The organism is Acinetobacter sp. KB005 (assembly GCF_049949095.1).
Lineage (GTDB): Bacteria > Pseudomonadota > Gammaproteobacteria > Pseudomonadales > Moraxellaceae > Acinetobacter > Acinetobacter calcoaceticus.
The window spans coordinates 57,672-115,342 of the sequence record NZ_CP188191.1 but is presented as its reverse complement, the minus strand read 5'-3'; the positions used below and the strand labels follow the sequence as shown (position 1 = coordinate 115,342).

General features: G+C 38.5%; 53 protein-coding genes and 1 tRNA gene (2 of these 54 cut by a window edge). 28 read left to right on the top strand and 26 right to left on the bottom strand.

Translation table 11 applies throughout. The annotated features are described in order from the left end of the window. Both ACPF64_RS00565 and ACPF64_RS00560 read right to left on the bottom strand, forming a co-directional pair. A protein-coding gene (locus tag ACPF64_RS00565) for a WS/DGAT/MGAT family O-acyltransferase (protein ID WP_426455149.1) crosses the window boundary here: on the bottom strand, nt 1–526 show its 5' end (the start). 860 nt of this gene lie to the left of the window's left edge; 526 of the gene's 1,386 nt are visible here — the first part of the coding sequence; it begins with the start codon at nt 524–526; its stop codon lies beyond the left edge, outside the window. Between the two features lie 171 nt (nt 527–697). Beyond that, nucleotides 698–1,432, bottom strand: a complete 735-nt coding sequence (locus ACPF64_RS00560) for a phosphoadenylyl-sulfate reductase (RefSeq protein WP_426455147.1) — start codon at nt 1,430–1,432, stop codon at nt 698–700. A gap of 184 nt (nt 1,433–1,616) precedes the next feature. Between ACPF64_RS00560 and thrH the strand changes: the two genes are divergently transcribed. Next, complete coding sequence (gene thrH / locus ACPF64_RS00555) at nt 1,617–2,234, top strand: bifunctional phosphoserine phosphatase/homoserine phosphotransferase ThrH (protein ID WP_003655338.1); 618 nt, start codon at nt 1,617–1,619, stop codon at nt 2,232–2,234. A gap of 57 nt (nt 2,235–2,291) precedes the next feature. Here thrH and ACPF64_RS00550 read toward each other — a convergent pair whose 3' ends face one another. Beyond that, nucleotides 2,292–3,614, bottom strand: a complete 1,323-nt coding sequence (locus ACPF64_RS00550) for an OmpP1/FadL family transporter (protein WP_426455145.1) — start codon at nt 3,612–3,614, stop codon at nt 2,292–2,294. A gap of 600 nt (nt 3,615–4,214) precedes the next feature. Further along, on the bottom strand, nt 4,215–4,913 hold the full coding sequence (locus ACPF64_RS00545; protein WP_426455143.1) for an NAD(P)H-dependent oxidoreductase: 699 nt from the start codon (nt 4,911–4,913) through the stop codon (nt 4,215–4,217). Nucleotides 4,914–5,066: 153 nt separating this feature from the next. Between ACPF64_RS00545 and ACPF64_RS00540 the strand changes: the two genes are divergently transcribed. Beyond that, a complete protein-coding gene (locus tag ACPF64_RS00540) occupies nt 5,067–6,104 on the top strand; it encodes an AraC family transcriptional regulator ligand-binding domain-containing protein (RefSeq protein WP_426455141.1) in 1,038 nt (345 codons plus the stop codon). 48 nt (nt 6,105–6,152) lie between these two features. Here ACPF64_RS00540 and ACPF64_RS00535 read toward each other — a convergent pair whose 3' ends face one another. Beyond that, on the bottom strand, nt 6,153–7,145 hold the full coding sequence (locus tag ACPF64_RS00535; protein ID WP_426455139.1) for a fatty acid desaturase family protein: 993 nt from the start codon (nt 7,143–7,145) through the stop codon (nt 6,153–6,155). Nucleotides 7,146–7,250: 105 nt separating this feature from the next. After that, entirely contained in the window at nt 7,251–8,051 is an 801-nt protein-coding gene (locus ACPF64_RS00530) for a PaaX family transcriptional regulator C-terminal domain-containing protein (protein ID WP_426455137.1), read from the bottom strand. Nucleotides 8,052–8,405: 354 nt separating this feature from the next. Between ACPF64_RS00530 and ACPF64_RS00525 the strand changes: the two genes are divergently transcribed. From ACPF64_RS00525 to hchA, 4 genes are all read left to right on the top strand, one after another. Further along, nucleotides 8,406–9,224 carry an undecaprenyl-diphosphate phosphatase gene (locus ACPF64_RS00525; protein WP_005036395.1) on the top strand — a complete coding sequence of 273 codons (819 nt, stop codon included), beginning with the start codon at nt 8,406–8,408 and terminating at the stop codon, nt 9,222–9,224. Between the two features lie 155 nt (nt 9,225–9,379). Continuing rightward, nucleotides 9,380–10,276, top strand: coding sequence for an AraC family transcriptional regulator (locus tag ACPF64_RS00520; RefSeq protein WP_426455134.1), 897 nt, complete (start codon nt 9,380–9,382; stop codon nt 10,274–10,276). A gap of 46 nt (nt 10,277–10,322) precedes the next feature. After that, nucleotides 10,323–11,321, top strand: a complete 999-nt coding sequence (locus ACPF64_RS00515) for an NAD(P)H-quinone oxidoreductase (protein WP_426455132.1) — start codon at nt 10,323–10,325, stop codon at nt 11,319–11,321. A gap of 208 nt (nt 11,322–11,529) precedes the next feature. Continuing rightward, complete coding sequence (gene hchA, locus ACPF64_RS00510) at nt 11,530–12,405, top strand: glyoxalase III HchA (protein ID WP_426455130.1); 876 nt, start codon at nt 11,530–11,532, stop codon at nt 12,403–12,405. A 25-nt stretch (nt 12,406–12,430) separates the two neighbouring features. On the opposite strand, the gene ACPF64_RS00505 is transcribed toward hchA, so the two are convergent. Next, nucleotides 12,431–12,503, bottom strand: a tRNA-Arg gene (locus ACPF64_RS00505). 312 nt (nt 12,504–12,815) lie between these two features. On the opposite strand from ACPF64_RS00505, the gene ACPF64_RS00500 reads away from it, so the two are divergent. Continuing rightward, on the top strand, nt 12,816–13,070 hold the full coding sequence (locus tag ACPF64_RS00500) for a TIGR03643 family protein (protein WP_426455128.1): 255 nt from the start codon (nt 12,816–12,818) through the stop codon (nt 13,068–13,070). A 102-nt stretch (nt 13,071–13,172) separates the two neighbouring features. Here the strand turns inward: ACPF64_RS00500 and ACPF64_RS00495 are convergent, their stop codons facing one another. Next, nucleotides 13,173–14,552 (bottom strand): amino acid permease, encoded by a 1,380-nt coding sequence (locus ACPF64_RS00495; protein ID WP_426455126.1) that lies wholly within the window; start codon nt 14,550–14,552, stop codon nt 13,173–13,175. A 378-nt stretch (nt 14,553–14,930) separates the two neighbouring features. On the opposite strand from ACPF64_RS00495, the gene prpF reads away from it, so the two are divergent. The 3 genes from prpF (at nt 14,931) to ACPF64_RS00480 (ending at nt 17,616) form a co-directional block, all read left to right on the top strand. Continuing rightward, entirely contained in the window at nt 14,931–16,118 is a 1,188-nt protein-coding gene (gene prpF, locus ACPF64_RS00490; protein WP_426455124.1) for a 2-methylaconitate cis-trans isomerase PrpF, read from the top strand. Between the two features lie 159 nt (nt 16,119–16,277). After that, nucleotides 16,278–17,189 (top strand): polyprenyl synthetase family protein, encoded by a 912-nt coding sequence (locus ACPF64_RS00485; RefSeq protein WP_231764666.1) that lies wholly within the window; start codon nt 16,278–16,280, stop codon nt 17,187–17,189. Nucleotides 17,190–17,247: 58 nt separating this feature from the next. Next, complete coding sequence (locus ACPF64_RS00480; RefSeq protein ID WP_056483301.1) at nt 17,248–17,616, top strand: MmcQ/YjbR family DNA-binding protein; 369 nt, start codon at nt 17,248–17,250, stop codon at nt 17,614–17,616. 63 nt (nt 17,617–17,679) lie between these two features. Here ACPF64_RS00480 and ACPF64_RS00475 read toward each other — a convergent pair whose 3' ends face one another. From ACPF64_RS00475 to ACPF64_RS00460, 4 genes are all read right to left on the bottom strand, one after another. Continuing rightward, nucleotides 17,680–18,534, bottom strand: a complete 855-nt coding sequence (locus tag ACPF64_RS00475) for an SPFH domain-containing protein (protein WP_005036413.1) — start codon at nt 18,532–18,534, stop codon at nt 17,680–17,682. A gap of 28 nt (nt 18,535–18,562) precedes the next feature. Next, a complete protein-coding gene (locus ACPF64_RS00470; RefSeq protein ID WP_004789340.1) occupies nt 18,563–19,024 on the bottom strand; it encodes an NfeD family protein in 462 nt (153 codons plus the stop codon). Between the two features lie 104 nt (nt 19,025–19,128). Continuing rightward, nucleotides 19,129–20,046: a patatin-like phospholipase family protein gene (locus tag ACPF64_RS00465; protein ID WP_205468595.1), complete on the bottom strand. Its 918-nt coding sequence runs from the start codon at nt 20,044–20,046 to the stop codon at nt 19,129–19,131. A 66-nt stretch (nt 20,047–20,112) separates the two neighbouring features. Further along, on the bottom strand, nt 20,113–20,739 hold the full coding sequence (locus ACPF64_RS00460) for a lysophospholipid acyltransferase family protein (protein WP_426455120.1): 627 nt from the start codon (nt 20,737–20,739) through the stop codon (nt 20,113–20,115). Nucleotides 20,740–20,867: 128 nt separating this feature from the next. Here ACPF64_RS00460 and ACPF64_RS00455 point away from each other — a divergent pair, with 128 nt between their 5' ends. From ACPF64_RS00455 to ACPF64_RS00430, 6 genes are all read left to right on the top strand, one after another. Then, nucleotides 20,868–22,127: an MFS transporter gene (locus ACPF64_RS00455; protein WP_426455118.1), complete on the top strand. Its 1,260-nt coding sequence runs from the start codon at nt 20,868–20,870 to the stop codon at nt 22,125–22,127. Between the two features lie 73 nt (nt 22,128–22,200). After that, nucleotides 22,201–22,392: a hypothetical protein gene (locus ACPF64_RS00450; RefSeq protein ID WP_045435295.1), complete on the top strand. Its 192-nt coding sequence runs from the start codon at nt 22,201–22,203 to the stop codon at nt 22,390–22,392. 272 nt (nt 22,393–22,664) lie between these two features. Then, nucleotides 22,665–24,032 carry a DcaP family trimeric outer membrane transporter gene (locus tag ACPF64_RS00445; protein ID WP_426455116.1) on the top strand — a complete coding sequence of 456 codons (1,368 nt, stop codon included), beginning with the start codon at nt 22,665–22,667 and terminating at the stop codon, nt 24,030–24,032. A 181-nt stretch (nt 24,033–24,213) separates the two neighbouring features. Further along, a complete protein-coding gene (locus ACPF64_RS00440; RefSeq protein ID WP_426455114.1) occupies nt 24,214–25,863 on the top strand; it encodes a phosphoethanolamine transferase in 1,650 nt (549 codons plus the stop codon). A 14-nt stretch (nt 25,864–25,877) separates the two neighbouring features. Continuing rightward, on the top strand, nt 25,878–26,552 hold the full coding sequence (locus ACPF64_RS00435; protein WP_002116411.1) for a DNA-binding response regulator PmrA: 675 nt from the start codon (nt 25,878–25,880) through the stop codon (nt 26,550–26,552). A 24-nt stretch (nt 26,553–26,576) separates the two neighbouring features. Further along, nucleotides 26,577–27,911 carry an ATP-binding protein gene (locus ACPF64_RS00430; RefSeq protein ID WP_426455112.1) on the top strand — a complete coding sequence of 445 codons (1,335 nt, stop codon included), beginning with the start codon at nt 26,577–26,579 and terminating at the stop codon, nt 27,909–27,911. Nucleotide 27,912: 1 nt separating this feature from the next. On the opposite strand, the gene ACPF64_RS00425 is transcribed toward ACPF64_RS00430, so the two are convergent. From ACPF64_RS00425 to ACPF64_RS00415, 3 genes are all read right to left on the bottom strand, one after another. Continuing rightward, complete coding sequence (locus ACPF64_RS00425; RefSeq protein WP_347019576.1) at nt 27,913–28,608, bottom strand: phosphatase PAP2 family protein; 696 nt, start codon at nt 28,606–28,608, stop codon at nt 27,913–27,915. A gap of 244 nt (nt 28,609–28,852) precedes the next feature. After that, the gene (locus tag ACPF64_RS00420) at nt 28,853–30,040 is read right to left on the bottom strand and encodes an ammonium transporter (RefSeq protein ID WP_016143347.1); all 1,188 of its coding nucleotides are present in this window, start codon (nt 30,038–30,040) and stop codon (nt 28,853–28,855) included. 304 nt (nt 30,041–30,344) lie between these two features. After that, a complete protein-coding gene (locus tag ACPF64_RS00415) occupies nt 30,345–31,229 on the bottom strand; it encodes a LysR family transcriptional regulator (RefSeq protein WP_017389760.1) in 885 nt (294 codons plus the stop codon). A gap of 119 nt (nt 31,230–31,348) precedes the next feature. On the opposite strand from ACPF64_RS00415, the gene ACPF64_RS00410 reads away from it, so the two are divergent. Further along, complete coding sequence (locus ACPF64_RS00410; protein ID WP_426455108.1) at nt 31,349–32,254, top strand: AEC family transporter; 906 nt, start codon at nt 31,349–31,351, stop codon at nt 32,252–32,254. A gap of 128 nt (nt 32,255–32,382) precedes the next feature. Further along, on the top strand, nt 32,383–33,399 hold the full coding sequence (locus ACPF64_RS00405) for a molecular chaperone DnaJ (RefSeq protein ID WP_426455106.1): 1,017 nt from the start codon (nt 32,383–32,385) through the stop codon (nt 33,397–33,399). A gap of 117 nt (nt 33,400–33,516) precedes the next feature. On the opposite strand, the gene ACPF64_RS00400 is transcribed toward ACPF64_RS00405, so the two are convergent. Beyond that, nucleotides 33,517–34,629 (bottom strand): hypothetical protein, encoded by a 1,113-nt coding sequence (locus ACPF64_RS00400; protein WP_426455104.1) that lies wholly within the window; start codon nt 34,627–34,629, stop codon nt 33,517–33,519. A 75-nt stretch (nt 34,630–34,704) separates the two neighbouring features. After that, nucleotides 34,705–37,602 (bottom strand): valine--tRNA ligase, encoded by a 2,898-nt coding sequence (locus tag ACPF64_RS00395; protein ID WP_426455102.1) that lies wholly within the window; start codon nt 37,600–37,602, stop codon nt 34,705–34,707. 196 nt (nt 37,603–37,798) lie between these two features. Here ACPF64_RS00395 and ACPF64_RS00390 point away from each other — a divergent pair, with 196 nt between their 5' ends. Genes ACPF64_RS00390 through ACPF64_RS00380 form a run of 3 tightly spaced genes read left to right on the top strand, consistent with a single transcriptional unit; the run spans nt 37,799 to nt 39,792 of the window. Continuing rightward, nucleotides 37,799–38,470, top strand: coding sequence for a hypothetical protein (locus ACPF64_RS00390; RefSeq protein WP_198496756.1), 672 nt, complete (start codon nt 37,799–37,801; stop codon nt 38,468–38,470). A gap of 27 nt (nt 38,471–38,497) precedes the next feature. Further along, entirely contained in the window at nt 38,498–39,304 is an 807-nt protein-coding gene (locus ACPF64_RS00385) for an SDR family NAD(P)-dependent oxidoreductase (RefSeq protein ID WP_426455100.1), read from the top strand. Nucleotides 39,305–39,357: 53 nt separating this feature from the next. Next, a complete protein-coding gene (locus ACPF64_RS00380) occupies nt 39,358–39,792 on the top strand; it encodes a nuclear transport factor 2 family protein (RefSeq protein WP_198079499.1) in 435 nt (144 codons plus the stop codon). Here the strand turns inward: ACPF64_RS00380 and ACPF64_RS00375 are convergent. From ACPF64_RS00375 to sdsA, 8 genes are all read right to left on the bottom strand, one after another. After that, nucleotides 39,789–40,223, bottom strand: a complete 435-nt coding sequence (locus ACPF64_RS00375; protein ID WP_003655403.1) for a YbjQ family protein — start codon at nt 40,221–40,223, stop codon at nt 39,789–39,791. The genes ACPF64_RS00380 and ACPF64_RS00375 overlap by 4 nt on opposite strands. 7 nt (nt 40,224–40,230) lie before the next feature. Next, entirely contained in the window at nt 40,231–40,581 is a 351-nt protein-coding gene (locus ACPF64_RS00370; protein WP_003655405.1) for a YbjQ family protein, read from the bottom strand. A 109-nt stretch (nt 40,582–40,690) separates the two neighbouring features. Then, nucleotides 40,691–42,145 carry a multidrug efflux RND transporter outer membrane channel subunit AdeK gene (adeK, locus tag ACPF64_RS00365; RefSeq protein WP_005036452.1) on the bottom strand — a complete coding sequence of 485 codons (1,455 nt, stop codon included), beginning with the start codon at nt 42,143–42,145 and terminating at the stop codon, nt 40,691–40,693. Continuing rightward, nucleotides 42,145–45,321: a multidrug efflux RND transporter permease subunit AdeJ gene (gene adeJ / locus ACPF64_RS00360; protein WP_056483253.1), complete on the bottom strand. Its 3,177-nt coding sequence runs from the start codon at nt 45,319–45,321 to the stop codon at nt 42,145–42,147. Before adeJ ends, adeK begins: the two co-directional genes overlap by 1 nt. A 12-nt stretch (nt 45,322–45,333) precedes the next feature. After that, nucleotides 45,334–46,581 carry a multidrug efflux RND transporter periplasmic adaptor subunit AdeI gene (gene adeI / locus ACPF64_RS00355; RefSeq protein ID WP_080027674.1) on the bottom strand — a complete coding sequence of 416 codons (1,248 nt, stop codon included), beginning with the start codon at nt 46,579–46,581 and terminating at the stop codon, nt 45,334–45,336. Between the two features lie 23 nt (nt 46,582–46,604). Next, nucleotides 46,605–47,231, bottom strand: a complete 627-nt coding sequence (locus ACPF64_RS00350) for a phosphatase PAP2 family protein (RefSeq protein WP_426455096.1) — start codon at nt 47,229–47,231, stop codon at nt 46,605–46,607. A gap of 183 nt (nt 47,232–47,414) precedes the next feature. Then, nucleotides 47,415–49,475 (bottom strand): site-specific recombinase, encoded by a 2,061-nt coding sequence (locus ACPF64_RS00345; RefSeq protein WP_426455094.1) that lies wholly within the window; start codon nt 49,473–49,475, stop codon nt 47,415–47,417. Between the two features lie 14 nt (nt 49,476–49,489). After that, nucleotides 49,490–50,467 carry an All-trans-nonaprenyl-diphosphate synthase gene (gene sdsA / locus ACPF64_RS00340; protein WP_003655412.1) on the bottom strand — a complete coding sequence of 326 codons (978 nt, stop codon included), beginning with the start codon at nt 50,465–50,467 and terminating at the stop codon, nt 49,490–49,492. Nucleotides 50,468–50,910: 443 nt separating this feature from the next. Here sdsA and rplU point away from each other — a divergent pair, with 443 nt between their 5' ends. The 7 genes from rplU (at nt 50,911) to ACPF64_RS00305 (ending at nt 56,695) form a co-directional block, all read left to right on the top strand. Continuing rightward, complete coding sequence (rplU, locus tag ACPF64_RS00335) at nt 50,911–51,222, top strand: 50S ribosomal protein L21 (protein ID WP_004639133.1); 312 nt, start codon at nt 50,911–50,913, stop codon at nt 51,220–51,222. Between the two features lie 18 nt (nt 51,223–51,240). Next, nucleotides 51,241–51,498 carry a 50S ribosomal protein L27 gene (gene rpmA, locus ACPF64_RS00330; protein ID WP_002116037.1) on the top strand — a complete coding sequence of 86 codons (258 nt, stop codon included), beginning with the start codon at nt 51,241–51,243 and terminating at the stop codon, nt 51,496–51,498. A 240-nt stretch (nt 51,499–51,738) separates the two neighbouring features. Further along, nucleotides 51,739–52,434, top strand: coding sequence for an outer membrane lipoprotein chaperone LolA (lolA, locus tag ACPF64_RS00325; RefSeq protein WP_003655415.1), 696 nt, complete (start codon nt 51,739–51,741; stop codon nt 52,432–52,434). Nucleotides 52,435–52,549: 115 nt separating this feature from the next. Beyond that, nucleotides 52,550–53,350 carry an RsiV family protein gene (locus ACPF64_RS00320; protein ID WP_426455090.1) on the top strand — a complete coding sequence of 267 codons (801 nt, stop codon included), beginning with the start codon at nt 52,550–52,552 and terminating at the stop codon, nt 53,348–53,350. A 118-nt stretch (nt 53,351–53,468) separates the two neighbouring features. Then, the gene (gene serS / locus ACPF64_RS00315; protein ID WP_426455088.1) at nt 53,469–54,740 is read left to right on the top strand and encodes a serine--tRNA ligase; all 1,272 of its coding nucleotides are present in this window, start codon (nt 53,469–53,471) and stop codon (nt 54,738–54,740) included. Nucleotides 54,741–54,807: 67 nt separating this feature from the next. Beyond that, nucleotides 54,808–56,181 (top strand): siroheme synthase CysG, encoded by a 1,374-nt coding sequence (cysG, locus tag ACPF64_RS00310; protein WP_426455086.1) that lies wholly within the window; start codon nt 54,808–54,810, stop codon nt 56,179–56,181. A gap of 43 nt (nt 56,182–56,224) precedes the next feature. Next, entirely contained in the window at nt 56,225–56,695 is a 471-nt protein-coding gene (locus ACPF64_RS00305; RefSeq protein WP_426455084.1) for a tRNA (cytidine(34)-2'-O)-methyltransferase, read from the top strand. A gap of 63 nt (nt 56,696–56,758) precedes the next feature. Here ACPF64_RS00305 and ACPF64_RS00300 read toward each other — a convergent pair whose 3' ends face one another. Continuing rightward, nucleotides 56,759–57,671, bottom strand: partial view of a PT dipeptide repeat lipoprotein gene (locus ACPF64_RS00300; RefSeq protein WP_426455082.1) — the 3' portion only. The gene runs 683 nt beyond the window's last position; the window shows 913 of its 1,596 coding nt (coding positions 684–1,596); its start codon lies beyond the right edge, outside the window; it ends in the stop codon at nt 56,759–56,761.

The following is a 57,671-nucleotide window of genomic DNA, read 5'->3' as shown; positions in this document are numbered from 1 at the left end:
TAGGCACTTTTAGGCGTTTAGTTCTTTTGCTCTCAACACACCATAAAGGAACCACGTGTTTCTCTTCAGGTGTTTTTGAAAGTGATTTCTCGATCAAACGCATACCAGCAACGCCATCAACCATTGCATGATGGATTTTAAAATACATGGCAAAACGGTTGCCTTCGATTCCTTCAATAATGTCACAGGTCCACAGCGGCTTGGCGCGGTCAATTAATGAGCTGTGTTGTTGCGAGATATAAACCAGAAGTTCACGAATGCGCCCAGGATGAGGTAAAGCAATGTGGCGAAAGTGATGATCGATATCGAACTCTTCATCCTCATCCCAAAATAGACCATTTAAACGGTTATTGAAGGGAGGAATAGGAATGCTTTTTGAGCGTTTAATATCTTCTACTAAATTATGTACAAAGGTTTCAGGTGCATTTTCAGGAATTTCAAATAAAAATAATCCACCGACATGCATGGGTTGCTGTCTTTTTTCAAGTGACAGAAAAATGAAATCAATTGGGTGTAATGGACGCATAAATCATTGTGCCTCATGCATTTTTCTAAGAAGCCCTTATCTGAGCTCTTGTTAGAATTATAGAACCGTAAAATTAAGTATATAGCGTTTAGAGTAGAGAAAATATGACTTTGTGTACGTAACATGACATAAAAAAAACCACTGATTTGCCAGTGGTTTTTTGATATCAAATTACTTTTTCATGTTGCCTGCATGTAATCCGCACTCTTTTTGAGTCGCTTCTTCCCACCACCAGCGTCCTTCACGTTCATGCTGGTTCGGTAATACAGCTCGTGTACATGGTTCACAGCCAATAGAAACAAAACCACGTTCGTGGAGAGGGTTATATGGAATTTCCATCATACGGATATAGCTCCATACTTCGGCACTTGTCCAATTCGCTAGAGGATTATATTTAATAAGTTGTTTATCTGGACCAGAAAAACCCGCATCAGCTTGTACCACGGGAATTTCTGTGCGTGTACCAGGGCTTTGGTCTTTACGTTGGCCAGTAATCCAGCCATCTAAAGTTGCAAGTTTTTTACGTAAGGGCTGAACTTTTCGAATACCACAACATTCCTGATGCCCATCTGTAAAAAAGCTGAATAAACCTTTTTCGTTTACCATGTTTTGAACAGCTTCAGATTCAGGAAAGCAGATTTCGATATTAATATTGTAGTGTTTACGGATAGTTTCAATAAATTGATAAGTTTCAGCATGGAGGCGGCCAGTGTCGAGACTAAAGACACGGAAAGGCTTGCCTAAACGTGAAGCAATATCAATTAAGACAACATCTTCTGCTCCCGAAAAAGAAATTGCAATTTCACCTTGTTGGCTTAAGGCTAGTTCTAAAATTTCCCGAGGGCTTTTGGTTGCATATTCAGCAGCAAGAGCATCTACGATATCAATAGTCGGAATAACGGTCATGTGTGTTCCTGGCAAAAGGCTTGGGCGCATTGAGTTATGAAAAATATTCTAAAGGATAGTTAATAAACTGCTTAGCACTTTAATTTCGATCCTTATGAATAAAATTGATTTGATCAATAACAACGCAAAACTGAAAATCTTAATGGTATGATACAGCAATTTTTAACCAACGTTGGAAGCATTCATGGAAATCGTATGCCTAGATCTTGAAGGGGTTTTAGTTCCTGAAATCTGGATCAATTTCGCTAAAAAAACAGGGATTAAAGAACTCGAGGCGACAACTCGTGATATTCCGGATTATGATGTTTTAATGACTCAGCGTCTTAATATTTTAAAACAACACGGTCTAGGCTTAAATGATATTCAAGAAGTCATTGCCGAGATGGGGCCTTTACCAGGTGCAAAAGAATTTGTTGAATGGGTGAGTACACATTTCCAACTCGTGATCTTGTCAGATACTTTTTATGAGTTTGCGCATCCTTTAATGAAGCAATTGGGTTGGCCAACAATTTTCTGTCATAAATTAGAGACAGATGAAGAAGGAATGATCACGGCTTATAAGCTACGTCAACCAGATCAAAAACGTGAGTCAGTTAAGGCACTACATGGCTTAAATTTCCGTGTAATCGCTGCTGGTGATTCTTATAATGATACAACGATGCTAGGCGAAGCTGACCATGGTTTCTTGTTTGATGCACCTGCAAACGTAATTGCCGAGTTCCCGCAATTCCCTGCAATTCACGGCTATGACGCATTAAAAGAAGCAATCCGTTCAGTTTCAAAGCGTAGCATTCCAGCTTAAATAGCAAAAATAAAAAAGGCGCTTTAAGCGCCTTTTTTATATGAATAGTTTTGAAACTTAGAATTTATAACCAAGTTTTAAACCGTAAGCGATAGCATTGTTGTCATCAAATGTACCAGCAGCTGAATGAGCGCCTGTAACAGCATCTGCATCACCCAACCAGAAATATTTTACACCGCCAGCAATAAACGTTTGTGGAGTAGGGCTGTATTGAACACCTAAGCCTAAGTTCCAATAACCTTCAGTTGGACCTAAAGTTGTAACAGGATTACCTGCGCCAGAGTCCCAACCTACAGAAACGTTACCCGCCCATTTATCAGTAAGCTTACGACCTACACCAGCAGTGACAGACCATTGGTCATCTGAGTAATCTACTAAATTAAATCCATTAGGTTTACCTAATTGAGGTAATAATTGACCAGCTGCCTTAGAAACAATTCCAAACTTGTGTGGTTGTACTGCAAAGTCTTTCCAGTTTACCCAGCGTACATTGGCGAATGCTACAGTATTTGCCATGATACCCGTTTGGAAATCAAGATTCACAGACTGTGGTGTTGTGATAGTAGTTTTGCCATCACCTTGAAGTGATGCAAGCTGTTTGCCAATTGCTGCTTGAGTTGCTGGATCAGTGATACCTAATGCACCAAATAGAAGTGCTGGGTTGGCAGCAACCAAGTTCACAATAGGAATGTTCTCTTTGATATTTACATCATGATCAATTTCAGAACGGTAAGTTAAAGAAGCTTTAAGCGCAATTTCTGGAATTTGATAAGCTACACCTGCTAGCCAACCAGCTCCACCAGTTTCTTTAATATCAGCGTCATAGCCATTATATAGGCTATAAGCTGAACCTCTTAAATGAACATTTCCTTTAATAGTTTGGTATACACCACCTCCATAAATATTCCAGTTTACTGTCGGTTGATAACCAAAAACGAAAGCAAGATTCTGTGTATCAACTTCTACAGATGTACCTCCAGTAATTGTATTACCTAAGCCGGCTTGACCTAATGTTGGACTTGCCGGTGAAGGTAATAAACGGTCATTTGGATTTGCTACAAAGTTGTTCTTACCTGTGTATTGAGCATCAGAACCAAAAGGTTGATCGTAAAGTAAACCAAAAGAGAATTTATCAGTAAGTTGTAATTTTAATGCCGCACTAGGGAAATAGTAGTCGTCTGCCATATCACCAGTAGCATTTCCAGAAATATCTTTACCTGATACATCTGGATCTAGAACCGAAATACCAGCTTCAAAGTAGTTTCCAGGCTGCAAAAATGCAGACATTGATTGTCCAGAGCGATCCAATGCTGCTGCAAAAACCCCAGTTGCAGGCAGCGTTGCTAAAATCATTGCAGTGCTCAGATGTTTTAATTTCATTTTAATCTTTCCTTGAACTTCAAGACATTTTTTTAAAAGTAACAGAGTTAAACCGTTTAAACTGTGTTGCCTTCAAAGCTTTTAATTACAACTTATAAAAGCTTTGATAACTCCATGTAACAAAAATAGCATAATTACAATAAGAGTAAATCTGTTATATGAACTGAAGAGTACTCACTTTTTATACAAATAGTGTCAATAATGGATGAAATATTAAGGAATATTTTCATTGGTAAATTATTTTAATTGATTGATATTTATATTTTTTGCCTATTATTAATGAGGTTTGTTTTAGTGACATTTTTGTCACAAATCCAAGAAAAATGGTCAAAGATTTTTTTGTAAAAATATGAATTAATTGATTATGAAATGAGTATTAGTTGTCATTTTTACTTGATAAATCTAGTTTCTCTACATCTGTATATTATTGATTCAGTTTTATATTCTAAATTTTTAGGAAAAATTCCCCTTTATTTTTTTACCATTTGATCTATTTTTTAGGCGATTTAATTTTACATTTGAGCGTCTGTAATTTAAAGAATAACCGAAAATAAAAAACTAACTTTCGGTTGTCCTATTTTTTAGATTTAAAACATACCACTAGAGGGGATACAGTCTGTCATCAAACTCTTCAAGTTTTGGAAACTTTAATGGTTCTAGTTGGTCCAGGTGAGTGAGATAAGTCACGTAGTCTTCGAGGAGAGTTTCTCTGGCTTCTTGGCTAATATAAGGTACATGGTAGGCAGTGAATGGTGGTAGAACTTCAAAACCAGCATATGCCAAAGTACCGCGTTGGATTGGTGATAGATAATGTTCGATTGGACCATGAATAGCGTTTTCTCCAAACATATGTGTTCTACCGCCGAGTGTTAAACACAGCATGGCTTTTTTACCAGTCATTCCGCCGTGGTTATAAAAGCGTTTTCCACCGTAAAAGAGCCCTGAAACAAATACACGATCAATCCAGCCTTTTAAAATTGCTGGTACAGAGGTCCAGTAAAGGGGGAAATTTAAAATGACTAAATCAGCTTTTTTTACTTTTTCAATTTCTGCCTGAATATCCGGAGCTAGAAGTTGATTTTTACTGGCATTTCTTTGTTCTAGAGCATAGTTAAAATAGTCAGGCTGATTGAGCTCTAAAAAATCCTCTTTGGATGCAATGGGGTTAAATTGCATGGCATATAAGTCTGAAACCTCTACGCGATGTCCCAGTTTTTCTAAGGTTTGCTTTGCTGTACTTTTTAGAGCGGTGGTAAAAGATTGTGGTTCTGGGTGGGCGTGGACAATCAGGATATTCATAGGGGCACCTGTGTTTTTCAGAAATTGTACTGTTTAGTGCAATTAAGCGGATTTTGCTTTGAATGACTATGCCTGAATTTAAAAGCATGGCATAGTTCATGAACTGACAGTTTTTACCATTTCGCGCCATTTATTTTGCTCAATGGGTTACTCATGAATCCAGAATTACCCGGAACTTATATTAACTTAATCGTCGAGACTGTTAAGCGGTGGGGTGTCTCTTGTGAGCAGCTTTTAGATGGAAGCGGCATAACAGTAGATCAATTAAAAAAACCATATTGGTATGTAGAATTTAATCATCTAAATCAGCTCATTGAGCGGGCCATCGAGTTGTGCAAAGAGCCTGCATTAGCGGGGTATTTGGCTTTAGAAATGACTGCTTCATGTTATGGTTCAATCGGAATGGCTGCCATGGTTTCTCCAAATTTAGGAGAAGCACTGAAAATACTTGAACAGTTCATTGGGTCACGTTGTGAGGTTTTTAAACCAGAATTAAAACAAGAAAATAATTATGCATATTGGTTCATTCAACAGCCTGTAAAGGAATTTCAGTTGAGTCCAAATGCCAACATTTTTTTATTGGTAGGCTTTGTTCAAATTGCAAAAAATTTAACAGGCTTATCCAATTTAGGGAAAGTTGAATTACAAATGCCGGAACCGATAGGTTTTGCTCAAATAAGTAGCCAACTGGCAGTCACTTGTTTATTTAATCAAAAACGCAATAGCTGGATATTTCCAAAAGAATATTTAACACAGCCTATATTAACAGCAGATTCGATGTTGGCGCCTTTGCTAAATGCACAATGCAAGCGAGATATAGAAAAATTAAAGTTACACAGTGGCTGGAAATTGCAAGTCAAACAAGTTGCTGAAAAATTACTTGTAAATGGCGAGATTGAGACATTAAAGGTAGGGCAAGTGGCTCAAGTCATGAATATTTCAGAGCGAACTTTGCAACGATACTTAGCCATTGAAAATACAAGTTTTACCATCTTGGTTGACTCACTGAAAAAGCAACATGCCCAGAAACTTTTAGCTCAAAATAACATGTCGATTGAAAAAGTAGCTTTAACTTTAGGTTATGCCGAGACTTCTCATTTTACCCGTGCGTTTAAGCGTTGGATGGGAGTCACACCGAAGTATTTTCAGACCCACAGCAAAATGGATGAATTGAGTTCACATTTGGGTTAGAGAGGCCACTGATTTAATTGCATGACCTCTAAATCTGATTCGAAAGCTTTAAGCCGTTCGTTCTGGCTTAGATGAGAGTGATTCAATCACTTCAAAATAGCTAGGTGGTGTCGGGACATGTCCTCGTTCCCTTAATAGACGATGCATGCGTGGCAGTTTGAAGTAGGGTACCGAAGCCATTAAGTGGTGTTCCATGTGGTAATTGACATGAATAGGGGCCACAAAGCTTCTAGCAATCCAACCTGCACGTGTTGTACGGGTATTGGTTAAAGCGGTATTGCTCGTTTGCATTCCTGCATGTTCGGCCATTGAGCGAATTCTTAAAAATAATGGAAATGGAGTTAAATAAGCTAAAGGCCATAACCAATAAAACCGTTGTTGACCAAAAGCTTTTAAAACCGCATAGAGTGCTACATTGGTTGCAATGGCTCCACTACTGTTTTTTATAATACTTTTGGCATAGTCAACGAGATCTTTATTACTTCGGTCTAGCCAGACTTGATCATTTGCAACCGTCCATTTCATTAAATCGAGATCCATTAACACTCGACCAAAGCTAAACTTTAATCCAGTCATACCTGTTAAGTCGCGTAAGAATTTACGGGTAAGAGATTTTTTGCTTACGGGAAAATCCGACACTAACGAAAGATCAGGGTCATCTGGAGTGGAGGTTTTTGCATGATGGCGAACGTGATGTTGACGGTATTTGTGTAGATCATTCCAGATTGGGCGGGCGCATAGCCATTCGCCTACAAAGTCATTTATTTTTTTATTTTTGAACAAGCTTTTATGGGATGCATCATGCATCAGAATTGCTAGGCATAACTGGCGACCAGCCAATATAGCTAAAGCTAGCATACAAGCAAGTAACTTGCCCCAGCTCGGTAAGTAATCCCACATCATGATTAAGCTAGTAAATGTTCCGCCAATAACGGCCCACGTACTTACAACAGCCCAAGCGCCGTAAGCATCTGAAGGCTCCGTGAGTTCTTGTATTTCTTCTCTGCTAAATAGATCGGTAACACTCACCTGTGTATTCATTTTTATTCTCCCAAATCCGATTTTGGTATTCATCTTTTATATTACCAATATAATCATAAAATTTTAAAAGTTGTAATATTTGTTTGTAAAAAAATAAATCGTTCTTTAATGTGTTAATTCATTTTCATAAAGTTTTTGCCACAGCTTTTGTCCAATCGAGTCTAGCTGTTGTACATTTTGAGCAAACTGATTGCGGGCATGTTCATTAACAAAAGGAGAGGGCAGCAAAGGATCATTCATTAATAAAGTAATGGTTTCCCGTCCTAGTAACAATGCTTGAGCGGCAGCGTCATTGAGCGGTAATTTTTCATATTTTAAAAGCCACTGCTGAATATCTTGGCTATAGTTTTTGTAGTTTAATTCGAGTTGTCTGGTATCCCATAAAGAAGCAATCAACTGAAGGCTTTTTGAATCAAACTGTTGAATAACACAAATTTTGGCTTCAATTTCAAGGCCTGCTAAAACAAGTTCTTCACATGTTTTTTCGAAACTATAGGCCAAATTGTCAGGTCGAATATAAATACCGGTTTCGAGTTCTTTAAAGCCAAATTGACGTAATGCTCGTTCTCTCTTTTTTAAAGCGGTGCGATCTATGCGACCTAACGTACCTGTAAATACTGCAAGATAATGCTGTTGCCATTCTTTGGTTTGTTTAATGCCATTTTTGCGGTTCAAAATGATTTTTGCCCATTCTTTGGTTGATGGCGAAAGTTGATAAATACCGCGCTCGACACTTTCTATCATGCCTTCATTTAATAACCGAGTTGTAGCAACACGAATTCCATTTTCACTCATATTAAAGAGTTTGGCGGCAATTAATATCTGTTTGATGGTGAGTTGAGGATAGGCTGAGGAAAGAAACAAATCGATAATAAGATGGCGTGCATTAATTTTAGTATTTTTCATTCAGATAGAATTTTTGATATGAGCTGCATTTAATCACAATAATATCATGTTTTTTTAAGAGCTTTTTAAGATGATTTTGTAGAGTAAGAAGCGGCAAAAAAGTTTTATCTATAACAAGAGAAATTTTGGCAGTTCTTTACCAAGTTTTATCTTTTTACGATAGTTAACCTAAGTTTGTCATCATGATGTGATACATTATCGCACTTTAAATAAACTGCCTTTAACTAGGGGCAATAACCACAAACGTTAGAAATGATCTGATATTGAACATGTGTTAAGTCAAATTTTAGGCTTACCAATTGCGATAAAACAAATTTTAGATCTTTCTAATGATTAACTTTCTTTGAGCAAGTTATGGAAAATTTTGAAGTTATAAAAGCACTGTTTCTAGGTTTTGTTGAAGGCTTAACTGAGTTTTTACCCATCTCGAGTACAGGCCATCTGATTTTATTTGGTCATATTATCGATTTCCATTCAGACGGTGGACGTGTATTTGAGGTCGTAATCCAGTTAGGTGCTATTTTGGCAGTGTGCTGGTTATACCGACAAAAAATTATTAATTTGATTAAAGGTTTTTTTAGTGGAGATGTCGAGTCTCGTCATTTCGCCATTAGTGTACTTATTGCATTTTTCCCTGCAGTCATTATTGGTGTTTTGGCCGTCGACTTTATTAAAAGTGTTTTGTTCAGCCCAATTGTCGTTGCTATTGCATTGATTGTTGGTGCTCTCATTATTTTCTGGGTTGAATCTAAGCAGTTTGAACATAAGACAGACGATGCGACCAAAATTACTTTTAAACAAGCACTTTTAGTCGGGCTTGCTCAATGTGTTGCCATGATTCCGGGGACTTCACGTTCAGGTGCAACGATTGTAGGAGGAATGTTTGCGGGCTTATCGCGTAAGGCTGCTACAGAATTCTCTTTCTTCCTTGCAATGCCAACTATGTTGGGTGCAGCAACTTTTGACTTGATTAAAAATGCAGACGTACTTACCGCTGATAATATGATTAATATTGGAGTGGGCTTCGTTGCAGCCTTTATTGCCGCTTTATTTGTTGTAAAAGCATTAGTGCTATTTGTAGAGCGCCATACGTTACGTGTATTTGCATGGTATCGAATTGTATTGGGTGTAATTATTCTGATTGCAGCAATGTTCTTTAATTTATCGGCTTAAAATCTGATGAAGTGAAAAGCCTAGAATATTCTAGGCTTTTTTATGCCTAAAAATTGATTTGAATTGCCTATTTATACAAAGTAAACCGAAGACACATGTTTTCATTTTAGGTTCATTGTTATATTGATTATTAGATTACCTCTCGCAATAAAACTATGCCGCAAAATCATCTCTCGGAAAATTTGGTCGACGCATTTTTACATTTGGCTCCAGCAGAAGGTCTTTATCCTACTTTTATCTCCAACATCACCTTGATGCGTGTTGATCACTCCACATCACCTGTTGCAGTGTTGCAAGAACCTTCAATTGTTTTAGTCATACAGGGAGTAAAGCGAGGGTATATCGGCAAAGATATTTTTCAATTTCGTCAGGGGCAGTGCTTATTCATTTCAATTGCTATTCCCTTTGATTGCGATACAGTAGTTGAAAATAATGAACCAATGTTGGCTATTGCAATAAAATTTGAATCTCAAATGATGGTTGATTTAGTAACTAAACTTGATAAAGAACAACAAGTAGTTACCGAAGACTCTCAGTCAGGCGATTTAAAATTGAGCTGCGGGCTTAGAGTGATTGATATGAACGCGACTATTTCGGAAGTTGCTCTACGATTGCTTAATTTACTTCGCTCTAAACAAGATACTTTTATCTTAGGTGAACAAGTAAAAAGAGAATTGGTTTATCGTGTATTGCAGGCTTCTGGAGGAGAGTTCATAAAAAATTTATCTGCCATGGCAAGTCGAAACGGCGTGATTTATACAATCTGTGAAATTATTCAGCGTGATTATTATCGTAATTTAACGGTTCAAGAGCTGGCGAAACAAGCGGGAATGAGCATATCGCTTTTTCACCAAACTTTTAAAAAAGTGACAAATTATTCTCCTTTACAGTACATCAAAATTACTCGACTGCATAAAGCACGTGAGTTGATCATGAACAACAAAATGGGGGTAGCAGAAGCAGCCTATGAAGTTGGTTATGTCAGTGCCTCACAATTTAGTCGAGAATTTAAACGACTGTTTGGAATTCCACCTAAGTCTTCGATTATTTAACTTAGATTAGTATTTTTAAAATATAAATCAAACATGGAGCATATAAATGGCCCTTCCAACCACTATGAAAATTATTGAAATTACCGCTCCAGGTGGACCTGAGGTTCTAAAAGTCCAAGAGGCTAATATTCCAGTACTTCAAACAGATGAAGTCTTGATTGAAGTAAAGGCTGCGGGAATTAACCGCCCTGACGTGTTGCAGCGTATGGGGCTATATCCGATGCCTAAAGGTGTTACTCAAATACCTGGACTAGAAGTTGCTGGAGTGGTGGTTGCGGTAGGTGACCAAGTGCAACAGTTCAAAGCCGGAGATAAAGTTTGTGCTTTAACAAACGGTGGTGGCTATGCAGAGTACTGTGCAGTTGCTGCGACACAAGTATTACCAATACCTGAAAATTTATCGTTTACTCAAGCCGCTGCTATTCCAGAAACGTTCTTCACAGTTTGGGCCAATCTGTTTGATATTGGTCGTTTAAAGGCAAATGAAACAGCATTGATTCACGGAGGGGCGAGTGGCATTGGTACCACTGCTTTAGCCATTTGCAATGCTTTAGGGATTAAAACTTTTGCTACGGTTGGAAGCGAAGATAAAGTTGAGGCACTCTCTGATTTGACCACGGCAATTAACTATAAAACCCAAGATTTTGAGCAAGAAATTTTGAAACACACCCAAGACCAAGGTGTTGATGTTATTTTGGATATTGTGGGTGGCTCTTATTTCCAGAAAAATTTAAATCTATTAAAACGTGATGGTCGACTTGTCATTATTGGTTTTATGGGGGGTCGAATCGCAAAAGAATTTGATTTACAAAAATTGATTTTAAAGCGTGCCACGATTACGGGTTCAACGATGCGAGCGCGTACTAGCGAAGAAAAAGCACAAATTGCCCAATCTTTGCATAAGCATGTGTGGCCATTACTGGCAGAAGGTAAGTGTTTACCTCAAATCTATAAAACATATGCTTTTTCAGATGTACAAAGTGCTCATGAATGTATGGAGCAGGGTGATCACATCGGAAAGATCGTTTTAGAAATGAATGCGTAAAGCTGTAACCACTAAAGTTTAGGTGAACGATAGGTTCACCTAAACTGAATTTTATAATTTAAAGCTCTGCCTATTTCTCTATAAAAATTGCCAAATTCTATTGGTAGATTGCACCAGTTCTATGACTTCACCTATAAATTGAGTAAGAAATAAGAATTGGCTCTTAATTTATTATTTCTTTCCATACTGATGAAAAAGGATAGTAACAATGAATACCGCAAATATTGATGATAAAAATCCTACTCCAGATTTGGCTGAAGATAATGCCTTTTTCCCATCACCTTATTCACTGAGTCAATATACTGCTCCAAAAACAGATTACGATGGAACTACATACTCAACGCCGTATACGGGCAGTAAAAAAATCTTAGTGATTGCAACCGATGAGCGTTATATTCAAATGCAAAACGGTAAGTTTTTTTCTACTGGGAATCATCCTGTTGAAATGCTTTTACCGATGTTTCATTTAGATAATGCTGGCTTTGAAATTGATGTTGCGACACTTTCAGGTAATCCTGTCAAGCTTGAAATGTGGGCGATGCCAAAGCAAGAACAAGTCGTATTAGATACCTTTCAGAAATATGCAGACAAGTTAAAGAATCCTCTGAAACTCGCAGATATTTTAGAAAATGTAGTGGGGGAAAACTCACCTTATGCAGCTGTCTTTATTCCGGGTGGGCATGGTGTATTAGCTAAGATTCCACATAGCCTTGACGTAAAAAAAGTCCTTAAATGGGCAGTTGAACAAGATAAATTTATTATTACCTTATGTCATGGACCTGCTGCGTTATTGGCTGCGGCTGTAGACGAAGCGCCTGAAAACTATATTTTCAAAGGTTATCAAATTTGTGTATTCCCTGATGCTTTAGATGCAGGGGCGAATATCGATATTGGCTATATGCCGGGCGCGTTACCTTGGTTAGTTGGTGAAAACCTTGAAAAACTTGGTGTGGAAATTTTAAATAAGGGTATTACAGGACAATGTCATAGAGACCGTAAATTGTTAACAGGCGATAGCCCACTTGCTTCTAATAATTTAGGTAAACTTGCAGCTGAAACGTTGCTGGCTGAAATAAAAGATTAAGTACACTGCTTTGTTGAAAAATATGTGCGCCCTGCGGGACTCGAACCCACGTCGGTCGCTTAGGAGGCAACTGCTCTATCCAGTTAAGCTAAGGGCGCATAATTTTATGATTATAAACGAAAAAGCTATTGCTAAGGCAATGGCTTTTTCATGTTTTAAGTATTAAAACTTTAACCATAGAGGGTAATAAAGATAAAGTTGAACCACTCCATGGTTTCATAACCACTTATCCCTTGTAGAAAAAACAGTTTATAACGCTAAAAAATCACAAAAAATTCATGTTGATCTTTCTATGATCTGAAGCAAAAGATGAAAAGATTCAAGCAAGCAATCGGGTAGATAGCGTTATTACCAGAGAGTTGTTTGTTAAAAATCAGATTTTGCTACCGTATAATTCAAAAGGGCATAACATGAAAAAAATTGCTGAACAGGACTTATCTAGAATTATTGAAATGGCATGGGAAGATCGGACTCCATTTGAAGCAATTGAGCGCGAGTATGGCTTAAGTGAAAGTGAAGTTATTCGTTTGATGAGATACAACCTGAAAACCAATAGTTTTAAACTCTGGCGCAAACGTATGGCAGGGCGTAAAACTAAACATCAGCAATTACGTTCACCAGAAATTGAACGAGCTTACTGTTCGCGTCAGTATCAATATGCATAACTTCTAATTTTATTATCGATGAAACTTTAATTTTTTACAGCGCATAATTTTATGATTATAAACAAAAAAGCCACTGTCTAGACAATGGCTTTTTATATTTATTTATTCTTCAGATTTCTGAACAGAATTTAGGTTTTTAGGATTTAAATAGTCAAAAAGTACGAGCATTGCCGTAATCCAAATAGGGATCATCATTACTGACTCTTTGAAGCCTTGAGTCCACATAATATAGAGAACCACAGCAATAAAGGCTAAAACTAAGTAATTACTAAAAGGTGACCATAACGCTGGAAAAGATGTCTTAATATTCGCATGCTTAACAAAACGTCTATACTTCAAATGTGTAATTGATATCATTGCCCAGTTTAGAACAAGTGCACCAACAACAACGTACATGAGATGTCCAAGAGCATCTTCAGGTACAAAGTAATTTAAAAGAACACAACCAAAGATTAATAAAGCAGAAAGCAGAACAGCGGGAATAGGAACCCCTTGTTTATTGGTTTTCGCAAAAACTTTTGGCGCATTCCCTTGTTGAGCGAGACTGTAAAGCATACGACTATTTGCAAACATCCCACTGTTATAAACAGATAGAGCAGCAGTTAAAATAATAAAGTTCAGTAAGTGTGCAGCCCAACCAATTCCCATTTGGCTAAAAATCATAACAAATGGACTTTTGTCGAGACCGCCAAGATCTAATTGGTTCCATGGCACTAATGAAAGTAAGATTGCCAGTGAACCGATATAGAAAATCAAGATACGGAAAACGACTTGGTTAATTGCTTTTGGAATAGTTTTTTTCGGATCTTTTGCTTCTGCTGCGGCCATACCAATCAGTTCAATACCACCAAAGGCGAACATCAAGAAAGCCAACATATAGAAGAGGCCGCTAAAGCCATTTGGAAAAAATCCACCATGAGACCAAAGGTTACTAAATGAAATGCTTGAACCTACATCTGCTGTAAATAGCAAATAAAGTCCAAAAACAATCATTGAGATGACCGCAGCAACTTTAATAATAGCGAGCCAGAATTCGGACTCCCCATAAAATTTGACGTTGGTTAAGTTAATTGCCGTAATCACGACAAAGAAAAATAAGACAGAAGTCCACGCTGGAATATGAGGCCACCAATAATTAATATATTTGGCTACCGCGGTGAGTTCACTCATCGCAACCAGAACATAGAGTATCCAATAGTTCCATCCGGTTAAAAATCCGGGAAATTTCCCCCAATATTTATACGCAAAATGGCTGAACGATCCTGCAACAGGTTCTTCAACAATCATTTCTCCCAAGTGACGCATAATCAAAAACGCGATTAAGCCGCCAATGGCATATCCTAAAATAATGGATGGTCCCGCAGATTGAATCACTTGCGCCGAGCCTAAAAATAATCCAGTACCAATTGCTCCACCCATAGCAATTAATTGGATGTGTCGATTTTTTAGTCCTCGTTGCAGTGTAGAAGATTCGTTGGTCAAAGGTCTTCACTCACAATGAATAAGTAAATTATTCTAATAGATGGAGTTATTTTAGCCTAGCCTACAAATTAATAACGAGTGACTGAAAAGTACTCTTAAAAAATATTTAAAATCAATCATTTGTATTTAATATTCTGATATCGAGTGAAAAGTGTTCTAAAAAATATAATTTCATATAGACTTTTTTTCTTAGATTTTGCTTAGATTAAGTCATTGCAAGCATATTGCTAAATTCTCAAAATATGCTCGCGTCAATACGATTGATGTATAAAGCAGATCGCTATCTCTTGGCCTTAAAACAATTTAAGATGCAGAGAAGGGTAAACAAGAATGCTTGTTTTGATATAGAAGAACATAAGAGTAAGGATAACAGTTGATATGAGCTCAGTACCGCAAATTAAAATTCCAGCAACTTATATGCGTGGTGGAACCAGTAAAGGTGTCTTTTTTAAGCTTGATGATTTGCCAGAAAAAGCCCAAGTTGCAGGACAAGCAAGAGATCAACTCTTACTACGAGTTATTGGTAGCCCAGACCCTTATGGAAAACAAATTGATGGAATGGGAGGAGCCACTTCGAGTACGAGTAAAACAGTTATTCTCGCTAAAAGTTCTCAGCCAGAGCATGATGTAGATTATTTATTTGGTCAGGTTTCAATTGATCAGGCTTTTGTAGACTGGAGTGGTAACTGCGGTAATTTAACTGCTGCGGTTGGCTCTTTTACTATTTCAAATGGTTTGGTTGATGAAGACCGTATTCCTGAAAATGGCCTATGCACGGTTCGAATTTGGCAAAAAAATATTCAAAAAACTATTATTGCCCATGTGCCTATCACCAATGGTCAAGTTCAAGAAACTGGTGATTTTGAACTTGATGGGGTGACATTTCCTGCCGCTGAAGTTCAAATTGAGTTTTTAGATCCAGCCGATGATGGTGAAGAAGGCGGGGATATGTTCCCGACAGGAAACGTGGTTGACGAATTAGACGTTCCTGATATTGGTCGTTTCCAAGCGACATTTATTAACGCTGGTATTCCAACCATTTTCTTAAATGCAGAAGATTTAGGTTACCAAGGCACTGAATTACAAGATCATATCAATAGTGATGCGGCAGCACTGGCACGTTTTGAAAAAATTCGCGCATATGGCGCAGTACAGATGGGTTTAATTAAAGATATTTCAGAAGCAGCTGCGCGTCAGCACACACCAAAAATTGCTTTTGTTTCTAAACCAAAAAACTATAGAGCATCGAGTGGTAAGCCTGTTTTAGAGAGTGATGTTGATTTACTGGTACGTGCTTTGTCGATGGGTAAATTGCACCATGCCATGATGGGAACAGCAGCAGTTGCAATTGGCACTGCTGCTGCCATTCCGGGTACATTGGTGAATTTAGCGGCTGGTGGTGGTGAACGTGAAGCAGTACGTTTTGGGCATCCATCTGGAACATTACGTGTTGGCGCTCAAGCTGAACTTGTTAATGACCAATGGGCGGTTAAAAAAGCCATTATGAGTCGTAGTGCACGTGTGTTAATGGAAGGTTGGGTGCGTGTTCCGGGTGACAGTTTCTAAACTTTATCTAAATAAAAAGCCTCTCAATGTGTAGAGGCTTTTTTACGGCTGCCTTTAAAAACTCCGCACCCACTTTTCACAGTGAATCGTGTATGATGTAGCGCATGAATGCTTCATTACATTCAATAAAATTTCTCTACTGATTTTATCGAGGCGACTGTGTCATCACTCTCTCAAGTTAATGCGGATGTTTTAAAACAAGCTCAACAACGTATTCAACAAGATTTATTGACGACATTGGCCGCGTTCTCAATTCCAGAGCCTTTAAAAAGTGCAGTACACCATGCAGTTATGCTTGGTGGAAAACGTGTGCGTCCGGCTTTATGTTATGCCACTGCTTCTTTACAGCCAAATCCAAATTTTGCGGCCGCTCGTCGTGCTGCGGTTGCAGTCGAACTCATTCATTGTTACTCACTAGCGCACGATGATTTGCCTTGTATGGATAATGATTTACTGCGTCGTGGTCAGCCGACTTGTCATGTTGCGTTTGGTGAAGATACTGCTTTGCTTGCAGGCGACATTTTACAATCGATGGCTTTTGAGGTTTTAGGTAGTCGTTTGTTTGATGAACAAGGGCAGGGTACTGATGCTACGATTGTATTAAAACAAATGCAGATTTTAGCAACTGCCAGCTCTAAAATGGTCTCTGGACAAGTTTTAGATTTACAAGCTGAAGGCAAGCAAATTGCTCAAGACGAACTAGAAAATATCCATCGTAATAAAACTGGTGCGCTCATTCAGGCCGCAATTATGATGGGTGCAGTCACTATCTTTTCCGGAACGGATCAAGCAATTCCAAAATTGCGCCAATATGGGCAGACGATCGGATTAGCTTTTCAAGTGTTAGATGATATTCTCGATATTACGTCGAGTACCGAAGCTTTGGGTAAAACTGCTGGTAAGGATGAGCAAGTGCAAAAATCGACATACCCAGCGTTAATGGGTCTTGAACAAGCACAGATCTATGCAAAAGAATTGCACGATCAAGCTTTTGAAGCCTTAGCTCATTTTGGTGATAATGCAAAAGAATTAGTTGATATCTCACAATTTCTTTTAGCGCGTACGAACTAATAATATTAAATCAATATTCATAACTTCTATTCATGCGAAATGAATAAAGGAGAAAAAAATGAATGGTGAACAACTCCATCAAAAAGCAATTGAAATTGCGCGTAATCTTCCCTTTAGTCAACAGACTCATCCTTTTGGTCCAGACTATGAAGTTTTTAAAATTTTAGAGAAAATGTTCATGCTGACGGCGGAAGTCGCAGGCGTCAAAATGATTAATGTGAAGTGTGATCCGTATAAGAGTCAGGAATATCAGGAGCTTTATTCATTTATTATTCCGGGTTATCACATGAATAAAAAACACTGGATTTCGATTACACCGCATAAGAACTTAACAAGTGATTTACTGCAAGATTTAATTCATGATTCTTATGATTTAGTCGTAAAGAAATTACCTTTGAAAGATCAGAAAAGATTAAAAAACCAATAATATAAAAAACGGCGACATGATAGTCACCGCCTTGATTTTAATTACTTATTTGAAGTAATTGAATTAATTATGCTTTCCCATAATACCGCGAATTGTATTTAAAACATCGGCAGGTAAAACCACAGTTTTAGCATTATTTGATTTCGCCATATCCTGCATTGCTTTTACATATTGTTCACCCAAAAGGTAAGCAACCGGAATCTCTTTATCGCCAACTGCACTGGTCACCATTTCAATTGCACGTTGAGAAGCTTCAGCTAACACGACTTGTGCTTCTGCATCACGGCGAGAAGCTTCTAAACGACCTTCTGCACTTAAAATAGCAGCCTGTTTTTCACCATCGGCTTTAGTAACAGCAGCACGACGTTGACGTTCTGCGGCAGCTTGCTCTTCCATGGCAGCTTGCATGGTATGAGACGGTTGAATGTCCTGAATTTCGACTGTTTTTAAGGTAATGCCCCAATCTGAAATATCGTCAGAAATAGCAGCTTTTAACTTAGCCTTAATGTGATCTCGTGAAGATAATGCATCATCTAGATCCATTTCACCGACAATAGAACGTAATGAGGTTTGTACAAGGTTTTGAATTGCCCATGTATAGTTTTCAATACCGTAAACTGCTTTTTCTGGTGTGGTTAAATTAATATAGGCTACTGCATTCATGAGCAATACGGCATTGTCACGTGTAATCACTTCTTGCGATGGAATATCTAGCACAATATCTTTCGTGGTAATTTTATAAGCCACTTCATCGATATAGGGAATCACAAAATTAAGTCCCGGATTAAGGGTCGTGTGATATTTACCTAAACGTTGGACAATCCATTTGTAGCCCTGAGGAACAATACGAACCCCTTTAAAAATGGTAACACCTACAAAAGCCAAAAAGGCTAAAACAATAATAGTACCGACTGGCATGAAAATACCCTCTCTTTATCTTTAATGTTTATGAAGTACCATGGGTTTGAACAATTAAGTCGTTACCCGAAATGTCAATAACTCTGACACGATCGCCCACTTTAACAGGAGTGGTGCTCCGACAATTCCACTCATCGGCCCCTAAAATAGGCATTGGAAAGCGAACAATAATTTGATCATGGTCTAGACCAGTTTGAATAACCATTCCAATTTGACCAATAGTTGCTTCACGGGGGAGGCCCGCTTTCGTTTTATCAATTGATAAGGGTTTAATAAACTTGAACCAAAGGATGGTGCATAGCACTGATAATATTATCCACAATACAATTTGCGTTGTGAGGCTAATATCTGGAAATAACCAATAGAGAATGCACACCATAATGGCGGCAATACCAAACCAGAGTGCGGCAAAGGCAGGTAGAATCAGTTCAGAAAGAATAAGTAAGATACCCAATACAAACCAGTGCCAAGGTTGTACAACAAACTCCATAAATCTGCTCTTTTATATATCTTTATGATGGGTAAAAGTGACTAATATCACTTTTACCACTGTAGCAGATGATAGGAAATGTGGATAGAAAAAAACCACTTCAATTAGAATTTAGAGCGTGGCGCGGGCTTAAATGCTGCTGGAGATTTTTTGAAGTTTGCAATTGCACCTTCAATTTGACGCATTTGAGCTTGAGCAGCTTTTTCACCTTCCAAAATTGCTTCATTACTGGATTTCAAGTCTAGTGTACCTAAATGACCAACTTTAGGTTTAATTACCACATTTGCTTGCTTGAGTTCTTCATTAATACTTTGTTGGCCCATGATATTAATCGTCTGATCAAGTAATCCCCACATATTGGCTGGGCGGTTACCTACTGGACGCGCGGAAATATCAACTGCAATCACAATATCTGCACCCATATCACGAGCTGTTTTTACAGGAATTGGGCTGACTAGGCCACCATCTACGTATTTTTGATTGCCGATTGTGGCAGGCACGAACACATTTGGAATACTGCAAGAGGCACGTACAGCTTGACCAGCATTACCTTTAATAAAATCTGCCTTTTGACCATTATCAAGACGAGTTGCCACAGCCGCAAAGCGGATTGGGAACTTCTCAATTGGTTTATTACCAACATTACGGTTAACGTAGTCTTGTAACTTTTGTCCGAGAATAATGCCTTGACGATTAAGGGTTAAATCACGGATATCAGACTCTTGTAATTTCAGGGCCAGACTTTGCAATTGATAAGGTGTTTGCCCACTCGCGTAGATACTTCCAACAAAGCTACCAGCGCTGGTACCCGTTACAATTTTAGGTTTAATTCCATGAGACTCTAAAACCTTGATCACACCAATATGTGAAAATCCTTTTGCTCCACCGCCACCTAAAGCAAGCGCAATGACAGGTTCACGGGCTTTAATTGAGGTAGTCGGCGTTGGTGTTTTGCTAAATTTATCACAGCCAAAGAGTGCTAGAGAGATAAATCCAATACTGGCAAATTGAGCAATTTTCATCTTTAAAAATAATCTATGTCGAGATAAATTAAGAAGGGCCATAAGACCAGATTCGCTCAATTTTTGCTAGGTTTTTTTCACTAGATTTTGTAAAGGTTCGGCCAGCCAATTACGATTTTTGGGTGAAATTTTTCCTTCATAGCGGTCAAAAATCTTTTGTAGATCTTCATCATAGTTTCCACTTGGGTCTAAGTGGCCTAAGCAGTGAATCGTTTTATGGTCATAATCAAAAGAAAACATCACAATTGGAATATTGGCTTTTGCGGCAATATGGTAAAAACCACTTTTCATTTTTTTTGCTTTTTTACGTGTGCCTTCAGGTGCCATCCCAATCCAGATCTTGTCATATTTTTGAATCGTGGCGACGACTTGTTCAGTTAGTCGATTGGCTGTGTCACGTTTAACTGGAATAACACCAGCCCAATCTAACGCCCGTTTAAAAGGTGGTTTAAAAAGAGCATCTTTACCCAAAACCGTAATTTGGATACCTAATCCGAAAATAGCAAGAAAACCATACCACCCATCAATGTTAGACGTATGAGGTGAAATAATCGCAACTGCTTTTGGATAATTAGGAATTTCGCCTTCAATTGTCCAACCTTGCACTAAAAAAAGTTTTTTAAATAGTGCTCGGCTTAACGCAGTGCCGCGTTGAGGTACCAAATGAGGTAAATTAGGGAAATGTTGATCCATATTTTTTTAAATTTTAACTTGTCCTTGTTTAATCTTAATCTTTTGAAATATATGCTTCATTGGCAAAATGTAAGAACAACATGACATTTGATGTTATTCCTCATTAAAGAAATAAAAAGTAGGTATATATGTTTCGGCAGCAAAATCTTTATCTTCTGCTATTTTCCTTATATTGGGCACAAGGGCTACCAGTGGGTTTTATGACCCATGCTTTACCTGTTATTTTAAGGGCACAAGGTGTATCACTCGCTCATATTGGTGGTTTTGGCCTATTAATGCTGCCTTGGTCAATTAAGATCTTTTGGGCGCCGTGGGTTGATCGACATGCACTTTCCCATTTGGGACACTATCGTAGCTGGATTTTACCTACCCAACTTTTAACTGTGTGTGTACTTTGCATTTTGTCTTTTTTCCCCATTCAAGCTTTAGATCAGCCTATTTATTTATTTGCCTTTTTTATTTCGCTTCTTTTAATGAACTTAACAGGAGCAACACAAGATATTGCAACCGATGCTTTGGCGGTTAATTTGTTACAGCATGACCAGCAACATTGGGGAAATACATTTCAGGTGATTGGTTCCCGACTCGGTTTTATTGTGGGGGGAGGCGCCGTACTCTGGTGTTTAGACTGGTTGACATGGCAACCCACTTTTTTGTTATTAGCGGCTTTGGTGTTTTTAAATACGTTACCCGTTTTATTATTTAAAGAACCTAAACACAATTCTCATTCAAATAATGAATCTCAACTTAACCAACAAAACTTAGTCATAAAGATTAAAGCCTACTTGAGTTATTTCTCTCAAAATAAAGAGCTTCGTTCTTGGTTAGTTGTACTTATTACTTTTAAAGTAGCAGATGGTTTAGCTGGACCATTACTTAAACCTTTAATGGTTGATATGGGACTAAGTTTTACTCAAATTGGCGTTTATATCACGATGCTCGGTGCTGTAGCGGCACTGGCAGGGGCGGCAATTGCAGGTTGGCTGCTTAAATACTTTTCTAGACCTACGGCCCTAATTGTTTTTTCCGTATTTAAAATTATGAGCTTAGCGGCTTATACCTATTTAGCTTATGTGTATGAGCAGAAAATTCAACTCAATGTCTGGGGAGTTTATGCCGTAAATGCTTTAGAAGATGCATTCTCTGCAATGTTGTTGGTGGTTATGTTGACCTTAGTCATGCACTACAGTCGAAAAGAATATGCGGGTACAGATTTTACCTTTCAGGTTTCAGTCATGGCGACTGTGAGTGGGGGGCTTTATAGTTTGAGTGGTGTGTTTGGAGATGCCTTCGGTTATTTCCATTATTTGATAGCTATTGTCATTATTAGCACTGTTACTTTGCTCCCTATTTCCCTCTGGAAACATGCAAAACTACAAGAAAAATAATGTTAACTAAATGAAATAAAGAAGTTTAATATCGATTAAGGAATGATCTAGTTATTATCTACTACCTTTGTCTATGTTTTTAAAAATGTATGTTTTTAGCTATTTAAATGCTCTATTAATTGTGCCATCTTGTTTGGGTAGCAAATGGAAGCTAACTGGAGTAAAAATGGATTTCGTTAACAAGAAAAATCATGTGAATCAATCAAAATGGGTAGAAAAATGTTCAAGTAGATTGGATATTAGCCTAAAGTCTAAAAAAGAATAATGAAATAACGATTTAATCATTCTATAAGATAAGAGAGTTGTGTAGGATTCGTTACAACATGAAGTTAAGGTAAAAATCTGTAAGTCAAAGTATATTTTTTATGTCTTTGGTTATTGGTTTTGGTCTTGCATAACGTTGAAATTGGTTTTGGTTGCGGTAATAAAATTAATGTAACCAAAGTGGAGGAGAGTTGATTTTTTAGCCCCCTAATTTAATGGCGTAAATCAACTTGGCATGGATAGGCAACATAAAATATATTTTTGGAGTTTTTGATGGATCTATTCCTTAATCGTAAATCTTTCGTTGTTAAAAGTTTAGCTCTTACAGTTACAGCTTTAATGATGAGTGGGGCACATGCTGCGACTTCCGACAAAGCGGAAATTCAACAGCTTCGTAAAGAAGTTGAAGCTTTAAAAGCTTTAATTCAACAACAAAGCCAAGTGCAACAACAGCAGCAGCAAGTACAGCAACAACAGCAAGTACAGTTAGCTGAAGTTAAGGCACAACCAGTTGCTGCACCAGTTTCGCCGTTAGCAGGATTTAAATCTAAAGCTGGCGCTGATGTTAACCTATATGGTTTTGTTCGTGGCGACGCTAACTATATTATTGAAGGTGCGGATAACGACTTTGGTAAGGTTGCTGATTCAAAAGGTGAAGCGACTGATAAAATTCGTGCGACTGCTAAAACTACACGCCTTGGTTTAGATTTTACTGCTCCAGTAAATGATGCCAAAGTTGGTGGTAAACTCGAAGTCGACTTTGCTGGTTCAACAACAGATTCAAATGGCTCATTGCGTGTTCGTCATGCGTATGTAACATATAACAACTGGTTGTTTGGTCAAACAACTTCGAACTTCTTGTCTAATCATGCGCCAGAAATGATCGACTTCTCGACTAACATTGGTGGTGGTACAACGCGTGTTCCGCAAGTACGTTATAACTATAAACTTGGCCCAACAACTCAATTGTTTGTATCGGCTGAAGAAGGTGATAGCACTGGACTAACCACGACTGCAAAGAAAGATGCTAATGGTAATGTTGTCAAAGACTCAAATGGTAATACCGTATTTGTAGATACAGATGACAGCATCAAATATAGTTTACCAGTCTTGACTGCTAAATTAACTCAGGGTTATGCAGATGGAAAAGGTTCTGCTTCAGCTCGTGTTTTAGTTGAAAATTATAAGTCAAAAGATGCTCATGATAACCAAACAGGTTGGGGTGTTGGTGTTGGTACCGATTTTAAAGTATCTGATCCTTTAAAACTCTTTGCTGATGCATCTTATGTGGTAGGTAACAGCAACTACTTATATGGCAGTAACAAAGCTTATAAAGTTGTGAATGGCGATATTGAACAAAATGAATTTGTAGCAGTACAAGTAGGTGGAACTTATAAAATTTTACCTAACTTACGTTCGACTTTAGCTTACGGTGCTCAGTTCTCTGATGATGGTACTGACTACGCTAAAGCAAATACATCTGCTAATGAAAAAGTTCAACAAGCATGGCTTAACGTGATTTATACACCAGTTAAACCAATTGATTTAGGCGTTGAATACGTTAACGGTAAGCGTGATACCTTTGATGGTAAGTCTTTCAAAGATAACCGTGTTGGTTTAATGGCTAAATATAGTTTCTAAGAACAATATTTAGTTAAAAATTAAAAAAGAAGGGGTTAAATCTAACCTCTTCTTTTTTTTATAAAAAAAATTAAAATAAGTGTTTTTTAAAAGTATCTGTCTTAGATCATTTTTTATTTAAGTCATTTTTAAGTTTCAATTTCTACAGTAAAGCATCATAAAAAGATTGTAGTTCCCCAAGATGCTGAATTTTTTTTCTATATTAAAAAATAAACAGATTTCACTGTTTATGTTTAATTTCATTATAGCCATTTGGTTAGGTGCAATTCTAAATATTGGTTTTTATAACAAAGTACATCTTTTAACTCCATATTTTGGAGTAAAGGCTATTCTATTTTTAGCTGCTACAGTGGTTATTGTTGTTGCTGCTTATTATGCGCTCTTGCAAATTTTAAATTGGAAATGGACTGCCAAATTTTTTGCAATTTTGCTGGTCTTCATTGGTGGTTTTAGCTCTTATTTTGTTAATACGTTAGGTGTCATCATCTCGCCTGATCAGATTCAAAATATGATCCAAACAGATGTATCTGAAGTTTCTGATTTAGTTTCATTACGCTTTGGACTTTGGACAGTTTTCTTTGTAGTTTTACCTATTATTTTAATTACTCAAGTAAAGCTTAAAAAAGAAAAAGTCTCTCATTTATTGTTGAAAAAAGTCGGCTCAATTGTCGCTTCTTTTGCAATTGTCGGTATTTTACTATTTACTTATTATGTCGATTTTGCTGCGATTTTTCGTGAACATCGTGATTTAAAAGGCATGATTTCTCCTCAAAATAGTATTTCTTCTTTAATGTCTTATTATCATAAGAAAGCACCTAAGAAGAACTTACCATTAATACATTACGGTGAAGATGCTCATCAAGTTCAGGCAGTACAAAAGAACCTGCCTAAATTAATGGTGTTGGTTGTCGGAGAGACAGCTCGTGCGGAAAGTTTTTCACTCAATGGTTATGCAAAAAATACAAATCCAGAACTTTCTAAACAAGATATTTTGAATTTTTCTCAAGTTAGCTCATGTGGTACAGCAACTGCTGTTTCAGTTCCATGCATGTTCTCTGGCATGCCACGTGTTGACTATGATGAGCAATTAGCAAGTCATCGTGAAGGTCTATTGGACATTGCAAAGCGTGCGGGTTACCAAGTGACTTGGATTGATAATAATTCTGGTTGTAAAGGTGCTTGTGATCGTGTTGAGCAATATCAAATATCAGAAAAGTTAAAGCAAAAATGGTGTAAAGATGGTGAATGCTATGATGATATTTTAATTGATAGCTTAAATGAGTATTTAGCCACTATTCCTAAAGAAGACACACGTCCACGTTTAATTGTTTTACATCAAGTCGGAAGTCATGGCCCTGCTTATTACAAGCGTGCACCTGCGGCATATCAACCCTTCAAACCGACTTGTGATACTAATGCGATACAGGGCTGCTCTCGAACAGAGTTATTAAATAGTTATGATGACACGATTGTGTATACAGATCATGTGTTAAGTCAGATGATTAATAAACTAAAAGAATTATCGAAATATCAAACAGGTTTATGGTATTTATCTGATCATGGTGAATCAACTGGTGAACATGGTTTATATTTACATGGTTCACCGTATGCAATCGCACCGAGTCAACAAACACATGTACCAATGATTATGTGGTTTTCTGATAGCTGGAAACAACACAACCTTGCACAAGTGAGTTGTTTAGGCCAACAAACTAAAGAAAAGGTAAGTCAGGATAATTTATTCCCAAGCTTATTAAGTTTGTTAGATGTAAAAACTCAGGTCATCAACCCTCAACTGGATATGCTGCACTCTTGTGCCCATGTGAATTAAAGCGAGCCTAGAACATGACAAAAATCTTGATGATTGAAGATGATTTTATGATTGCAGAGTCAACAATAACGTTGCTGCAATATCATCAATTTGAGGTGGAGTGGGTCAATAATGGCTTGGATGGTCTGGCTCAGTTGGCTAAAAATAAATTCGATTTAATTCTTTTGGACTTGGGACTGCCTATGATGGATGGCATGCAGGTCTTAAAGCAAATTCGCCAGAGAGCTGCAACTCCAGTTTTAATCATTTCGGCACGAGACCAGTTACAAAACCGCGTGGATGGATTAAACCACGGTGCAGATGATTACTTAATCAAACCATACGAATTTGATGAGTTACTTGCTCGTATACATGCGCTATTGCGTCGTAGTGGGGTGGAAGCTCAGCTTGCGAATCATGAGCAACTATTACAAAGTGGTGATCTGGTTTTAAACGTTGAACAACATATTGCAACCTTTAAAGGGCAACGGATCGATTTGTCGAATCGTGAATGGGCGATTCTTATTCCTTTAATGAGCCACCCAAATAAAATCTTTTCTAAAGCAAATCTTGAAGATAAGTTATATGATTTCGATAGTGATGTGACCAGTAATACAATTGAAGTATATGTGCATCACTTGAGAGCTAAACTCGGGAAAGACTTTATTCGAACTATTCGAGGGTTGGGTTACCGTTTAGGGCAATCGTAACTTAAATTTTGGAACTTCATAATAGTGCATTACTCATTAAAGAAACGACTGATTTGGGGCACCTCAATTTTCAGTGTCATCTTAGGTTGTATATTAATTTTTAGTGCTTATAAGGTTGCACTTCAAGAAGTTGATGAAATTTTAGATACTCAAATGCGTTATTTAGCAGAACGAACAGCTGAATATCCATTGAAAACCGTAAGTAGTAAGTTCGATTTTCACAAAACTTATCATGAAGAAGATCTATTTGTAGACATTTGGGCTTATAAAGATCAGGCCCATTTATCTCATCATTTACATCTGTTAGTTCCACCTGTCGCACAAGCTGGTTTTTATTCGCATAAAACTAGCCAAGGCGTAGTGAGAACTTACGTTTTGCCTTTAAAAGATTATCAGATTCAGGTAAGCCAACAAGAGCGAGTTCGTGAAGCTTTTGCTTGGGAGCTTGCTGGAAGTATGTTCATTCCCTATCTAATTATTTTGCCATTTGCGATTTTTGCTTTAGCCGCGATTATTCGCCGGGGTCTAAAGCCCATAGATGACTTTAAAAATGAACTTACTCATCGAGATTCGGAAGAATTAACGCCAATTGAAGCTTTAGACTATCCTCAAGAATTATTGCCGACTATTGATGAAATGAACCGTCTGTTTGAACGTATATCTAAGGCTCAAATGGAACAAAAACAGTTTATTGCAGATGCTGCTCATGAATTACGAACTCCTGTTACAGCCTTAAATTTACAAACTAAAATTCTAATTAGTCAGCTTCCTGAGCATGAGTCTTTGCAAAATCTGAGTAAAGGATTAGCACGTATTCAGCATTTGGTCACACAGCTTTTGGCTTTGGCTAAGCAAGATGTTTCTTTAAGTGTGATTGAACCGACCAAAACTTTTCAACTCAATGATGTCGCTTTAAATTGTGTTGAACAGCTTGTTAATTTAGCTATGCAAAAAGATATTGACCTAGGATTTGTACGTAACGAACCGATTGAAATGCATAGTATTGAGCCAACAGTTCACTCAATTATTTTTAACTTAATTGATAATGCAATCAAATATACGCCTCATGAAGGAATGATAAATATTTCAGTCTTTACTGCTATAGATGGCGATGCATGTATACAAATTGAAGATAGCGGTGCAGGTATTGACCCTGAACATTATGATAAAGTTTTAAAACGTTTTTATCGGGTACATCATCACCTTGAAGTGGGCAGTGGCTTAGGTCTATCAATTGTTGACCGAGCGACTCAGCGTTTAGGTGGAACTTTGACACTAGATCGAAGCTTAGAGCTTGGCGGGCTTTCTGTTCTGGTTAAACTACCTAAAACTCTACATAGTCATGAAACAAGAGCTTGATTTATACAAGTTCTTGTTTGATTCGTTTTTCAAATTCAAAGCGGTGAATACAAATCCTGTAAAATAAGATATTTACTGCCCAAACTACCCAACCTGTCCATAAATTGTGGCTCAGGAAATGCGCGCCACGCATCATTTGTCCCCAACCCATCAAAAAGCCTAAGATGATGCCAGCGATAAGGTAAAAATAGGCACGTTTAGGTTGCTCAAGACGATAAACAAAATAGCCTGTCATTAAAATAAAGCCTGCGCTTGCATGACCACCTGGAAAGCAATGACCATGTGTAGAGGTAAAGTCCCAAACATAACTTAAAGCAGTCGGATGAACCATATTCCAAGGGCAGGCGTGAGCAGATTGTGATTTTAATAAGCCAACTATACCGCTACCAATCATGCTCACAAAAAACATATAGCCATATTGCCAGCGGTAAAGCTTCAATTTTTCTACTTTGAATGACGCAATCCATAGACCTAAAAAGATGACATAAACGGTGGTGATGATTTGTTTTACGATTTCATGGTTAAGCCGTACAAGATACCAATTGTCCCGATTAAAAAAATGACCTGTTGAATCCATCCAAGGGTGGATGAAATACATATCAATTTTCCCACCCACTGGAAATATAAATAAAAGTATAAAAAAACTAAGGGCTAGAAAAATAAGCTGAAGTTGAAAAAATTGTTTTTGTTGGTTCATTGCGATGCAAAATCAATTTGAGTGTGAGTTGAAGGCATTACATAAAATAAAACTTAAATTGGTCTTAAACTAAACAAATTTTAATGTTTAAATAAAGTTGATTTTAAAAATAATATTGATGATTCATAGATATATATTATTTACTTATAGAAATTATGTGGTGGTTTTTTTAGCCATTTGGGTCTGTGAGAACTTTTGAAATAATGATAAGCAGAATATTTGACCCTGCTTATCAATCACTGAATTAGAACATACCTTCTTCGGAGTTTGCAGAAATTTTATGAATGGATAAATCTGCACCTCTAAACTCATCTTCTTGAGATAAACGAATACCGATGGTTGCTTTAAGTAAGCCGTAGACAATAAAGCCGCCAGCGAGCGCAATGGCAATCGCAAGAGCTGTACCAATGAGCTGCGAGATGAAAGACACACCGCCTAAACCACCAAGCCATTGTTGACCAAATAGACCTACTGCAATACCACCAAATGCACCACACACACCATGTAACGGCCATACACCCAACACATCATCAACTTTGAGTTTGTTTTGTGTGTAGGTAAATAGGTACACAAACATCGCACCAGCTGCACCACCAATAACAAGAGCGCTGATTGGATGAACAATGTCAGACCCTGCACAGATTGCGACTAGGCCTGCAAGTGGACCGTTATGTAAGAAACCTGGGTCATTTTTACCAATCGCATTTGCTGTAATCGTTCCCCCAACCATAGCCATGAGTGAGTTGATTGCAACCAGACCAGAAATTGCATCAACACGTTGCGCGCTCATCACGTTAAAGCCAAACCAGCCGACAATTAAAATCCATGAACCAAGTGCCAAAAATGGAATAGAAGAGGGCGGGTGAGCACTTACACGACCATCTTTCTTATAACGACCAGAACGTGCCCCCAATAAAATTACAGCAGCAAGCGCAATCCAACCACCCATGGCGTGGACAACAACTGAACCAGCAAAATCATGAAAAGCTGCACCAAAAGTAGTTTCTAACCACTTTTGCAGACCATAGTTGCCATTCCAGACCATGCCTTCGAAAAAAGGATAAACCAGCGCAACTAAAGCGAGTGTTGCAATGGCTTGAGAACGCATTTTTGCACGTTCGGCAATACCACCTGAAATAATGGCAGGAATTGCCGCAGCAAAAGTGAGTAAAAAGAAACAACGCATAAGGTTGTAGCCATGATCACTTGATAAAACCGTACCATCATGGAAGAAGTGCTGGCCATAAGAAATATAGTAGCCAACAAAGAAATATGCGATTGCTGAAAGGGCAAAGTCAGTCAGAATTTTACTCAGTGCGTTCACCTGATTTTTATGGCGAACCGTACCAAGTTCCAAGAATGCAAAACCTGCGTGCATGGCAAGAACCAAAACAGCACCAAGTAATAAGAAAAATAGATCTACATTTTGCATAGCATGCTCGAAAAAAGTGCTAAATTCCATTTTGGAACAAATCTGGGTCTGTAAATTGCACCAAAATAGATTTAAGGAATCTAAAAACCTAAGTTTGTCGAAACAAACTCAATTGCATAAAAATGAATATGCAATAAGCGCACCAATTTAGATTGGATAATGGGGTTTTGACGATAAATGGTGCGTTGATTTGGTCAAGATAGGGCAGTAATGGCGCTTTTTATGTTAAAAATCATCTAATACGCTTATAAATTGACCTAAAAAAGTTCGTTATTAAAATTTAAAAGAGTCGTTTATATTTGAACTAATGATCCGACCAAACTTCCTGAGCAACTTCAATGAATGCTTTCACAGCTGGACTCATATGCTTTTTATTTTTCACTGCGAGACCAATAGAACGCTTAAGATTCGGTTTAAAAGGGCGTTTCACTACATTTGGATAGAGTGAGAGTAACTCTTTGGTAATTACCATATCCGACACAATCGAAACCCCTAACTGGTTATGGACCATGCTAACAATACTCAGAATTTGTGAAACATAAAATTTGATGTCTGGTTTCACATTAAAATTTTTTAGAATTAATTCGACCTGATGTCTACTACCTGCCATTGTCATGATAAAAGGGCAGTTTTCTAGTTGTGCTGGATCAATATAGAGTTGTTGTGCGAGCGGGTAACCATTTGGAATTAGGGCAACAAAACGGTCTTCGATTAAAGGGAATGTATCAAAACGCTCATCTGGCATAATCAAAAAACCGACTTCTATACGCCGTTCCAATAACCATTGAGCAACTTCTTTATCCTCACCTTCATCAATATAAATTTCGATTTTAGGATAGCGCTGCCGAAAGCTTTCTAAAATTTCAGGCAATAGATAAATGGATGATGAAGCCCCAAAAGATCCGATATGTAATGTGCCTTCATTTAAACCATGTATCGCAGCCACTTCTTTTTCTAATGTATTGGAAATACTCAATAGCTCTTTTACATGAGTGAGTAACTGCTGACCTGTTGTAGTCAGCTCAATATCACTTTGAGTTCTTGAAATGAGGTTAATACCCCATTGTTGTTCTAATGACTTAAGCGCATGAGAAACTGCCGACTGTGAAATTCCCAGCTTTTCTGCTGTAGCAGTAAAGCTTTTTAGTTCAGCAATGAGTGCAAAAATTTCAAGCTGGGTAAATGTCATGTTGTACTTATTATGAGTAAAAACTCATTTTATCATGAGTTTTCATTATCTTTAATATATGAGTAAGCCAAGGGAATTGCCAAAAATAGCAAGTCCTTCAACCAAACTCGAGTAAAGAAATGAATAGCATTGTTTTATCTCTATTTCCTTTAGTTGCATTAATTGCATCGGGATACTTATTTAAGAAATATCGTTTTTTTAGCGATGAGTTTTGGGCTGGGGCAGAGAAGCTCAATTACTATATTTTATTTCCAGCTTTACTTTTTAGTACGTTGTCGACCGCGAAAATTGACTTACAAAGCTTGAGTACAGCCATTATTGCGATGTTGATTGTAGTTTTGGCAGTTACCATTTTCTTGTACATACTTCGCGTGTTTTGGCACATACCACCTGCACGTTTTGGTGTGCACGTACAAAGTATGGTTCGCTTTAATACTTATATTGGTCTGGCGTTAGTGACTTCGCTTTTTAAAAGTGAAGGAATGGCAATACTGGCAATTTTATTGGCGCTTTGCATTCCACTTGTGAACATTATTTCGGTGCTTGCTTTAACCTCTAAAGAACATATGGCGATTAAACCTGTTTTGATTGCCCTTCTTAAAAATCCGTTAATTGCATCGTGTGTGGTGGGAGCGGCAGTCAATGCACTTCACATCCCGATTTGGGACGGCATTGCTAACTTTATTAAACTTTTTTCAGCATCGAGTTTGCCACTGGGTCTGTTATGTGTGGGCGCAGCTTTACAGTTTATGCAAATTAAAAAAGATATTGTCGTGTTGGCGGCAGACACTTTTGCACGACTTTTAGCAGTGCCTGCTTTGGCCTATATGGTTTGTACTTGGTTTGGTTTACCAAGTTTGCAAACACAAATTTTAGTCATTTTCTTTGCGCTACCGACTGCTTCTGCTTCATACATTTTAACTAAAGTATTGGGTGGCGACAGCCAACTCATGGCAGCCGTAATTAGCTTTCAGACTTTATGTGCTGCCGTGACTTTACCAGTAGTGATTTGGTGGATCTCTTAAGTTATAAACATTTAGGTAAGTCACATTCTATTCTCTAAAATTAATAGACTGATTCTTATTTAAAGAATGCTTTGCTACCTTCCTCATCTGATTATTGCTACACTTTTTTCTTTTTCAGGTGGATGAGTATGTCCTTTGATCTTAAAGTGAGCTTACAGCAAAGGTCTGAACCATCTGCACAGCAGAAAAAACTTAATCGCCTGATTGATAAAATAGAACAGCAAAAAGTTAGCCTTAGCACATGGCAAAATGCGCAAGCTGAGATTCAACAGCACATACGTCAAAAACTGATGCCTGTGTATAGCGATTTACATGAAGTACTATTTCAGCAGTTAGATCAACTTTGGAATATGTTGCATAGCCATGAGTTTTCCAAAGCGGATATGCAACAACTGGATGAAAAAATTGCCCAGCTTGCACAAATGTTGAAGCGCTCAAAACAGCTATCTGAGGAACAGTTGGAGTTAGTGAAACAGATTGATACCTTTTATCAGCAACATGCGGGGGAGTCGGCAAAAAAGACTAAAAAAGCTCAGTCAATAAAATCTGAATATGATGAAAATACTGATCAAAGTGCAGAATTTGATGAAGACTTTGAACAGTATGCTGCTGAGCAGCAACAAGCACGGGAACAAGCCAAACAGCAAAGACAGCAACAAAAACGTGAACAAGCTGAGCAAATGGCAGCGCAGTCACTCAAAACAGTTTATTTAAAAATTGCCGCGATGATTCACCCAGACCGTGAACAAGATGAAACCAAAAAAGAAGAAAAAACTGAGTTGTTCCAGCAAGCAAGTCAGGCCTACGAAAAGCAGGACTTGTTTTATTTACTCAAACTCCAGTTACAGCTTGAACAGAATAAAGGGCTAGGCGCTAAAGAATTATCTGTTGAGCAATTGAGGTTTTATAAACTTGCTTTAGATGCACAAAGTCAGCAGCTTGAGAGTCAAATTGCTGAGATTTTGGATTCTTTTCAGTTAGCCAAGAATGTGAAAGCAGAGCATGTACATATCAGTGATGTTTATAAAGCTGTAGATGCTGATTGTGTTGAGTTAAAGCAGCAGTTGAAGTGGGAAAAAGAACGTTTAAAGCACATGAAAAAAGTGAGTGGGGTAGAGATGTTGTTGGGGCATGGGGTGCTTTAAAGCTTTTTTGCCGCTTCCTTTGGAAGAGGGAATATATCGAATAGGAAATGAAATTCGAAATACTCTCTTCCAATAGGTTGGATAAACATATTTATGCTATAAAAAAGACTAAAATATTTATTCATATAAATCATGAGTTTTTATAAACAGGGCAACATCAGGTGATTGTATTAAGTTAATACATTTTCTTAATATAAAACCAAACAAAATAACCATAATACAGAATATAATAATAGCTAAAAACTCTGAAATAAAAAAGAATATAAGACTACATCCAAGTAAGCTAATCAAAATATAAAGAAATAAAGTAATATATTTTTTCTCTATTTGTTTAATTTTAGATTTACGCTGTGCTTGGTTTAAAATAGGTGTAGGAGATTGCCAAATTGTATGTGAATGAGCCAAAGTTGTATTTTTAAGCTCTTGATAATAGTTTTGATCAATAGCGAAGAAATCTAAAAATTTCTGTTCTGCAACATAAAAATTTTGCATGGATTCAGATAAAATAAAATTTTTAAATTCAACTTGTTGAAAATGAATTTCGAGAAACTGATTATCAGAATTACGTAAAATTTTTATTTTTTCAACTGCATTGAAATAAAGAAAATCTGAGTTTGTTAAACCATAAATATTACATAAGCCAACAGGGATTTTGGGATTAGTTCTTACTTCTTTGAATTCAATCAGTACATTATGTGGTTGGGAGTTGATTACTTCAATTAGCAGTAAAGTATAAGATTGCGGTAATAAATAAAGTTTAACTTGTTGTCCGATTAATTGATGAGGTACGAGGTTATTTTTACTTAGATTGATTTGAGGATAACTAATTTTAAAATCTTTCTCTAACGTTCTATTATTTATATCCTGATATTCTATTGTAACAATAAGGGAAAATTTTTTTTTATTCCAATGTTGGATTTTTTTGATAACGCCATATGTTAAAAGATATTTTTTAATTTGGGCTTCTTGGCGTAACTTTTTTTGTTTTTGATAATCAAAATAAAGAAATAGAATAGAAGATAATAGCCCAATAGCACACAAAGTATAAAGAATAATAATAAATATTTGATTATCTATTTTTTTCCAGATTACTAAAACTAAAAAAAGAATAAGAATAGCTTTAAGCAAGTTTTGTAACCATTGTGGTGACAGGCTTAGAGGGAAATATTTCGTCAATTGTTTTTCAGAATTGACTATTTTGAGCTGGGGTTGATGATTGGTTGTATTCATTATTTTTTATCTATGAATATAAAGGGCTGATAAATCAGCCCTTTATATTACAGATTAAATTGGAGGTTATAAAGATTAAAGCGCAGCAATCTGCTCCATATTCGCTTTAACTTTCTCTAACTGAGCAGCAAACTCAGCAAGCTTCGCTTTTTCACCTTCAACAACTGCTGCTGGTGCTTTAGATACAAAGCCTTCGTTTGCAAGTTTGCCTGCAATTTGGTCGTGTTGCTTTTGGATTTTATCTAAGTCTTTTTGCAAACGAGCAAGCTCAGCTTTAGGGTCAATTAAGCCTTTCATTGGTACAAATACCGATGCATGGCTAACAACGCTAGAGCAAGATAAAGGTGGTTCTTGGTCTTTATTCAAGAACTCAATGCTTTCAACTTTAGCCAATGCTTTGAACAATGCTTCAATACGAATAATTTGTTCACGTTCAGCATCAGACGTGTTTTGAAGTAATACTGGCAACAAGCGCGCATTACCTAAGCCCAACTCACCACGGATGTTACGTACGGCACCAATTAAACCTTGAAGCCATTGCATATCCGCTTCAGCTTGTTCATTCACTTTAGCTTGCTCAGGAATAGGGTATTGAGCAGTCATAATCGTTGGGCCGCCTTGACCAAGCATCGGTGCAAGCGTTTGCCAGATTTCTTCTGTCAAATACGGCATTAACGGATGAGCCAAACGTAAAGAAGCTTCCATCACTGCAAGCAATACACGGCGTACTTCAGCTTTACGCTCTTCTGCAACTTCTGCATCGTTCAGAACTGGTTTAGTTAACTCAACATACCAGTCACAGTATTCATTCCAGATAAAGTCATAAATCGCTTGTGCAGCAAGGTCTAAACGGTAAGTTGCAAACGCTTGGTGTACGGCAGCTTCAGCTTTTTGCAGACGGCTCATAATCCATTGTTCTGGAAGTTCCCAAAGATCAGGACGAGCGTCAGTACCAACAGTTTGACCTTCAACGTTCATTAGAACGAAACGAGTCGCGTTCCAGATTTTGTTACAGAAGTTACGGTAGCCTTCAACACGTTTTAAGTCGAACTTAATGTCACGACCAGTGTTTGCAAGCGCACAGAAAGTAAAACGAACTGCGTCAGTACCATAAGCATTAATACCTTCTGGGAACTCTTTGCGCGTTGATTTTTCAATCTTCGCTGCATCTTTCGGGTTCATCAGACCAGTTGTACGTTTTGCAACTAAGCTTTCTAAATCAATACCATCAATCAAGTCTAATGGGTCAAGTACGTTACCTTTAGACTTCGACATTTTTTGACCTTCACCATCACGTACCAAGCCGTGAACGTAAACAGTCTTAAATGGAACCTGAGATGAGCCATCTTCATTTTTCATGAAGTGTAAGGTCATCATGATCATGCGGGCAACCCAGAAGAAAATGATGTCAAAACCAGTCACCAACACATCTGTTGGGTGGAAAGTTTTTAAGAAATCATTTACTTCATCTTGCTTCGCATCGCCAGTCCAACCTAAGGTTGAGAAAGTCCAAAGCGCAGAAGAGAACCATGTATCAAGAACGTCTTCGTCTTGTTTAAGTTCAACATCAGCAGCGATGTTGTTTTTCGCGCGTACTTCTTCTTCGTTACGACCCACATAGATGTTGCCATTCGCATCGTACCAAGCTGGAATACGGTGACCCCACCAAAGCTGACGTGAAATACACCAGTCTTGAATGTCACGCATCCACGCCATGTACATGTTGCTATATTGTTCTGGAACAAACTTAATACGGCCATCTTGAACTGCTTCAATTGCAGGTTCAGCAAGTGGTGCAATTTTTACATACCATTGGTCAGTCAATAATGGCTCAATGATCACGCCTGAACGGTCGCCACGTGGCGCTTTTAAGTCATACGGTTGGATTTGATCTAACCAGCCTTCAGCTTCAGCTTGAGCAACCAATTTTTTACGTGCTGCGAAACGCTCTAAACCAGCGTATTCCGCAGGTGCAGTAATAGTTTTAGAAATTTGTTCGCCAGCTTTTGCAATATATTCAAACTCGCCCAAAACTTCGGCGTTTTTGTTGAAGATATTAATGATTGGCAAGCTATTGCGTTTACCTAGGTCATAGTCGTTAAAGTCGTGAGCAGGCGTGATTTTTACACAGCCAGTACCGAAGTCTTTTTCAACGTAGTCGTCTGCAACGATCGGAATTAAACGACCAGTAATTGGCAATACAATGTTTTTACCAACAAGATGTGCATAACGCTCATCTTCAGGGTGAACAGCAACAGCAGTATCGCCCAGTAACGTTTCAGGACGAGTCGTTGCAACGACTAAATAGTCTTTGCCATCTTGAGTTTTAACTGATTTGTCTTCAAAGAAATATTTAAAGTGCCAAAGCGAGCCTTTTTCTTCTTTGCTTTCTACTTCAAGGTCAGAAAGAGCAGTTTGAAGTTTAGGGTCCCAGTTTACAAGGCGCTTACCACGGTAAATTAAACCGTCTTCGTGTAAACGAACGAATACTTCTTTAACTGCGTTCGATAAACCTTCATCCATCGTAAAGCGTTCGCGTGACCAGTCTACAGACGAACCTAAGCGACGAATTTGTTTCGTAATCGTGCCGCCAGATTGTTCTTTCCATTCCCAAACTTTTTCGATGAACTTATCACGGCCCAAGTCATGACGAGTCACACTTTGTAAGCCAAGTTGACGCTCAACAACCATTTGAGTTGCAATACCCGCATGGTCAGTACCTGGTTGCCACAAGGTGTTTTTACCCATCATACGGTTATAACGGGTGAGGGCATCCATAATGGCATTGTTAAAGCCATGGCCCATGTGCAAACTACCAGTGACGTTTGGTGGCGGAATCATGATACAGAATGATTCACCGTGACCAGAAGGTTTGAAGTAACCTTGTTCTTCCCACGTTTGGTACCACTTCTTTTCGATCTCGGTTGGATCGTATGTGGTCGCAATATTTTGAGCGGTTTGAGCGTCAGTCATAGTAGCTTAGATCGAATATGCATAAAAAATTGCACCTATTGTAGCAAAAAAATGCCTCGAAATTAATGTGCTGAAAACAGATAAACGGTTTTGTATTTTTTTCAAAAAACGGTAGATTTATGAAAGATGGATCACAATTTAATCGTGTAGACACACGGCAGAAAAATTACAAAAGAATTGAAAAAGGATGTTGCTCATGAGTTATGAAGTTTTTTTGAAAATTTCCGATTCAACTTATACCCAATTCGAGACCATTCGGCAGAAACTGCATGATGGGGTAAGCCAAAGTCAGGCAAAACCTTTAGGGGATGTATTGTCTGACCTTTCTTGTGAAATTATTGAGCAGGTTTTTTCTGTACTTTTACAGTCAGGGAATACAACTATGTCTCCAAAACAGCAAGCTGAGTCTGAAAAAGTGATTCAGCAAGTTTTAGAGACTTTTCGAAAATACATGCCTTGGTCAGTTTCATTCTTTGGAAATGAACGTCTTTTACCTTTAGTCGATTACATGACATCTCTGATGAAAGAGCAGGGGCAGCAAGTTTATATTACCTATCCGGTTACGCTTCAACTCGTGCAACAAGCCGAAAGTCTGACTCAGCAAATTCGTGATGGGAATATGCAGAGTGTTGCAGCTGCTTTTGAGACCCTCATTCAAATTGTAGATTTAGGCGTAACAAGCCTAGTACGTGAACCTAAAAAGCGTTTAAAATTTAATTTAGTTGTCGATAAAACCCTGAATGGGGTCATCAACATGACGACGCATTTAGGCTATAAACGTTTGGAAAAGTTAGGTACTCAGGTCGATCAGACCACAGCAACTCATTATATCAACCACTTTTTGGCCTTCATGCATCAAGCAGCATAATTTAAAAAGATAATAGGAACATAAAGCATGGCCAAACTTGATACTTTGCAAAATAAAGTGGTATGGATTACGGGAGCATCTTCTGGTCTGGGTAAGGCCTTAGCAGGCGAGTTGGCTTTGCAAGGGGCGGAGGTGATTTTGACCTCGCGTCGTTTTGATGAATTAGAAGTAGTTCGAGTGGGTTTGTTAAATCCAGATCATCATTTATCTGTGGTTGCAGATATTACTGATGAAAAGCAGGTACAAGAAGCCTATGAGCAGATTTTAAAAGCGAAAGGCAGAATTGACTGGCTTATTAATAATGCAGGCTTAAGCCAACGTGCTTTAATTGAAGATACAACAATGGCAACCGAACGGGCCATTATGGAAGTCGACTATTTCTCACAAGTGGCATTAACCAAAACTGTGCTTCCGACCATGCTAAAACAAAAGTCTGGTCGAGTTGTATTTGTGTCGAGTGTGGCGGGTTTATTAGGAACGCAGTACCGTGCAAGCTACTCGGCTGCTAAAGCTGCAATTCATATGTGGGCAAATAGTTTACGTGCTGAGGTCTCAGATCAAGGCGTTGAAGTTTCAGTTATTTTCCCAGGCTTTGTAAAAACTAACGTTTCTTTTAATGCGTTAAATGGTGCTGGACAACCTCAAGGTCATCAAGATGAAGCAATTGAAAATGGTTTAGAGGCAGATGTATTTGCAGAGCAATCTGTAAAAGCATTAATGCATGGGCAAGAATATATTGTTGTTGGTGGAGCAAAAGAAAAACTAGGGGTTATGGTTTCTCGGATGTCTCCAAAACTTCTCTATAAAATGATTCGGAAAACAAAAGTAAAATAAAAAAGTGATTTTGCCATGCTAAATTGATGGAAAACCCGCATAGAAGGTTCACCATGGATCAAGATTATCACCGTATTTTAGAAGTCATTACGCGTTTTCAATTGGTCTTTGACCAGAAAAATTGGGACGCTTTTGATGAGTTATTGGCCGATCAACTTGAGGTTGACTATTTCCAGTTTAGGGGAGAGCCTTTATGTGTCGTGTCTTGTCATGAATATAAAGGTTCTCGGCAACAGGCGTTGTCGCATCTCAGATTGCAACATAACTTAAGTAATCCGATCATCCGTATTGAACAAGATCGGGCATGGTTAGAATGTAATTATCAAATTTATCGTTTTTCAGAAAATGATTATTTTCATTCGTTTGGTCGTTATTATTTTACTTTGGCAAAACAACAGGACAGTTGGAAAATTACCGGAATTTGCCAACATTTAACTAAAAATATTGGCAATCCACGCATTCATTTTTCTAGTGTAGGGCAGTATTAATCTTTTACTGCTGTACCGTAGGCAAAGACTTCGACCATTCCGCCCTGCATTCCTAGTTCGGTTGTACTCAGCCGAACTCCCATAATATGGTTAGCTCCTGCGGTATGGGCTTGTTGTTTTAAACGGACAATCGCTTCACGGCGAGCACGCTCAACCACGCTTTCATAACTGGTGAGTCGACCACCCAAAACATTCTTAATGGATGCCAATACATATTTAAAGTAATCGTGAGAAATCACAACATTACTGCTAATAAAGTGGCCTAGTTGATCACTCGTCGCAAAACGATTCGTATCAATTCTGATATGGGCCAGTCGTTGCTCTTTTTCTAAAAGTTCTTTCAAATGTTTTCGTTCAATATGGCGCCCAAAACCCCAACCAATACTGAAAAGAATCAGAAAAATAACAAGCTGAAAAATAAGATTTTCCATTTTCTACCTATGCACTAAATGGATCTGGTAGATGGGGTGCTTGAGGTTGCACAACCACAGCGGTGCCATATACAAATAGTTCGGAAGCACCTTGAGCAATATTTGAAGTTGAAAAACGAATGCCGACAATTGCATTCGCACCAAGTTGCTGGGCTTTGGCAATCATACGATTCATGGCTTCTTGGCGGGATTCTTCTAATAATTCGGTATAACCTGTAAGTTCACCACCCACAATATTTTTTAAACTCGCCATCAAGTCACGGCCAACATGCTTACTACGGACTGTACTTCCATAAACAACATCAAGCTGTTTTAAAATCTGGTGGCCCGGAACACTTTCTAAATTACTCAGTAACATTATTTTTTATCAATCTAAATCTCTTAAGGTTTCAAGATAAGAAATATTCACATGAGATGCAATAAAAAAGCCCACCGAAGTGAGCTTTTATAGATAAGTTATTTAAAACTTATTGCTTTTTAAGTTCAGCGCTCGATGGTTGATTAACCACTGTATCTGAAGAATTTGCTTTTAAACCGCCACCTAGAGTTTTGTATAACTCTATTTGGTTGTTTAAGTTAGCTTGTTGAAGCAACAATAAACCTTGTTCTGCTGAATAAGATGAACGCTGTGCATCAAGAACTGTCAAGTAACTATCAATACCAGCACGGAAGCGGGCATTTGATAATGTGTAGTTGCGGTTAGTTGCTTCTACCAGACGTTGTTGAGCTGTTAAACGTTCACCAATATTGGCACGAGTTGCAAGCGCATCATTAACTTCACGGAATGCAGACTGAACTGATTTTTCATAATCAGACAATGCAATTTTCTGATCGGTTTCAGAAATTTTTACATTGGCACGGCGCGTGCCCCAGTCAAAGATTGGTAAGTCTAGGCTTGGCCCAACTGACCACACAAATCCACCCGACTTAAATAGATCACTTAAGTCAGTCGATGCATAACCTGCAGAACCCGTTAAGCTAATTGTTGGGAATAAACGTGCTTTTGCAGCACCAATATTCGCACCAGCAGCGCTTAAGTTATATTCGGCAGCTTTTACATCTGGACGGTTGTTAAGCAAGTCGCTTGGTAAACCAGCTGTATATACATTCTGTTGAGTAATGCGTTTTACAGGTTGGTTTGGCAACAAGTTTTGCGGAATCGATTGACCTGCTAACAAGTTCAACAAGTTTTGTGCTTGAGCCATCTGAGTTTTGTAGTTCGCTACATCGTTACGCGCAGTTTCTACAGAAATCTGTGCCTGACGTAGTGGAACTTCACTGTCGATACCCACATCAAAACGTTTTTTGTTGAGGTTGTAAGAGTCTTGCTGTGCTTTAAGCGTTTGCTCTGCAAGCTTTAGATTCGCCGATGCAAAAGAATAGTTCAACCATGCTTGAGCAACCTGACTAATCAGACTGATTTGTGTCGAATCACGTGCACTTTGCGTTGAAAGATAACTATCTAATGCAGCATCTTTCAAGCTACGAACGCGGCCCCAAAAATCAAGCTCATAGGCAGTTACACCCAAACCCACCTGATAGGTAGAGTAGGGGTTATTCGGATCACGGCTTTGAGAAACCTGACGAATTGCACTACCACTTGCTCCAATGGTTGGAAGCTGGTTGTTTTGAGTAATTCGATATTGCTGTTGAGCACGTTCAATATTGAGCGTTGCTGTACGTAAGTCACGGTTGTTGGCAAGAGCCAAATCAATCACTTCGAGCAAACGAGGGTCAGAAAAGAACTGTTTATAACCCTGTTCTGCAATAGACGTACCAGAAGCGCTGTTATATCCATAGCTTTGTGGTATATCGGTTTTCACGACTGGTTCTGGGCCGCGCATGCTTTGACAAGCTGCCAAAGCAAGCGCAAGTGCAGATACCGCAATGCTACGACCTGAAATAGACCATACTTTTTGCATCACGATTTATGCTCCTGAGTGTTTATGGTTTTTGGTTTGTACTTAAAGATACTACGAATCCACACATAGAATACAGGGATAAAGAAGATACCTAAGAACGTTGCACTGAGTACGCCACCGAGTACACCGAAGCCGACTGAGTGCTGACTTCCTGCACCAGCACCTGTTGAAAGGGCAAGTGGAAGTACACCAAAACCGAAGGCAAGGGTGGTCATAATAATTGGACGTAAACGCATTTTTGAAGCATGTAAAGTTGCATCAAGTAGGTCTTCGCCTTTTTCCTGCAACTCTTTTGCGAACTCAACAATCAAGATCGCATTTTTTGCAGAAAGACCAATTACCGCGATCATCGCTACCTGGAAGTAAATGTTATTTGAGAGATTTGGATCTCCTTTAATAATCATACCCAAGTAAGTCAATACGATTGCACCAATAATACCAAGTGGTACTACAAGTAAAACCGAGAACGGAATAGACCAGCTTTCATATAATGCAGCTAAGCAAAGGAAAACGATTAACAATGAAAGAGCATAAAGGAATGGAGCTTGAGCACCAGACTCACGTTCTTCAAGTGATAAACCTGTCCATTCATAGTCGAAACCTTGTAAGCCCATAGATGGAAGCTTAGCAATAATTTCTTCCATGGCTTTCATAGAATCACCAGAACTTACGCCCGGTGCAGGTGTACCTTGAATGTTAACCGATGACACGCCGTTATAACGTTCAAGACGAGGAGAACCATATGTCCATTCGCCTGTAGCAAATGCAGAGAACGGTACCATTTCACCTTTGCTATTACGTACATACCACTTGTTTAAGTCTTCAGGCATCATACGGCTACCCGAATCACCTTGAACATAAACTTTTTTCACACGACCACGGTCAACGAAGTCGTTAATGTATGAGCCACCCCATGCAATACGCATAGTGTTGTTAATGTCAGCAATGCTAACGCCCATAGCACCAGCTTGAGCCTGATCTACATTAATTTGATACTGAGGTGTATCTTCTTGACCATTAGGACGTACCCCTACAAGACGCTTATCTTGTGAAGCCAAACCTAAAATTGTGTTACGTGCGGCAATCAGTTTCTCATGGCCTTGACCACTTGAGTCTTTAAGCTGCAAGTTAAAACCAGCAGTTACACCGAGTTCAGGCATTGCTGGAAGCTGTAATGGCATGATGTAAGATGCGTCTTTGACGATCATGTTTAATGCCATACCGCGCTGAATTAACGCACCAATTTGAGATTCTGGTGAAGTACGTTCACTCCAGTCCTTCAATTTAACGAAGCCAATACCAGCATTTTGACCAACACCCGTGAATGAGAAACCTGAAACAGTGAAAATAGATTCCACTGTATCTTTTTCATTCATGAAGAAGTTTGTCATGGTATCAACAACTTTATTCGTACGATCAAGCGTTGCATTCGGTGGTAATTGTACAAGTGTCATGACCACGCCCTGATCTTCTTCTGGTAAGAATGAAGATGGGAGTTTTTGGAACAAGAACACCAATAGGCCAATCACTAAAGCGTAAAGTACGCCAGAGAAGATTTTGCCTTTAAGCATGCGGCTAACACCATTTTGGTAGCTATGCGACATGCGGTCAAAACCGTTGTTAAATCCTCTGAAGAAACGAGCAAAAATATTATTGCTTGGTTCTTTGTTAGGATCATGCTGTTTTAAAATTGTTGCACAAAGTGCTGGCGTGAAGGTTAACGCCACAATTAACGATAAGACCATTGCTGTTACAAGGGTAATCGAGAATTGACGGTAAATTACACCAGTCGTACCACCAAAGAATGCCATTGGTACGAATACCGCTGTCAATACGCTTGTAATACCAATTAATGCACCAGAAATCTGTTCCATTGATCGTGAAGTCGCCGTGACCGGATCGGTATGTTCTTCACTCATGACACGTTCAACGTTTTCCACTACAACAATGGCGTCATCGACCAGAAGACCAATTGCCAATACCATAGCGAACATGGTTAAGGTGTTAATTGAGAAACCAAAGATATTGATGACAGCAAATGTACCTAATACAACAACAGGTACAGCAAGTGTTGGAATAATCGTTGCACGCCAGTTCTGCAAGAACAAGAACATGACAATGAATACTAAAATTACCGCTTCAATTAATGTGTGTACAACACTTTCAATTGAAAGACGAATAAATGGAGTAGTGTCATAAGCCAGTTTATCTGCAAGGCCTGCTGGATAGTTCTTACGTAATTCGGTTAAACGATGTTCAACAGCATCAGCGGTATCAAGTGCGTTGGCACCAGTTGCAATTTTAATTGCAAGACCACCAGCAGGTTTACCATTAAACTTCGAATCGAATTGATAGTTATCAGAACCTAACTCAACACGAGCAACATCTTTTAAACGAACCTCAGCACCTGATGCTGTGTTCTTTAAGAAGATATTTTTAAATTGCTCAGGTGTTTGCAGCAAGCTTTGTGCATTCACTGTCGCGTTAAGTACTTGACCTTGTACCGCTGGCGCTCCGCCTAATTGACCTACAGCAACTTGTGAGTTTTGCGCTTGCAAAGCAGTCGCAATATCACTTGGTGTTAACTGGTAATTAGTCAATTTTGCAGGGTCGAGCCAGATACGCATAGCGTATGAACCACCAAAAACTTGTACCTCACCAACACCAGCAACACGGCTAAGCGGTTCTTTAATTGATGAGTTTACGTAGTCTTTAATGTCTGAGTCTGAAAGGCTGTTATCTGGTGAATAAAATGCAATAACTTGCAAGAAGCTTGCACCAGATTTGGTAACTGTCACACCTTGACGTTGAACATCCTCAGGTAAAAGAGCAGTTGCAGATTGCAGTTTGTTTTGAACTTGAACTTGTGCAATATCTGGATCAATACCTTGTTCAAAGTTTAATTGAATAGAGGCCTGACCGTTACCCGCACTGTTAGATGAAATATAACGTAAACCATCTAGACCATTCATTTGTTGTTCAATGATCTGGGTTACGGTGTTTTCAACAGTCTCAGCCGATGCACCAGGATAAGTTGCAGCAATTGTAACTGTCGGCGGAGCAATCGTCGGATACTGTGCAATAGGCATTTTTGTGAGCGTGAGAATACCCGCTAACATAATGACTAGTGCAATCACCCACGCAAAAATGGGGCGATGAATAAAAAATTGTGCCATTCAATCTACCCCTTATGCATTAGATGCTTTCTGTTCTGCTTGAGGTTTACCTGATTGAGCCGGTTTTGTCGCATTTGGAGCTGTACCTTGAGGGGTTGCTGGTTGAGCTTGGTAAGGTTTTGCTGACACTTCTTGCCCTTCTTTAACTTTGGCAACACCATCAACAATCACTTTATCACCAGCTTTGAGACCATTGGTCACAATCCAGTTTTGTCCTTGAACACCAGAAGTTTCAACAGGACGACTCTCAACAGCACCTTTTGCATTAACAGTCATCGCCATGGCTTGACCTGTCGGTAAACGGGTAATTGCAGCTTGAGGAATCAGATAAGCATTTGGAACTACACCCTGAACAATCTGCGCAGTTGTGTACATGCCTGGAAGTAACAGATGATTCGGGTTCGAGAATACGGCACGTAAAGTAATCGTTCCTGTATCCTGATTTACAGAAGCATCAGAGAAAGCAAGTTGTCCTTCGATTGGATAGGTTGAACCATCTTCGAGCTTCAATTTTACTTTCGTGTTGTTACTATTGTCTAAACTACCTTTACTCAATTGTTGACGTAAACGTAATAACTCGGCGCTAGACTGGTTAATATCAACATAGATTGGATCTAACTGTTGAATCGTCACTAAAGGATCAGTTTGGTTTGCAGTGACTAAAGCACCAGCTGTTACAGAAGAACGTCCAGACTGACCAGAAATTGGTGAGCGAATTGTAGAGTAACCTAGATCTACGTTTGCATTTGTTACTTGAGCCTTCGCTGCAGCAACTTGTGCTTCTGCAACGTTAACTTGACCAAGTAAGTCGTCATACTCTTGTCTAGATACAGCGTTACTCGAAACAAGTTGCTTATAACGGTTTAACTTAGTACGTAGGGAAGCTAGATTTGCCTGTTGTTGTAAAAGTGCTGCTTTTGCATTTTCGAGCGTTGCATGGTTAGTTCGAGAATCAAGTTGATAAAGAGCCTGACCTTCACGAACATAACTTCCTTCAGCAAACAAGCGTTTTAAAATTACGCCACTTGTTTGAGGGCGAACTTCAGAAATTTGATATGCTGAAGTACGGCCAGAAAGTTCAACGCTTTGTTCAACACTTTGTGGTTGAGCAACAATAACACCTACTTCAGCAGGCGGCATTTTCTGAGCAGCAGCAGCTTGCTGTTTCTCATCGGAGCCTTTGCCACAACCAACAAGTGCGATACTTGTTGCTAATGCGCAAGCAGTAAGGGCAGGAGCCCAAAGCTTAGCCGACATCATTGTTCCACCTCGTTAGATAAAATCTAAAAATATATTTGTTTTTTACTTAACCTACTTTGTGTTTGTGATAACCAGAGCCAAAGCAGTGCAATCCAAATAAAACCTATGCCCCAACCGGCGAGTACATCTGTTGGAAAATGAACTCCAGCATATATTCTTGAAAGCCCCATACAGATAAACCAAAGACAGGAGATCAAAATGATATAAGGAGAGTTAGTGTTGGGCTTATGGCATAACATTATCATTGCCAGACAGGCCAGTGTTGATGCATAAACACTGTGTGCACTTGGGAACGATGCACCGTAACTTTCGACAATATGATATACCTGTGGGGGTCTTGGGCGGTCAACACACCACTTGAGCAGCCAACCCATGGTGATACTGCCAATAACTCCCACGCTAATGAAAATAACAGTAATATATTTTTTATACCATGCTTGATATATACATACCAGAAAGGATAAAAAACATACAAAAGGCATACCACCTATTCGCGCTAGAAAGATCGTAATAGAGTTAAGATAATCTAATCGGTGTTCACTCAATATTTGAACGCTCAGGAGATCCATAGATTGAAGTCTTGGTACAAAAAGACCAAGCACACCTAATCCGAAAAAAATACAACCAATAAAAAGCAACATATAGGGCATGTATATACCTTTGCTTATTCAAGCAGTGTCCACTACTGAAAGCCGTTAAAAGTGTACTTGCCAGTACACTTTTTTTCAAGCCTGATAGATCATCGTAAATTCATTTTGAAAAATTTTTAACATTTGGAAAAACAATAACAACAAAATTGACGGAATTCACATTTTATGCACAAAGCAAAATTCTTAGTGCTCTGCCTTTTTTCCACTATTTGTTGTCGTATTTTCTTCAACTTCTAGAGGTTGTTTTGGTGGCCAGAAAAAATCGCTGGGGCGAGTCAGAAAATGGGTCATTACCAGTTTAGCTAAAGGTTTCCATTGTTCGAAGCGAACTCGACGTGCCCGTAGTGCCACAATAATGGTTAAGGTGAAACTAACGAATAAGTTAGTGAGACCAATACATAACACGCCTAAAAAGGACACGATAATCAGTCCGATATCTGGGCTACCGTTAATTGTCATTAAACCTTGAATAAAGTTAGCCGAGGCAAATGCAATATGGCGAATATCCAAAGGTAAACCTAGGATAAAACCTATGGTGCCCATACTTCCTAACATAATCCCGAATAAGAAGTTACCGGCTAAAGCTCCTAAATTACGCTCAATATATTCAGCAAAACGGTTGAGGCGATCTTGTCCTAACCAGTTTGCTAAACGGCGATGTGCTCTAAGGCGTGGGCCGACTTTCCGGTAAACAGCCATATTGTCGAAGTATCCCGCAATAAGGCCTGACAAAAATAAGCAAACTCCAGCTATAGCTGCATGTGGAACTGCCAAAGAGGTGAAGGGATTTAGGCTGTGCAATAAATAAGTTGCTTTAGTATGAGTTAATAAAGGCTCATCAAGATAGAACTGCCAAGCAAAAGTAATGAGCGCGGCAGTAGGAATCGCAATTGAAATATTGCCTAAAATAGCAATGAATTGTGTTCGAATAATATTAATAATCAGAGCTGCTAACTCTGCAATTTGAGCTGTTTTAGAGCCTTTACGCTGCTGTACTGTTGCAGCGAGGGCCGCAGCAGTCATTGCAGGTTGTTTGGTTGCAACTGTGAAATGAAGAACATGAATCAGAATGAACCCTAGAGAATAATTCATACTGAAAGTAAAGGCCTGCATGAGCGGAGCCATGGTCATTCTTGCTGCAAGAATTTTTAAAGATGCCATACAGGCAATAATAACGCCCGCTCCAGCGGCAGCTTTATACATGCCCCAGAAACCTTTTGTATCGGTACTTACATAATGTTCGCCTGTTCGGCTGGCATTTTCAGTCACTTGAAAGGCAATGAGTTCACTTGTCGTACTGAGTAAAGAGCGAACACTTTTTTCACTGTAGTGCGCCTTGGTTAAATCGGAAATAAGATGTCCTAAAGAGACATATTTTCCTTTACTGTTATCTACAACCAAATAAAGCAGTAATTCAATTCGGTCGAGGCATTGCTCAAGTAACGACAGTAAATAAGTCAAACTTAAGCTAACACCAATTCTTTTGGTGGCACGGCGAATCTTTAAAACCACATCCCGACATTGTTCCAGCATAACAAATGCTTGTGATGCATCCGGAGGAGAAATAACTGCAATTTCATGTTCAGAAAGTTCTTGTTTTTTATACTTTTCGATAAACTCAATAATTTCACGGTTCTGAACTAAAAATGGTGATTCATATTCAGTTAATTCCGGTTGAGCATTAATAAATTCAGGGTAAAGGCCAATTCCACTAATTCGATAAGTTAAGACGGTAATTGCTTTAATCATTTCACTTTGAATGACAAGCTTTTCGTCTACATTACTTTGGCTTTGTCCAATAAGACTGAATAAATTTGCCCAATCCTCATCATCAATATTATTGAGCCAGATTTTGTCACTTTCTAAATAAAAAATTCGACCAATTAATATTTTGAGTTGGCTTGCATCTTCGATTAACGGTAAAAAATGTGCTCCGAGTCTTTGTCCAAGCTGGTTCCAGAAACCATCTAAAGACAAAATTCCGCTATCGGCATATAAGCTGACTTGTTTATAGCGATTAATTAGACGTAATAAAAAAGTTTGTAGCAGAAGCGGCGCTGTAGGTGTGCGTAATAGGCTTTCAATTAAAGCCTGTATTTTTTGCTTTATCTCATCCGTATCATGAGGATCGGATGGACGAATGGCATTGACTAATTCAATGATTGGATTTTCGTCAATGACAGCTTGAGTATCCTCAAGCTGTTTCTGTATTTTTAAAAAATGATCTGAAAAATTTATATGCATAGGCAAAATAATATCTATTGTATTCGATGTAACGCAAGCTGAGTTAAGTTAATCAAAGCCTGACGATATGGTGTATCGGGTAGGTTTGATAAAGCTTGCAGTGCTGCTTCTGTTTCTTCTTGGGCACGTTGGTGACAATAATCTAAAGCACCAGACTTCTGTACAATTTCTATAACTTGAGATAATTGGTCCACTCCACCAGTTGCGATACTGCGACGAATAATCGCATGCTCATCACCTGTTGAGTGTGCTAATGCAGAAATTAACGGTAAAGTTGGCTTACCTTCCATTAAATCATCACCAATATTTTTACCTAATGTTTCAGCATCTGAAGTGTAGTCTAAAATATCATCAATAATTTGGAATGCATTACCAAAATGGCCAGCAAATAATCTCAAAGGTTCACGATACGCTTCTTGTCCAGCCAAAATAGCAGCGCCTTCTGTAGCCAGTTCAAACAGACGAGAAGTTTTACCGTGAATAATTTTTAAATAAGTTTCTTCTGTTGTATCTGGTTGATGTTGCGATTGAAGTTGTAATACTTCACCTTCCGCAATTTCACATGTACCTGTTGAAAAGTCTTTCAATAAAGTCATGTTGTTTAAATCGACCAGTAAATCGAAAGCACGTGCAATGAGGAAGTCACCGACTAATACGGCTGTCTGATTGTTCCATGTCGCATTTGCTGTAGGTCGACCACGACGAAGCCCAGATTCATCTACCACATCATCATGGACTAATGTCGCGGTATGCAACATTTCAATGATTGCAGCCAGACGCTGTGCGTTTGCCATATTATCTAGGCCACATGCGCGAGCAGCGAGTAAGCACATGATTGGGCGCATACGTTTTCCGCCAGCTTCAACAACATGTTTGCTGACAGACATGACTAAACCGACTTTTGAGCTAATTCCTTCATTAATCAAGTGATCCATCGCAGCAAAGTCTGAGGCAACAGGCGCAAGAATGTCTTGCTTGAAATCGATGACCATATGAAGAAAAACCCCGTATTGGTAGATAAGTGGCGTTAGTGTATCAAGTAAAGGTGTGTTGCACAGGTTAACAAGTGGCTGATATTAATCATTTCTATTGTCTTTATGCGTTCTTTGTTCTTTATTTAAGCAAAACATGATATTTCCGGCAAAACAATAAATTTAATGACATCAGCATTAATACAACTTGTTCTTGTCGCAATTTGTGTCTGGAACTGTATTTTAATTTTCATTCAGAATCAATGAAAACTGCTAAATTCCAATCTAAGCTATTTGTTGATTTTGTAAAAATAGGGCAATAGACTTTACTGATAAATAGAAAATACTTGTCGTTTGATCAAATTTCACTTAAAATCTGTCGCCTTATATAACCCCAGTGGCGAGCGTTTTAAGATCGATATATCCCTTATCGGCACGTCGACACGGGCTAATTGGAGTACATTATGTACGCAGTAATCCAAAGCGGTGGTAAACAGCACCGTGTAGTTGAGGGTGAAACCCTTAAAGTTGAATTATTGAAAGCTGAATCTGGCGCGACTATTACATTTGATGATGTATTAATGGTTGTAAACGGTGACAGCATTCAAATCGGTGCTCCAGTTGTAGCTGGCGCTAAAGTAACTGCAGAAGTGGTTGGTCATGGTCGTCACGACAAAATCCGCATTATCAAAATGCGTCGTCGTAAACACTACCGTAAACAACAAGGTCACCGTCAATGGTTCACTGAGTTGAAAATTACTGGTATTTCAGGCTAATCACGAGGAGTAAGAGACATGGCAACTAAAAAAGCCGGTGGATCGACGAAGAACGGTCGTGATTCAAACCCAAAAATGTTAGGTGTTAAAGTTTACGGCGGTCAAGCTGTAACTGCTGGTAACATCATCGTTCGTCAACGTGGTACTGAGTTCCACGCTGGTGCAAATGTTGGTATGGGCCGTGACCATACTTTATTTGCTACTGCTGACGGCGTAGTAAAATTCGAAGTGAAAGGTCAATTTGGCCGTCGCTACGTAAAAGTTGAAACTGTTTAAGTTTTAGCTTCAAAAAAAGCCCACATTTTGTGGGCTTTTTTTATGGAATCTAATCTGGTTTATCTTCATCATGATGAATGAAATTCTACAAACAACATGAATAACATAACAAAATATCTTATTTTCTCAATGATTAGCACAGAGTTTGTCGGTTAATATGAGTCTTGAATTAAGAGCTTGCTAAGTTTCATAACTTTGAAAGATGGCAAGTTGTCTTACAGCAACTAAAAAGGTGATGACATGAATATGCTTCGTAAAACTATGTGTGCTATTACACTCAGCGCGTCAGTGCTTGCTCCTGTAATGAGTACTACAGTGTTTGCTGCGCCTGTAGCAGCACCGGAGCAACAGGCAATTGGGAACCTGGTTAATCAGTTATCAGGATTACAGCGTTTAACTGCCGATTTTGAACAAACAACTAAAGCCAATACAAAAACTGTGGCACAGAAAAAGAGTTTAAGTGCGCAGCATATGAACCAGACATTTAAAGGCTCAATGAAAGTTGAACGCCCTGGGAAATTTTATTGGGAAACGGTGAGTCCGTCTAAACAAACGATTGTAACGAGTGGGAAAACAGTTTGGATTTATGACCCAGATTTACAACAAGCTGTACGTCAAAGCTTAGATGATCAGGTTGCAGATACGCCAGCGTTATTACTCTCTGGTAATACCAATCAAATCATGAAGTCTTATCGTGTAACACAGCCAGATAAATCTAAATTATATTTCACGTTATTTCCGAAAAAAGAAGATGGTGCTTTCCAAAGCTTAACGATTAGTTTTGGAGCAAATAAAGCGCCTACGCTTATGGTGTTACAAGATTCACTAGGTCAAACCACCTATGTTCGTTTCAAAAATGTGAAAGTAAATGCTTCAATTCCAGCATCTGTCTTTAACTTTACGCCACCAAAAGGCACAGATGTTATTGACCAATAATTAATTCTTCTAAAAAAAGCTACCTTTCACGGTAGCTTTTTTTATATTAGAGAGATAGATACATTTTTTAACCCCGTCTTATTCTTACGCTTTGTATAGTGATAGAGGTAAATTCATGGGGATTATTATGCGACTTTACGATAAAAAAATTATTTGTATTCTTCCATTAATGGCTGCAATGGCAATTGTGAGTGGTTGCCAACCCAAGTCGGCAGCTAAAGAGGAGCAAGCCGCTTCGACTACAAAAGTTAAAGAAAAAAAAGAGGTTGGCGTGCCTGTAATTCAGGCAAAAGTAATCCCAGTAAAATTGCCGAAATCAAAAGTTTGTTTAGAAGATGGTTGTACAGAGTATGACTTTCAATCAGTACAAACCAATCAAAAGTGGATTAATGATTACTTTACCAATCGTATAAAGAAAGCAGATCCAAATGCCTTTGCAAATTTAGCTGATCAGCCAGTTGATGTACCTGAAGGTGAGCCTCGTTCGAGTCAAAGTGCAATTTATGTCCGCTATTTGGGGCAAAATTATAACCTTGCAACTTTTGCGTTACAGACCTATTCATATTCTGCTGGTGCAGCACATGGCATGTCTCATCAAGAATTTGTGACTTTTGATTTATTAAATAAAAAGCACATTACTGTTGCCGAACTTATTCAGCCAGATGTTGAAAAACAGTTAGTTGATGCGCTTTTTGATGCGAATACCAATTGGCTTCAAGAGCACAATATCAGCCGTGAAAAACTGCAATTAAGTGATAATTTCTACTATGGCGCTAATGGTATTGTTTTTGTCTATCCAATCTATGAATTAGCTTCTTATGCAGAAGGGATGACTGAATTAACGCTGCCGTATTTTGAAGCGAGTAAATTCATTAAACCTGAGTATTTGCCAAGTGTGCCAAACTATAAGTTCTAAAATAGGTGATCTATTCTAACAATTGTGTGAAAGCTATTCGTTATGAAGATGATCACTATATTTTTTAGTGTGAAGGCCTTACACTATAGCCAGTTTTTTACCCATATTATGATTGATTATGATCGACCCTAAGTTACTCAGAAATAATATTGAAGCCGTTAATGCGGCTTTGGCAAAACGTGGTGTTCAATTAGATGTTCAAGAATGGGCTTCTTTGGAAACTCGCCGTAAAGACTTGCAATCAAAAACTGAAAAATTGCAGGCAGAACGTAATGCCGGTGCAAAACAAGTGGGTCAGATTAAAAAATCCGGTGGCGATGCTTCTGAAATCATGGCGCGTATGCAAGCCATTGGTGATGAAATCAAAGCTGCTGAAGTTGCTTTGTCAGAACTACAAAACGAGATTGAGCAAAAAGCGCTTAGCATCCCTAACTTACCAGATGAATCTGTTCCTGCTGGTAAAAATGAAGATGATAACGTTGAAATCTCAAAATGGGGCACGCCTCGTCAGTTTGATTTTGAAATCAAAGATCATACTGATTTAGGTGAGTGGATGGGCGGTTTAGAGTTTGAAACTGCTACTAAATTGACTGGTTCACGTTTTAGCGTATTGAAAGGTTCTTTAGCGCGCTTACAACGTGCGTTAACGCAGTTCATGCTTGATACCCATACGTTAAAAAATGGTTATACAGAAGCTTATGTGCCTTATTTGGTAAATGCTGATTCACTACGTGGTACGGGTCAGTTACCAAAATTTGAAGAAGATTTATTTAAACTTCAAGGCGAAAAAGAATATTACCTCATCCCTACGGCAGAAGTTCCTGTTACTAACTTCGTTCGTGATGAGATTATTGATAGCGAACGCTTGCCATTAAAATATGCTGCGCATACGCCTTGTTTCCGTAGCGAAGCAGGTTCTTATGGTCGCGATACACGTGGTTTAATTCGTCAGCACCAGTTTGACAAGGTTGAAATGGTGCAAATCGTTAAACCTGAAACCTCTATGCAGGCACTTGAAGAACTCACTGCACATGCTGAGGGCATTTTACAGGCACTTGGTTTGCCATACCGCAAAATTTTGCTCTGTGGTGGTGATATGGGCTTTGGTGCGATAAAAACTTACGACCTAGAAGTTTGGGTTCCAAGCCAAAATACTTATCGTGAAATCTCTAGTTGCTCTAATATGGGTGATTTTCAAGCACGCCGTATGAAAGCACGCTACAGAATGGATCAAAAGAAGACCGAATTGGTGCACACTTTAAATGGTTCAGGTCTTGCAGTTGGTCGTACTTTGCTTGCTGTAATGGAAAATTACCAACGTGAAGATGGTTCTATCGAGATTCCAGAAGTATTACGCCCATATATGGGTGGTTTAACATTTATTGATTAAGCCTTGCATCTAAATTGTGCACGGTTTTTGCTTAAACATAATCAGATGATTAATGTAGAGGTTTAAGGTGGATATTTTTCCAATCTCTTTAAAGTTGCAAGAGCAACGTTGTCTGATTGTGGGTGGTGGGCATATTGCGTTGCGCAAAGCAAACTTATTAGCCAAAGCAGGAGCAGTAATTGATATTATTGCTCCTGAAATTGAAGAGCAGCTTTTACAGTTAGTCAAAACGACAGACGGACAGTATTTTGCCGAGTCCTTTGTCGAAAAAATATTAAATACGCCTTATCGCTTAGTGATTGCTGCGACTAATGATGCGCAAGTGAATAAAGCCGTTTTTGAACAATGTGAAGCGCGTAATTTGCTGGTTAATAGTGTCGATGATATTCCACACTGCCGTTTTATGGTTCCAGCCATTATTGACCGTTCTCCGTTGATCATTTCTGTTGCCTCAAATGGTGCATCGCCAGTCTTATCTAGACAACTACGTACTCAAATAGAAACAATAGTTCCACATGGTATGGGGAAACTCGCTGAGTTTTCAGGTCAATGGCGTAAGCAGGTAAAAGAAAAGATTACTAACCCCGATGAGCGTCGAATCTTTTGGGAAAACTTATATGCCAGTCCATTAAAAGAACAAGTTTTTAATGACAATCTGGATGTGGCAAATGATTTAATTCAGCAAGCCTTAACAGAATGGACCGCGCCTAAAGGTGAGGTTTACTTGGTAGGTGCTGGACCGGGTGACCCTGAGCTACTGACATTAAAAGCATTACGTCTTATGCAACAAGCAGATGTTGTGATTTATGATCGTTTGGTGTCTGAACCCATCTTAGAGCTTTGTCGCCGTGATGCGACTAAGATTTATGTCGGTAAAGCCCGTTCAAATCACTCGGTTCCACAAGACGGTATTAATGCTTTACTGGTTGAATATGCTCAAAAGGGAAAACGCGTTTGTCGTTTGAAAGGTGGTGATCCGTTTATCTTTGGCCGTGGTGGCGAAGAGATTCAAGAGCTGGTTGAAGCAAATGTCACTTTCCAAGTAGTACCAGGTATTACGGCAGCCTCAGGCTGTTCCGCTTATGCGGGTATTCCGCTAACACATCGTGACTATGCACAAAGTGTTCGTTTCTTAACTGGGCATTTAAAGGAAGGTTCACCTGAACTCCCTTGGAATGAACTGGTTTATGAAAATCAAACTTTAGTTTTATATATGGGATTGGTTGGATTAGAGCGTATTTGTGAGCAACTTATTGCTCATGGTCAGCGTGCTGATATGCCGGTTGCTTTAATCTCTAAAGGAACTACACCAGAACAAAAAGTTATCGTTGGAACATTAGCCGATATTGCGACTAAAGTGTCTGAACATCATATCGTAGCGCCGACTTTAACCATTATTGGTGAAGTAGTGAGTTTACGTGAACAGTTAAAATGGCAATAAGTTCATCTGAATTTATTGCTTGTTATTAAAGTCGAGAAAATTTGTGATTCATGTTGTCCTATACGAGCCTGAAATTCCTGCCAATACAGGCAATATCATTCGTTTATGTGCTAATACGGGCGCACAGTTGCATTTAGTGAAGCCTTTAGGTTTCGAGCTAGATGATAAAAAGCTCAAGCGTGCAGGATTGGACTATCATGAATGGGCACGTATGCAGATTTGGGACAATATTGAACTATGTCTTGCAGATTTAAAAACTAAAGGTGTTGAGCATGTTTTTCCGCTCACTACTAAAGGTTCTGCAACCCCGCATACAGTTGATTTAAATCGACCTGTAGCTTTATTGATGGGTCCAGAAACGCGTGGTTTGCCTGAGCATGTTCGCTTAATGTTTCCGCAAGAACAATGGATACGATTGCCGATGGCTGAAAACTCAAGAAGTTTAAATTTGTCTAATGCCACAGCCGTCATTGTTTATGAAGCATGGCGTCAGCAAGGTTTCAAAAACTTATGATAAATGACTAAGTTTTAAATAAAAATAAGGCCACAATAGTGGCCTTATTTGTTGTTAGATTTCTTATTTAGGGAAAACCACACCACTTGCTAAATCATAGTTGGTCGGTGAGTTGGTATAAACTGAGCCAAGTCGGACAGCAAAGAACCATCCTAATTTGCCTTGATCTTGAATACGGTTTTCAACGATATAAGGCTCATCTAACTCATATGCTGCATCTTCTGCAAAGACTTTATATTCAATAGGTCCTGTATTTTCACTATCGCGTTCAAATAGATAACCATCAACATTAAAGAAACCAATATTATTACTGGCATCGACAAGTCTATAGCCTTGTGCTGCTTGTTCTTTAAGAAGTTTTTCAAGCTTTATTGCATCATCTTTGTTAAATGGAATATGTTGTGGAACTTCAAAATAACGATAAGCATAAGTACCGTTATGCGTACTACTATTTACACATGTTGGTACATAGAATGTACCATTTGTTGTACCGTTATTAGTAAATGTCGAGTTTGCGTAGAGTAATTTGCACCCTTGCGCACCAAGTTCATTGAAAGCATTTAAGATGCTAGTCCGAGAAGTATTTGTTAAGAATCTGTTAGAATAGGCGTAGGTTGCTGGTTTTTTATCATTTTTTACAAATAAATATTTGTTTGTGTTTGATGCCACTTCTCCAAATGAAAGTTTATATATATAGCCTAAGCTACCTTGTTTGTTTAACTCATTGACCCATAGTAAATAACGGTTTGCCACTGATGTAGTTTTGACATCGACCGTTTTATAGGTATATGTGTCAGTGGATTTATTGTTTTTTACATATAAATTTTTATACAGCGCAAAACTACCGTCAGGGTTATCTAAACTGACTGATGGAGTAAGAAGAGCATAGCCTTGGCGTCCTTGGTCATTGAGTTGGCTTAATACGTCTGCCCAAGATTCTTTATTATCTCCGAATCTATAAGTGGCTGTTGCAAGT

Bases quoted from the DNA above. Each gene is read 5' to 3' on its own strand.
- ACPF64_RS00345 (WP_426455094.1), bottom strand. From the start codon at position 49,475: ATGCATATAAATTTTTCAGATCATTTTTTAAAAATACAGAAACAGCTT.
- ACPF64_RS00410 (WP_426455108.1), top strand. From the start codon at position 31,349: ATGAATAGCATTGTTTTATCTCTATTTCCTTTAGTTGCATTAATTGCA.
- ACPF64_RS00435 (WP_002116411.1), top strand. From the start codon at position 25,878: ATGACAAAAATCTTGATGATTGAAGATGATTTTATGATTGCAGAGTCA.
- ACPF64_RS00560 (WP_426455147.1), bottom strand. From the start codon at position 1,432: ATGACCGTTATTCCGACTATTGATATCGTAGATGCTCTTGCTGCTGAA.
- adeJ (WP_056483253.1), bottom strand. From the start codon at position 45,321: ATGGCACAATTTTTTATTCATCGCCCCATTTTTGCGTGGGTGATTGCA.
- ACPF64_RS00480 (WP_056483301.1), top strand. From the start codon at position 17,248: ATGAATGGTGAACAACTCCATCAAAAAGCAATTGAAATTGCGCGTAAT.
- ACPF64_RS00545 (WP_426455143.1), bottom strand. From the start codon at position 4,913: ATGAATATCCTGATTGTCCACGCCCACCCAGAACCACAATCTTTTACC.
- sdsA (WP_003655412.1), bottom strand. From the start codon at position 50,467: ATGGTCATCGATTTCAAGCAAGACATTCTTGCGCCTGTTGCCTCAGAC.
- ACPF64_RS00530 (WP_426455137.1), bottom strand. From the start codon at position 8,051: ATGAAAAATACTAAAATTAATGCACGCCATCTTATTATCGATTTGTTT.
- ACPF64_RS00445 (WP_426455116.1), top strand. From the start codon at position 22,665: ATGGATCTATTCCTTAATCGTAAATCTTTCGTTGTTAAAAGTTTAGCT.
- ACPF64_RS00420 (WP_016143347.1), bottom strand. From the start codon at position 30,040: ATGCAAAATGTAGATCTATTTTTCTTATTACTTGGTGCTGTTTTGGTT.
- ACPF64_RS00540 (WP_426455141.1), top strand. From the start codon at position 5,067: ATGAATCCAGAATTACCCGGAACTTATATTAACTTAATCGTCGAGACT.
- lolA (WP_003655415.1), top strand. From the start codon at position 51,739: ATGAATATGCTTCGTAAAACTATGTGTGCTATTACACTCAGCGCGTCA.
- ACPF64_RS00475 (WP_005036413.1), bottom strand. From the start codon at position 18,534: ATGCCAGTCGGTACTATTATTGTTTTAGCCTTTTTGGCTTTTGTAGGT.
- adeK (WP_005036452.1), bottom strand. From the start codon at position 42,145: ATGCAAAAAGTATGGTCTATTTCAGGTCGTAGCATTGCGGTATCTGCA.
- ACPF64_RS00525 (WP_005036395.1), top strand. From the start codon at position 8,406: ATGGAAAATTTTGAAGTTATAAAAGCACTGTTTCTAGGTTTTGTTGAA.
- ACPF64_RS00515 (WP_426455132.1), top strand. From the start codon at position 10,323: ATGGCCCTTCCAACCACTATGAAAATTATTGAAATTACCGCTCCAGGT.
- serS (WP_426455088.1), top strand. From the start codon at position 53,469: ATGATCGACCCTAAGTTACTCAGAAATAATATTGAAGCCGTTAATGCG.
- ACPF64_RS00350 (WP_426455096.1), bottom strand. From the start codon at position 47,231: ATGCCCTATATGTTGCTTTTTATTGGTTGTATTTTTTTCGGATTAGGT.
- ACPF64_RS00470 (WP_004789340.1), bottom strand. From the start codon at position 19,024: ATGGAGTTTGTTGTACAACCTTGGCACTGGTTTGTATTGGGTATCTTA.
- ACPF64_RS00440 (WP_426455114.1), top strand. From the start codon at position 24,214: ATGCTGAATTTTTTTTCTATATTAAAAAATAAACAGATTTCACTGTTT.
- hchA (WP_426455130.1), top strand. From the start codon at position 11,530: ATGAATACCGCAAATATTGATGATAAAAATCCTACTCCAGATTTGGCT.
- rplU (WP_004639133.1), top strand. From the start codon at position 50,911: ATGTACGCAGTAATCCAAAGCGGTGGTAAACAGCACCGTGTAGTTGAG.
- ACPF64_RS00320 (WP_426455090.1), top strand. From the start codon at position 52,550: ATGGGGATTATTATGCGACTTTACGATAAAAAAATTATTTGTATTCTT.
- ACPF64_RS00535 (WP_426455139.1), bottom strand. From the start codon at position 7,145: ATGAATACACAGGTGAGTGTTACCGATCTATTTAGCAGAGAAGAAATA.
- ACPF64_RS00390 (WP_198496756.1), top strand. From the start codon at position 37,799: ATGAGTTATGAAGTTTTTTTGAAAATTTCCGATTCAACTTATACCCAA.
- ACPF64_RS00415 (WP_017389760.1), bottom strand. From the start codon at position 31,229: ATGACATTTACCCAGCTTGAAATTTTTGCACTCATTGCTGAACTAAAA.
- prpF (WP_426455124.1), top strand. From the start codon at position 14,931: ATGAGCTCAGTACCGCAAATTAAAATTCCAGCAACTTATATGCGTGGT.
- ACPF64_RS00370 (WP_003655405.1), bottom strand. From the start codon at position 40,581: ATGTTACTGAGTAATTTAGAAAGTGTTCCGGGCCACCAGATTTTAAAA.
- ACPF64_RS00385 (WP_426455100.1), top strand. From the start codon at position 38,498: ATGGCCAAACTTGATACTTTGCAAAATAAAGTGGTATGGATTACGGGA.
- ACPF64_RS00465 (WP_205468595.1), bottom strand. From the start codon at position 20,046: ATGAAAATTGCTCAATTTGCCAGTATTGGATTTATCTCTCTAGCACTC.
- ACPF64_RS00520 (WP_426455134.1), top strand. From the start codon at position 9,380: ATGCCGCAAAATCATCTCTCGGAAAATTTGGTCGACGCATTTTTACAT.
- ACPF64_RS00405 (WP_426455106.1), top strand. From the start codon at position 32,383: ATGTCCTTTGATCTTAAAGTGAGCTTACAGCAAAGGTCTGAACCATCT.
- ACPF64_RS00400 (WP_426455104.1), bottom strand. From the start codon at position 34,629: ATGAATACAACCAATCATCAACCCCAGCTCAAAATAGTCAATTCTGAA.
- thrH (WP_003655338.1), top strand. From the start codon at position 1,617: ATGGAAATCGTATGCCTAGATCTTGAAGGGGTTTTAGTTCCTGAAATC.
- adeI (WP_080027674.1), bottom strand. From the start codon at position 46,581: ATGATGTCGGCTAAGCTTTGGGCTCCTGCCCTTACTGCTTGCGCATTA.
- ACPF64_RS00500 (WP_426455128.1), top strand. From the start codon at position 12,816: ATGAAAAAAATTGCTGAACAGGACTTATCTAGAATTATTGAAATGGCA.
- ACPF64_RS00460 (WP_426455120.1), bottom strand. From the start codon at position 20,739: ATGGATCAACATTTCCCTAATTTACCTCATTTGGTACCTCAACGCGGC.
- ACPF64_RS00380 (WP_198079499.1), top strand. From the start codon at position 39,358: ATGGATCAAGATTATCACCGTATTTTAGAAGTCATTACGCGTTTTCAA.
- rpmA (WP_002116037.1), top strand. From the start codon at position 51,241: ATGGCAACTAAAAAAGCCGGTGGATCGACGAAGAACGGTCGTGATTCA.
- ACPF64_RS00425 (WP_347019576.1), bottom strand. From the start codon at position 28,608: ATGAACCAACAAAAACAATTTTTTCAACTTCAGCTTATTTTTCTAGCC.
- ACPF64_RS00395 (WP_426455102.1), bottom strand. From the start codon at position 37,602: ATGACTGACGCTCAAACCGCTCAAAATATTGCGACCACATACGATCCA.
- ACPF64_RS00450 (WP_045435295.1), top strand. From the start codon at position 22,201: ATGTTTTTAAAAATGTATGTTTTTAGCTATTTAAATGCTCTATTAATT.
- ACPF64_RS00550 (WP_426455145.1), bottom strand. From the start codon at position 3,614: ATGAAATTAAAACATCTGAGCACTGCAATGATTTTAGCAACGCTGCCT.
- ACPF64_RS00375 (WP_003655403.1), bottom strand. From the start codon at position 40,223: ATGGAAAATCTTATTTTTCAGCTTGTTATTTTTCTGATTCTTTTCAGT.
- ACPF64_RS00455 (WP_426455118.1), top strand. From the start codon at position 20,868: ATGTTTCGGCAGCAAAATCTTTATCTTCTGCTATTTTCCTTATATTGG.